This window comes from Paenibacillus plantarum, from assembly GCF_013141695.1.
GTDB lineage: Bacteria > Bacillota > Bacilli > Paenibacillales > NBRC-103111 > Paenibacillus_E > Paenibacillus_E plantarum.
Genome location: NZ_WHNY01000075.1, coordinates 346028 through 403698, shown reverse-complemented (window position 1 = coordinate 403698; position 57671 = coordinate 346028). Strand labels below are relative to the sequence as shown.

Here is a 57671-nt window from a genome sequence, read left to right as displayed (position 1 = left end):
CCACTTCCATTTAGATGGAAAAACTACAGCTAAATCGAGCTAGTTATGCCTCCAAATTTGAAATAAATGGATTTTCTCCAGCTAATCCAGACGAATCGGAGGATTTTGTTCAAACCAACAGAAATTACCTGCACATTTTCCATCTATTCAATAATTACACCAGTAATCTGCGTTATTAGATGGAGAAAATCCATCTATCTGTTATCTGCTACACACTACTCTCCAAACACAACTCACAATACACTACAGACTACTCTACTCCACTCTACTCACCATTCATTCATTGATCACACACTGCCACTATCTACTCAACCTACAACACAATCGCTTCTACCTCTATCTCTATCAGCAATCGCGGGTCGATCAGCGCCTTCACTTCAACCATTGTTGCAACAGGCTGCACGTCACGGAAATACTCCCCATGCGCTTTGCCGAACGCTTCCCATAACGAAATATCCGTCACGAACATACGAGTTCGCACTACATCAGATAACTGTGCACCGAGCTCTCGAAGCGCCTGTTCAATCGTTTGAAGGATGAACCGCGTTTGCTCGTAAGCGTTGCCCACGCCAACAACCTCGCTGTCTTTCATCGCTGTCGTCCCAGCAACCTCGATTCGGTCACCTACACGAATGGCACGACAATAGCCAACCACCGGCTCCCAAGGTGAGCCCGTAAACACTCTTGTTCGATTCATTACACAATCGCTCCTTGCTTTTTACAAATATGCTGCTAATTTCGCTTGTAATCCCTCTGTCACCGGCAATAACGGCAAACGTAATGCACCTGATCCGATGACGCCTTGTTGGTGAAGCAGCCATTTGATCGGAGCGGGATTCGGCTCTTGAAATAGGAGTCGAATAAGAGGAAGAAGTTCCTCGAACTCTCGTCGGCTTTCCTCATGTGCCCCGCTAACAAAACTGCGGATAAAAGTAACAAACCTCTCCGTCTCCACATTCGCTGAAGCACTCATAACCCCTTTAGCGCCGGACTGCAGTGCTGCATACAGCAATGTGTCCTCACCACACAAAACTGGTTTAGAGCCCAATCTAGTCAATTCTGTGACCAGCCTAGTGTTAGGCGTACTGTCCTTCATCCCGATGACGCCGTCGATATCAAGGATGGCTCGAACCGTGTCCAACTCAAGCGTCACACCTGTGCGATGCGGCACATCATACAAGATCACTGGCACACCAACCCCTGCCACCTGGCGAAAATGTTCAATGATCCCCTGCTGACTTGGTTTGTTATAATAGGGAACTACAACTAATACAGCTTCTGCACCAAGTTTGCCTGCTTCTGCTGTTTTAAGAACAGTTGAACGCGTATCGTTCGTACCTGTTCCTACGATTAAAGGCACATCTACGTGAGCAGCGTCGCGAGCTGCTTGAGCTGTAGCAAACAACACCCCAAGCTCGTCTTTCGTGATCGTAGGTGATTCTCCCGTTGTCCCATTGACAACCAATCCATCTATTTCATCTTGAAATAAGTTATAAGCTTGATTATAAAAGGATGCAGCATCCACTTCAAACTCTTCATCAAAAGGTGTGACGATGGGGACATATAACCCCTGTAGGTCTTGTTCTTTTAGCAAAATAACCATCTCCCAGTCTCGTTTGTTTGTACATTTACTTTAGCATGGAACTCTTCATCACAGTTAGCTATAATAAATGATAGAACTCATCAAAAATATTGATAATAAAGAGAGGCTATATATGGATCTGACGTATTTCCGCACCTTTCGGGAGGTTGCCCGTAGGAAAAGCTTCACGCGTGCTGCAGAAGAACTAGGCTATGCACAATCGAGTATTACGATGCAAATTCAAAAGTTGGAACGTGAATATGGTGTCCCTTTATTTGAAAGGTATGGCCGACAATTACGTCTGACACCACCTGGAGAAAGCTTACTTGAGATAACCCAACAATTGTTGGAACTCTATGATCAATCCAAGGAAATGATAGCCAATCAAATTAGTGGAACGTTGACCATCGGGACCATTAACTCGTTAGCTGCCTATTATCTGCCACCTTTTTTACATAAACATAAACAGCTGTATCCTGGGTTAAATATTCAGCTTTTCCCTGACAGCGAAGCCTCCATTCTCACCAAGGTCAAAGAAGGAGATTATGATATTGGACTACTATTAGATCAGTATCCGGCAGATCCCTCTCTCGCTTGTACAAGTGTCCGTGAAGAACAACTCGTCTTCGTTGCACCCATAGATCACCATCTAACGCAACAAGACGATATACAGCTTGCTGACCTGGGGAACACGGAATTTATCGTCACCGAAGAAGGATGTATCTATCGAGGGAAATTTGAAAGGTTACTTAAAGACAATGCCGTCGCCTTACAAATCGGTTTCGAGTTAGGCAATGTTGAGGCCATCAAACAATGTGTGATGAGCGGCTTAGGCATCGCCTTGTTACCTCGGATCACGGTAGCGAATGAGCTGGCAATCGGCAAGCTTGCACAGCTTCCTTTTACACATAACCAACTTTCCATGGACTTACAGTTAGTGCTGCATCCCAAAAAATGGATGTCCCAACCCTTACAAGCATTTATTCAATTGTTGACTAACCAACCCGCGGAATGAAAAAAGAAGCTCACCTTTGCGAAAAGGTAGAGCTTCTTCGAATTGTAAGTCAAGTTCAAGAGTTGCACCCCAGTGTGGCGCCGATCGAACGGTAACCTGCATGGCATACGCAATATCTTGTTGTCTGTTGCAAGACCATTTTAGTATAGAGGAATCCTACACCGTTCGTCAAATCTCGTCACAGAAGTCATCAATTATACGCCGTAAGCGGATGGATTAACTCTCCATGAACGTAGAAGTTCCATATCTGATTGTTGGATCTTCCCTTTTTCCAAAGCTACCTCAAGCAAGGTTGAGTAGTTAGAAAGTGTGTAAAGTGGCATTTCTGCCGCCGCGAATGCGTCTGTTGCTTTATCCAGCTGATAAGAGAAAATCGCTAGTACGCCAAGCGCTTCTGCTCCTGCATCTTTCACAGCAACCGCCGCTTTCAGCGAGCTTCCACCTGTGGAAATCAAGTCTTCGATGACGATGACTTTTTGGCCTGGTTTCACTGTACCTTCAATCAGGTTCTCTTTGCCATGCCCTTTCGCTTTATCGCGAATGTAGATCATCGGAAGACCTAGCTTCTGAGCTACCCATGCTGCATGAGGGATTCCAGCTGTTGCTGTTCCTGCCACAACCTCAGCTTGAGGGAATTTCTCCTTGATCAAGGCCACGAAGCCATCAGCAATCGCATCACGGATCGCAGGGTGTGACATGGTCAAACGATTATCGCAATAAATTGGAGATTTCAGTCCTGATGTCCATGTAAAAGGCTGCTGTGGACGAAGAGCCACGGCTTCAATATCTAATAACGACGCTGCAATATGCTGTGCGATTGTTTCGAGTTTACTCATACGCTCACCGTTCCTTTCAAAGTTAGATCGATTATAGTGAACCTACAACCTATACGATTGAATCGATAATCGCTTCAATCGCTGCTCTTGGGTCTGCTGCGCCCGTGATCGGTCGCCCGATTACGACATAGTCCGTCCCTTGCGCGAACGCCTCAGCGGGCGTCATAATGCGCGACTGGTCGCCGATGTCGGCTCCCGCCGGGCGGATGCCTGGCGTCACGGTGACGAAGCCGTCACCGCACGCCGCCTTAATCGCTGTCACCTCAAGCGGTGACGCGACAACCCCGTTAAGCCCCGCGGCATGCGCCAAGCGGGCGTACCGAATGACGGCCTGCTCGGTTGTACCGGCAAGGCCGATCTCGTCATTCAGCACCTGCTGCGAGGTGCTGGTCAATTGCGTCACGCCGATGACAATCGGGCGTACTGATGACCCTAAAGCTAGCCCCTTGTCGACACCCTCCAAGGCAGCCTCCATCATGTACTTGCCTCCGGCTGCATGCACATTGAACACATCTACCCCAAGGCGCGTCACGCTCTCCGCGCCGCCCTTGACCGTGTTCGGAATGTCATGCATCTTCACGTCGAGGAACACCTTATAGCCGCGATCCTTCAGACTCGCGACAAAGGTAGGACCTGCAGCATAAAACAGCTGCATTCCTACCTTTACATAACACGGAATGCCTTCGAGCTGCTTAAGCAGCCCTTCAGCACTTTCCGCGTTCGCGTAGTCCAAGGCGACCATGATGCGTCCGGTAACATCGTTGCGAGTTAACGTACTCATGTTTGGCACCATCCTTTAGACATGTATTGGCATTGCACGTGAGGAGAAGTTGATAGCTTCAAGCATATTCACTAGCGCTCTTACAGTATCAAGCGATGTCATACATACTACACCGTTCTCTACTGCTTCACGACGAATGCGGAAGCCGTCACGCTCAGGCGTTTTGCCCTTAGTCAATGTGTTCACGACGAACTGAGCATCACCGCTGCGGATGAGGTCAAGAATGTTTGGTGAACCTTCACTAAGCTTGTTGACTGTTGTAACTGGAAGACCTGCTTGTGCAATTGCCTCGGCAGTTCCGCCTGTTGCAATGATTTTGTAACCTAGGCGATAGAAGCCTTTCAAAATTTCAATCGCTTCGTCTTTATCTTTATCCGCTACGGTGACCACGACGGAACCTGCAGCAGGGATCTTCATACCAGCACCGATGAGACCTTTGTACAGGGCTTTTGCAAAATTCACATCACGACCCATAACCTCACCTGTGGACTTCATTTCAGGTCCGAGTGTTGTGTCTACACGGCGTAGTTTCGCGAAGGAGAACACTGGCACTTTGACAGAAACGTATTTATCTTCTGGCCATAGACCACCTTGATAACCCATATCTGCAAGTGTTTGCCCCATGATGACACGTGTCGCCACATTCGCCATTGGGATGTTGGTCACTTTGCTTAAGAAAGGTACTGTTCTGGAAGAACGCGGGTTAACCTCGATCACATACACTTGATCGTTATGAATAACGAACTGGATGTTTACTAGACCAATTACGTTCAACTCTAAGGCGATTTTCGTCGTGATATCGATAATTTGTTGTTTGATCTCTTCAGAGATGGATTGTGGCGGATACACAGCGATCGAGTCACCGGAGTGAACCCCTGCGCGTTCCACGTGTTCCATGATGCCTGGGATCAGAACCGTTTCTCTATCACAGATCGCGTCAACCTCTACTTCTTTACCAAGCATGTAACGGTCGATTAGAACCGGATGCTCAGGGTTGATTTTCACTGCATATTCCATGTAGCTAAGCAACTCTTCATCGGAGTAGACGATTTCCATCGCGCGTCCACCAAGTACATAGGAAGGACGAACGATAACCGGATAGCCGAATTTCGCAGCTGTACCAACCGCTTGATCGACGGATGTTACTGTACCGCCTGGAGGTTGAGCTACTGAAATTTTGCTAAGCAAAGCTTCGAATTTCTTGCGATCTTCCGCTGTATCGATACTTTCTAGGTCAGAACCTAGGATACGTACGCCAGCTTTGTGTAACGGTGCTGCCAAGTTGATCGCTGTTTGTCCACCGAACTGAACGATAACGCCGATTGGTTGTTCACGCTCAATTACATTCATAACATCTTCGAAGAACAATGGCTCGAAGTACAAGCGATCTGATGTGTTAAAGTCTGTTGAAACTGTTTCTGGGTTATTGTTGATAATAACCGCTTCGTAACCAGCTGCTTGAATCGCCCATACCGCATGAACTGTGGAGTAGTCGAACTCGATCCCTTGACCGATACGAATTGGACCTGATCCAAGAACAACAACTTTCTCTTTCGTTGTTTCAGTTACTTCATCTTCTTGCTCATATGTGGAGTAGTAGTACGGAGTGGAAGCTTCGAATTCAGCCGCACATGTATCTACCATTTTGTATACGGGCTTAATGTTGTTTTGCAAACGGAATGTTCTAACGTCCGCTTCTTTCGTGAAGGTCGAGCAGCCTGCCAATGTACGAATTTCCGCAACTGCACGGTCTGTGAAGCCTTTACGCTTAATTTCGAAAATAAGTTCAGCTGTCAAATCCTTCGCTGCAATTTCCTTTTCATACGCGATAAGTCCACTTAATTTGTTCAAGAACCACCAGTCAATTTTCGTCAAATTTTGCAGTGTTTCCACGGTGTAGCCTCTGCGGAACGCTTCTGCTAGCAAGAAGATACGCTCGTCGTCTGGTTTTACCAAACGCAGTTCTAATGTTTCAGTATCTAGTAAATCCGTTTCTTTCAAGAACAAGCGGTGAACACCGATTTCTAGGGAACGGATTGCTTTATGAATGGACTCTTCGAACGTACGGCCAATCGCCATAACTTCGCCAGTCGCTTTCATTTGTGTTCCTAGCTTACGGTTAGCTGCTGTAAATTTATCAAACGGCCAGCGTGGAATTTTGGAAACGATGTAATCCAGTGCTGGTTCGAAGCAAGCATACGTTTGACCTGTAACTGGGTTAACCAATTCATCCAGTGTGTAACCAATCGCAATTTTTGCTGCCATTTTCGCAATCGGATAACCAGTTGCTTTGGAAGCAAGTGCTGAAGAGCGACTTACACGCGGGTTAACTTCAATCACATAATATTGGAAGCTATGAGGGTCTAGCGCGTATTGAACGTTGCATCCGCCTTCGATGTTCAGGGCACGAATGATTTTCAAGGATGCGGAACGCAGCATTTGGTACTCACGATCCGACAACGTTTGGCTTGGTGCTACTACGATACTGTCGCCTGTATGTACACCAACTGGATCAAAGTTCTCCATGTTACACACAACGATACAGTTGTCGTTCGCATCACGCATAACTTCGTACTCGACTTCTTTCATACCCGCGATGCTGCGCTCTACGAGACACTGACCGATTGGGCTGTAACGAATTCCGGAAGCAACGATTTCCGTCAACTCTTCCATCGTGTTACAGATACCGCCGCCTGTTCCGCCTAGTGTGTACGCAGGACGAATGATGATCGGGAAGCCGATTTCATTAGCAAAATCAACCGCTTGAGCCACTGTAGTTACGATAACGCTATCTGGTACTGGTTGCTCGAGTTCTCTCATCAAGTCTCTGAAAAGGTCACGATCTTCCGCTTTCTCAATCGCTGTAAGCTGTGTTCCTAGAAGCTTCACGTTCTCGCTCTCTAGAACGCCTGCACGAGCAAGTTCAACCGCCATGTTCAGACCCGTTTGTCCACCTAGTGTTGGAAGCAATCCATCTGGACGCTCTTGACGAATGATTTGTGTAACGAATTCAAGCGTGATCGGCTCGATGTATACTTTGTCAGCCATGTTCGTATCTGTCATGATCGTAGCTGGGTTGCTGTTGATCAGGATAACTTCCATGCCTTCTTCTTTCAATGCTTGGCAAGCTTGCGTACCAGCGTAGTCGAACTCCGCCGCTTGACCAATAACGATCGGTCCGGAACCGATAACGAGAATCTTTTTGAGTGTATTATTTTTTGGCATATTGCAGTTCCTCCTTCACAGATGTCGATGCCGTGGAAGCATTCCACTGAGCAAGCATTTGCGCTTGGCGCGGCTGCTGTGGGTTATCTAGTTTGTGCTGACGAATCAGCGAGATGAAATCATCGAACAGGTAGCTGGAGTCGAATGGTCCAGGTGCTGCCTCTGGGTGATATTGAACCGAGAATGCTGGGTATTGCTTGTGGCGTAAGCCTTCGATCGTGCGATCGTTATTGTTAATGTGCGTCACTTCAAGGTTCGTTCCTTGGACGGAATCTTCCTTAACGGTGTAGCCATGGTTTTGCGATGTAATGTAACAACGTCCGGAGATTAGATCTTTAACCGGGTGGTTACCGCCGCGATGACCGAATTTCAATTTATCCGTATCCGCGCCGCAAGCCAGTGCGAACAATTGGTGGCCTAAGCAAATTCCGAACAGTGGAATGTCGCCGAGCAAACCTTTGATCATTTCTACTGCGTGTGGAACATCCTTCGGATCCCCAGGGCCGTTAGAAAGCAATACACCGTCTGGTGCCAAACGACGAATTTGTTCAGCAGTTGCATTTTGTGGAACAACCACAACATCGCAATCGCGTTTGCTAAGGTCACGGATGATACCGCTTTTTGCACCGAAGTCAACAAGTACAATGCGTTCTTTGTGTCCAGGAGCACCGAAAACGCTTTTCGTGGAAACACGGGAAACTTGATCCGTCATAAGCGGCGTGTTTTTAAGAGTTGCCATCAATTCTTCAACGGATTTATTGGACGTTGTGATGATGCTTTTCATTACGCCGTAGTGACGAATTTTACGAGTCAACATGCGTGTGTCGATGCCGCTGATCCCAACGATGCCGTATTCTTTCAACAGGCTGCCAAGTGTATACTGAGCTCTCCAGTTACTTGGGATTTCTTCATGCTCACGCACAACGAAACCATGGATGAATGGACGCACGGACTCGAAGTCATCGCGAATCACACCGTAGTTCCCTTGTAGCGGATACGTCATCGTTACGATTTGTCCACAGTATGAAGGATCCGAAAGTACCTCTTGATAACCTGTAATCCCTGTATTGAATACAACCTCGCCGACGGATTCACCTTCACTACCGAACGATTTTCCTGTAAAAAGAGTGCCGTCTTCCAGCAACAATCTTGCCTGCATGTTCTTTCAACTCCTTCGCTATTGTCAGGCGGTTCTCACGAACCGCAGATGTCATGCTTACCATGTAATGATTCAAGGACTTGCATAAAAATTAATCTTTCTGTATAAATATACACGATTTTAGTTCAATCGTATAGATGCTTATCGTGATTTAGGCTTTAAATCGTAGCCTATTCCGAACATTTTATGAATAAACAACTTTACCGGAAGCAATCGTAACAACTGGCCAGCCTTGCAGCTCCCAACCGATGAATGGAGTGTTCTTGCTGCGGGAAACAATCTCTTCTTTCACAACAGCTTTCGTTGTATCTAGATCAACGATTGTAATGTCTGCCGCGCTGCCCACTTCTAAAGTTCCGTATGGAAGACCGAATACGTCAGCAGGCTTTTTGGTCATGCGATCCACTAGGAAGCCCAGTGTCCATTTGCCTGTAAGTACAAATTTCGTATACAGCAAGGAGAATGCTGTTTCGAAACCAAGGATTCCGAATGGTGCCATCATCATGCCTTTGGCTTTCTCTTCTTCCGTATGCGGCGCATGGTCCGTTACGATGATGTCGATCGTGCCATCTTCTAACGCTTCGATGACAGCCTGTACATCACGCGGTGTACGTAGCGGCGGATTCATCTTCCAGTTCGCGTCCATCCCTGGAATGTCTTCTTCAGAAAGAAGCAGATGATGCGGACACACTTCAGCAGTAACCTTGATGCCGAACTGTTTGGCATGACGGATCAAGCGAACGGATTGCTCTGTACTGACGTGACATACGTGGTAGTGTACCCCAGTTGCTTCCGCTAGCAATACATCGCGGCCAACATGAATCGCTTCGGATTCGTTCGGGATACCTTTCAGACCATGCTTTGTTGCGAAAGTGCCTTCATTTACCGGCGCTCCTACAACCAATGTGTCATCTTCACAGTGTGCGATGATTGGCATACCGAGTGATGCGGCAAGCGCCATTGCATCCTTCATCATTTGCGCGCTTTGAACGCCAACGCCATCGTCCGTGTACCCGATTACGCCCGCTTCTTTCAACGCTGCGAAGTCCGTTAGTTCACGACCAAGCTCGTTCTTCGTGATCGTTCCGTAAGGAATGACGCGCACAACACCTTCTGTTGCTGCTTTGTCTAATATGTAATTTACCGTATCTACGGTATCAATAACCGGTCTTGTATTTGGCATGCAAGCAATTGTTGTAAAACCGCCTCTTGCCGCAGAACGTGTTCCCGTTGCAATGTTTTCTTTATGTTCGAAGCCAGGCTCTCTCAAATGCACATGCATATCAATGAAACCAGGTGATACAAGCTTGCCAGCAGCGTCAATGACTTCATGACCCGCTGTTTGTGGTACTTCACCATTAGAAGCATCAACGACCTGTGCAATTTTATCATTTTCGACTAAAACATGTTTCTTCGTTTGTACATTATTCGCATCAACGGTAAGTCCGTTTAGAATCCAAATTCCCATTGTGATATTGTCCTCCTAGTATTCGTTTGGGGTCCCCGTAAAGTAATTGGAATCAACTTCAGAGCTTAGCTTCACTTTGTGGGGATTTATAGGGATCTTTGATCGGAGATCAAAGTCTCTCCTTTTATGATAAAGCTCGTTCGATGACGGCCATACGAATCGGCACACCATGAGCAATTTGTGTAAAGATCTTAGACTTCTCATGTTCCACGAGTTCATCATCTAGCTCCACATTGCGATTTACTGGAGCTGGATGCATGATGATCGCATGAGGCGCCATGCGGCTTGCACGCTCTACCGTTAATCCGTATTGTTCGCGGTATTCTTCAGCTGATTTGATAAGCCCTGTGTCGTGACGTTCCAGCTGTACACGAAGCATCATGACGACGTCGGCTTTCAAAGCTTCTTCGAAGTTGACATAAGGAGCGAACTCGGCTAGCTCAGGAGCCTGCATACTCGCAGGAGCACAGAACTGCACTTTGGCTCCAAGGGCGATCAGCCCCCAGAGGTTCGAACGAGCCACGCGGCTATGTAGAATGTCTCCGATGATGGAGACTGTCAAACCTTTGATTGCGCCGAATTGCTTGCGCATTGTATAGAAATCAAGCAGCGCTTGCGTTGGATGCTCGTTATTGCCGTCCCCCGCGTTGATGAGCGGGATTTTGATTTTCTCTGCTAGCTCTTGCAGCACACCATTCGGCTTCAGTCGAATCACACCAGCATCAATCCCCATGGATTCTAGCGTGCGAACTGTGTCGTAGATGGACTCGCCTTTTTGCACACTGGATTCAGCTGAAGAGAAGTTCAGCACATCTGCACCAAGACGTTTTTGCGCTAGTTCGAAGGAGAAGCGAGTTCTTGTACTATTTTCAAAAAATAAGTTGGAAACGAATTTCCCATGGAGTTGGTTATTTACTTTGCTAGGGCTTTGTTCCCAGTAGGCTGCACGATCCAGAATGCTTGTGATCTCCTCTGCACTTACGCCTTTTAGTCCCAAGAAATGTCTAGTTGTTGTTGTGCTCATGCTACTCACTCCTGTTTCCCCCTCTGGATAATAACTTCATCTTTGTCATCAATTTCCGTTAACATCACTTCAATGCTCTCACTCTTGGACGTCGGTACATTCTTGCCCACATAATCAGGTCGTATGGGAAGCTCACGATGCCCTCTGTCCACAAGTACAGCAAGTTGAATCATTTGCGGTCGGCCTAAATCAATTAGCGCATCCATCGCGGCTCTTACCGTTCTGCCGGTATACAGCACATCATCGAACAGGATGATTTTGCGATCTTGGATTTGCATTTTGCCGCCTTCTTGCACGTTCTCCACCGATCTGACTTTCACGCGATCATCGCGATAAGAAGTTATATCGATCTCTCCCACCGGAATCGGTACGCCTTCAATTTCTAGAATCCGTTCTGCTACTCGCTTCGCTAAGTAAATGCCTCGGGTCCGAATACCAATCAAGGTACAATTCTCTACACCTTTATTCTTTTCCAGTATCTCGTGTGCAATCCGCGTAAGTGCTCTACGAATTCCCATCTCATCAATAATGGTGTGTTCGGCGGTCTCATTCATCGTTTTCGCCTCCTGGCTAAACTATCTAAGTCAGCATTCACATACGTATTCTGGTGGTAAAACCAAAAAACTCCTTGCCCAATTCTTGGCAAGGAGTTTACGAGTGCATAAAGAGATAGAGCGGGGCTGCAGGATGCGCACACCCTTAAGCTTGCTGAATTCTCGACTCAGCATTACCCGACTTTTCTTATCGTTTTACCTTGCCAGCCTCTCTGGACTGTTTTTAAAGGCACATATGTAATTAAAAGAATTATGCCACTTTCGACAGGATAAGTCAATGTTTTTTTGGCATCATACATAGATCATTCCTTGGGCAAGTCTTGGAGCATGTGTTATAATTTACATATAAATCTATCTTTATTTCCTATTATTTAGTATCGTTGTGGCCAAAAGGTTAAGGAGGAAACTATGTTCAAATTGTTTAGGTATTTGAAGCCTTATCGAGTTTCAGTGGTTGTCATCATTACATTGATGCTTCTGCAATCACTAGCTCAACTGTATCTGCCGACTCTCCTCTCTGACATTGTGGATGTCGGTGTGGTAAAAGGTGATGTCGGTTATATTCTGCGATTTGGAGCTTATATGTTGCTCGTCGCAATGGGCGGCATGGCCTGTGTCATGGTGGCGAGTTATCTGCTTGCCAAGACAGCAACAGGCTTCGGGAGAGATTTGCGGCGCAAGCTTTTTTCCCATGTCGAGAGTTTTTCCCTCAATGAATTTGATAAGCTTGGTACGTCTTCTCTCATTACTAGAACGACTAATGATATCGCGCAAGTTCAACAGTTGGTTGTCATGATGCGGATGTTCATTGGGGCACCAACCATGCTCATTGGCGGTGTTATCATGGCAACGTACAAAGATGCGCATCTTGCCCTTGTTTTGATTGCAGTGATCCCAATTTTAGTACTTGTCATTGTTTTTATTATGCGTAAGGGAATTCCGTTATTCAAAACACAGCAAATCAAAATTGACGGCATCAACCTTGCTTTGCGGGAGCATTTAACAGGTATTCGTGTCATTCGCGCATTTAACCGCTCAAACCATGAGAAACTTAAATTTGAACGTGCCAGCCAAGATTTCACGCAGACTGCAATCAAAGTAAACACCATCATGGCTACAATGATGCCTGTTATGATGCTTGTGTTCAATCTCGGTATGATTGTGATTTTATGGTATGGCGGCATTCGCATTGATAATAGTCAAATGCAAGTTGGAGATCTCATGGCCTTCATTCAATATGCGATGCAAATTATGTTCAGCATGTTTATGATGACGATGATCTTCATGATGATTCCTCGGGCATCCGCTTCTGCGGTTCGTATTAATGAAGTGTTGGCAATCGAATCCGTCGTACATAATGCCAAGAACGCTGTAACCCTGAAAGAGGACCAAGTCACGGTACATTTTAATCATGTAACCTTCAGTTACCCCGGTGCAGAACAACCAGCGATCGAAGATATTACCTTCAGCGCTAGACCTGGCGAAGTTACAGCTATCATTGGAGGAACAGGTTCAGGCAAAACAACGCTTATTAACTTACTCCTTCGGTTTTATGATGTCGGATCAGGTTCCATCACATTGAACGATCAACCGCTTCCTTCTCTGACGCTTGAAAGTGTACGTGAACAAATCGGTTATGTCCCACAAAAAGCCGTTCTCTTCTCCGGCACAGTAGCCGATAACCTCCGATTCGGAAATGATTTAGCGACAGATGAAGAGCTTGCTCGCGCAGCATCTACCGCACAAGCAGCCGATTTCATTGGCGGTATGAAAGACAACTTCCAGTCCGTACTTGCACAAGGCGGTACCAATCTTTCCGGTGGTCAAAAGCAGCGTCTTGCCATTAGCCGAGCACTGGCCCGCAAACCGAATATTTATATTTTCGACGACAGCTTCTCCGCCTTAGATTTCAAGACGGATGCAAAGCTACGCGCAGCGCTTAAATTAGAAACAGAACGTGCCACCATGTTGATCGTCGCCCAGCGTGTCAGCACCATTATGGACGCGAATCAAATCGTTGTTTTGGATGAGGGTAAAATCGCTGGCATCGGCACGCATCAGGAACTGATGAAAACGTGTGAGGTCTATCAAGAAATTGTTGCTTCTCAGCTATCAGAGGAGGAAAGTGCATGAGTGACAAACCGAAAGAACCACAGCGCCCCCCAGGCGGCATGAATCCGGGCTTTATGGGCCGAGGCGGTATGGGCATGGGGATGCCTGTTCAGAAGGCGAAGGATTTCAAGGGTACTTTGAAAAGACTATTAGCGTATATGCAGCCTTTTCGCGTCTCCATCTCATTTGTTCTCATTGCCGCTATCCTAAGCACACTGTTTAGTATTATTAGCCCGAAACTGATGGGTAACGCCGTTACTAAGCTCGCAGAAGGCTCCATGGGCAAACTCAAAGGCATTGCAGGCGCGAAAATCGATTTCGATGCGATTCTCAGAATCGTTCTTATTCTTGCCGTGTTATATGTCGTGAGTTCCATTTTAATGTATATCCAGCAGCGAATCATGGTGAAAGTAACTCAGCGAATTGTCTTCAACTTACGCAGAGATGTTAGCGAAAAGCTGACGCGCGTTCCTTTGTCTTTCTTTGATGCAAGAAGCCACGGGGACACGATGAGCCGAGCTACGAATGACGTGGATACGATCAGCTCGACCATGCAGCAAAGCTTAACGCAGCTCATCACTTCCGTTGTCACATTGCTCGGAACTATCATTATGATGCTAACGATCAGCCCTCTGCTCACCTTAGCGACGATCGTTACGCTTCCGCTGAGCATCTGGGGAACGAAGATGATCGCTAGCCGTTCCCAGCAATATTTTAAAGGACAGCAGCGAACCCTTGGCGAGCTCAACGGACATGTCGAAGAAATGTATACAGGACATACGATTGTGAAGGCTTTTGGCAAAGAACAGCAATCTGTTGATAAGTTCAATGAAATTAATGAGCGGTTGTATCATACCGGCTGGAAAGCCCAATTTATTTCGGGACTTATCTTTCCAGTCATGTCCTTCATCGGCAATATTGGCTATGTGCTCGTCAGCGTTATTGGCGGCGTTATGGTGACGCACAATGCGATTAAAATTGGAGATGTCCTGGCTTTCATCCAATATTCCGGACAGTTCACCATGCCGATTACCCAAGTGGCGAATATCGCCAACGTCATTCAGTCCACGATTGCAGCGGCTGAGCGCATTTTTGAATTATTAGATGAACCCGAAGAAGTCCTTGAGAAGAAAGACTCGCAAAAAGTTCAAGAAGTCCATGGTCATGTACAGTTTGAAGATGTCGCTTTCTCATACAAAGCAGATACGCCATTAATTACGAATATGAATATCGATGTCAAACCAGGACAAACTGTTGCCATTGTTGGACCTACAGGAGCTGGCAAAACAACGATCGTCAATCTCCTGATGCGCTTCTATGAATTGCAAAACGGACGCATTTCCATCGATGGTGTTGATTCACGCAATATGACTCGTAGTGACCTCCGCGGGCTGTTCGGTATGGTACTGCAAGATACGTGGCTCTTCAATGGCACAATCCGTGACAATATCGCCTATGGGCGGGTTGGTGCGACTGAGGAGGATATTGTTGACGCGGCGCGCGCTGCCTATGCGGATCATTTCATCCGAACACTTCCTGATGGGTATGATACGATTTTGAATGAAGAAGCGTCCAATTTATCCCATGGTCAAAAGCAATTGCTTACGATTGCCCGTGCGATCCTAGCTGATCCGGCCATCTTGATTCTAGATGAAGCAACGAGCAGTGTAGATACGCGGACGGAAGTTTCTATCCAACGTGCGATGAATAATTTGATGGCCGATCGTACAAGTTTCGTCATTGCTCATCGTCTGTCTACCATTCGTGAAGCTGATCTGATTCTTGTCATGAATCAAGGAACCGTCATCGAGCAAGGCACGCATGAGGAGCTTCTGGAGCAGCATGGTTTCTACGCGGAGCTCTATAACAGTCAATTCACACAAGAAGCTGTATGAAACAGGTTGGCTCTCACGCCTCCTTTCTGCTAATATAGGAGAGTCAATCATAAATTTGAAGGAGATGTCACCATGTCTGAAATGAATACCCTAGAAATTATCCAATTTATTAAAGAAAGCAAAAAGAAAACTCCGGTGAAAGTATATGTAAAAGGAAACCTGGAAGGCCTTGAGTTCGGCGAAGGCAGCCAATCCTTCATTACTGGCGGCAGCGGCGTTGTTTTCGGTGAGTGGAGCGTGCTTCAACCGATTCTAGAAGCTAATAAAGATAAAATTGTTGATTTCGTTGTTGAAAACGATCGTCGTAACTCTGCTATTCCTATGCTAGATTTGAAACACATCAATGCTCGCATCGAGCCAGGCGCAGTTATTCGCGATAAAGTACATATCGGCGATAACGCAATTATCATGATGGGTGCGCTTATCAACATCGGTGCTTCCGTTGGTGACGGTACAATGATCGATATGAACGCAGTTCTAGGCGGTCGTGCACAAGTAGGTAAAATGTGTCACATCGGCGCAGGCGCAGTTGTCGCTGGCGTTATCGAGCCACCTTCTGCTCAACCTTGTGTGATCGAAGATGACGTTCTTGTTGGCGCTAACGCGGTTATTCTTGAAGGTGTACGAATCGGTAAAGGTTCCGTTGTAGCAGCTGGAGCAATCGTAACGCAAGATGTTGAAGAGTATACAGTTGTTGCAGGTGCACCTGCTCGCGTTATCAAGAAAGTTGATGACAAAACTAAATCCAAAACCGAAATTCTAGCAGACCTACGTACCCTATAAGGTGAACTAGATCTGGAGGAAATCGTTATGCTTAGCCCTTTTGTAGAGCTGCGACGTCAGTTGCATCAAATCCCGGAGCCAGGATTTCAAGAGTTTAAAACGCAGCAGCTTCTTCTTGAGCAATTGGCCAAGCTGCCGCAGGATCGACTATCGATCCGCACATGGCGTACGGGCATTCTGGTCTATATCAAAGGCTTAAACCCGAGCAAGCGGTTTGGTTATCGCGCAGATATGGACGGGCTTCCGATCACGGAAGAGACGACGTTGCCCTTCCCCTCTCAGCATCCAGGCTATATGCATGCGTGTGGGCATGATTTTCACATGTCTATCGGCATGGGGGTTGTGACACACTTCACGGCGAATCCTATGCAGGATGATCTTGTTGTGTTGTTCCAACCGGCTGAAGAAGGTCCTGGCGGTGCGTTACCGATGCTAGCTGCCGAGGAATTGCAAGATTGGATGCCCGACCAGATGGTTGCGCTCCATATTGCGCCAGAGTATCCTGTCGGCACAATCGCTGTCCGGCCTGAAATCTTGTTTGCCAACACATCGGAGTTGTTCATTGATCTGCTTGGCAAAGGTGGCCATGCGGCCTACCCGCATCAAGCGAATGATATGATCATCGCGGCAACGCAAATGGTCGGACAGCTTCAAACCATCGTGTCCCGAAACGTGAATCCACTGGATTCCGCTGTGATCACGATTGGCAAAATGGAAGCTGGAACGAAGCAGAATATAATCGCGGAGAAGGCTCGCTTAGAGGGTACGATTCGCACCTTATCTGCTGCTTCCATGAACAAGATCAAAGGGCGCATCGAAGCGGTTGCCGCGGGCATTGAAGCTTCCTTCGAATGCCAAGTCACGATTGACTGGGGCTCGAATTACCGTCAAGTGTATAATGATCCAGCATTAACCGTGGAATTCATGGACTGGCTTCGTGGACGTGATAACGTTACGTTGTTCGAATGTACAGAAGCCATGACTGGCGAAGACTTTGGTTACTTCTTGGAGAAAATCCCTGGCTTTATGTTCTGGTTAGGTGTGGATACACCACATGGCCTGCATAATGCCAAACTTGATCCCGATGAGCGCGCCATAGATGTAGCTATCGATACGATTACGGCATACTTGCGATATAAATCTAGCTAAAATGAATAAGCCTCTCGATCAACCAAATTTATATTTGGTTGGTCGAGAGGCTTTTTGTTTTCCCTCTACTTCCCCACTCCATCTTCTCTCCTGTCCATTTACTACTAACTCAGCTATCTAAATTTACTTCAACAGCTCTCACTCTGTCTCAGCACCCAACTTTTCTCCACTTTTTCACACTCATTACTCCACCCCAATTCCCACAATCACACTATTTCTACTATTTCTAATACTTCTACTACTTCTACTATTTCTACTACTTCTACTACCTTCTATTACTTCTACTTTCTTTCATCTCTATTCCCACTACCTTAGTGTTTCTACGTTCCCTCCACCTCATTTCCCACAAGTACACCATTCCTACTCCTCCAGCTCAATCCACCTAATTATCAACCCCAACTTTCAGCCGCAACAAACCAATTAACTGGATTATATGTAGCTATTTTTGGAAAAACACCCTCAAAAACACAAATAACTGGATTTCATGTTGCTAATTGTGCTCATTTTACTTTTAACTAGCCAATCATTTGAAATTAGCTGTAGATTTTCCATCTAATCATAAATCCGGGTCTAAAACGAGGAAATTAACTGTATATTTTCCATTTATTGATGAACAATTAGGTGGTCAGAGGTGTATCATTTTTATTTTGTTCGGGGTTCGGGGTTCGGGTTGGGGTCCGATGTTCTGAGTTATGATTTTCGGGGCTGCCCAGGGTTCGTGGAGCTTGCACTTAGGAGGCAGCAGCAGCTAAGGGTCCCTCAAATTCCAAAAAAAAACCACCGCTGCTACCAGCGATGGTCCCTTCTACAACTTGCTTACAAACCGTTGAAGTCTATCCAACGATTGCTCCAGCACATCCTGTGCATAGGCGTATGAAATCCGGATGTAGCCTTCCCCGTAGGAAGTGAAAGCATCTCCCGGAACAACAGCAACATGCTCTTCATGCAGCAGCCTCATAGCAAATTCCTGCGAGGATAAGCCAAACTTCGCAATGGACGGGAACAAATAGAACGCACCATCCGGCTTTTCCAGCTCAATTCCCATTGCGATCAAACGATCGTAGACATAATCTCGGCGGGCTACGTATGCTTCACGCATCGGGAGTGCATCGTCAATCCCTACCGTCAAAGCCTCCAAGGCGGCATACTGGCTCACAGAGCTAGCACAAGTCACATTATACTGGTGAACCTTCACCATATGTGCTGTGAGGTACGCAGGAGCCATTGTAAACCCTACACGCCAGCCTGTCATAGCATGAGATTTGGACAAGCCGTTAATGACGATTGTCTTTTCACGCAACTTGCCGACTGTCGCAATGGAACGATGCTGAACGCCATACACCAACTCGCTATAGATTTCATCGGATAAAATAAAGAGCTCGCGATCTGCCAATAATTCGGCCAAATCAGCAATTTCCTTCTCCGTGAGCACCTGACCTGTTGGGTTTGACGGATAACATAGAATGACACAACGTGTTTTTTCTGTCAGGTAGGGTGCCAATAGCTCAGCAGTTAATTTCAAACCATTCTCTCTAGTATCCACATAGACAGGCACGCCGCCTGCCAAGTGAATTAAAGGCTCATATCCAGGATAAATCGGAGCTGGAATGATGACCTCTGCGCCTGGTGTCAAAATCGTTCGCAACGTGATATCAACCGCTTGACTAGCACCTGCTGTGACGATAATCTCATCCGCCGCGCGATACTCCTGGCCATACTTGACTTTCACAAAGTTAGAAACAGCTTCTCTAAGTTCGATTAATCCAGGGTTTTGCGTATAGACCGTTTTGTTTTGTTCCAAAGCTCTTTGTCCCGCTTCGATAATATGCCGCGGCGTAGGGAAATCAGGCTGCCCGATCGTTAAGGTCAAAGCTCCAGGAATCGTGCTGACTAGATTCGAAATTTTACGAATACCTGATATTTGAATATCTTTTACTTGAGGGTTAATCAAATGCTCCAACATGAGTAGCTCTCCTCTCTCCATTGAACAAGAACTATGTTGTCCGTATCGTTGATATTAGGTTCTCCATATCAGGAGGAATTGGCGCTTCGAACTGCATCCATTCCCCTGTTCGTGGATGTGTAAAACCTAGAATAGCCGCATGTAAGGCTTGACCGTCCATCAACATGCCTTTGCTTTTGCCATACATCGGATCCCCAACTAACGGATGGCCAATGAATTTCATGTGCACGCGAATTTGGTGCGTACGCCCCGTTTCCAGCTTTAACTCAACTAAAGTAAAGTCACCAAACCGTTCGATAACGACGAAGTGCGTTACCGCTGTTTTGCTATTTTTCTCCGTAACGGTATACATCTTACGATCATGAGAATCGCGTCCAATCGGCGCATCGATCGTCCCTTGATCATGTTGAATATATCCGTGTACCAATGCAATGTATTTGCGATTAACCGTGTGTGCCTTCAATTGCTCAGCAAGGCTTGCGTGAGCCTTATCATTTTTGGCTGACATGATTAAGCCTGAGGTGTCCTTGTCAATTCGGTGCACAATACCTGGGCGAAGCTCACCATTAATGCCGGATAAGTCCTTGCAGTGGTACATTAACGCATTCACTAAAGTCCCTGAGTAATGTCCAGGCGCAGGATGAACAACGAGTCCACGCTGTTTGTTGATAACGATCACATCACTGTCCTCGTATACAACTGTCAGAGGAATGTTTTCAGCCAGCAACTCCACGCCTTGAGGCTCTGGAATCACTAACGCAATCACATCATGCAGAGACAATTTATAATTGGGCTTTACTGCTTTCCCATTTACCTTAACGTGACCATCTTTGACCCATTGTTGGACAAGTGTTCGAGAAATATCTTCTTCCAACGCTTCTGTAATAAATTTATCGATCCGTTCGTTGGCAAACTGATTTTCTACCGTCCATTCAATTGGCTCTTGAGTCACAGTCTCAGGTGAGGTCTGGTTTGTGTTCATGTGTTGCTCCTTTTTTATCTTTTCGTGAAGCTAGAATCGATTCAATGAAGATCAGGATAACCCCGACAACGATGCATGAATCCGCTACATTGAAAATTGGGAAGATATAATCGACTTCCTTGCCAAAGAAGTTAAAATCAAAGGTAAACTGGAAGAAATCCACAACTTCTGCGAACAAAGCACGGTCTACGAAATTACCGAATGCTCCTCCAAAAAGTAAACACAATGCGAACGGAAGTAACACTTTGCCTTCACGAATAGTACGCTGCATATACCAAACAATACCACACAGCACAAGTATAGTGACAATGATGAAAAACCAACGTTGATTTTGTAAAATACCGAAGGCTGCACCACGGTTACGATGGGATGTAATCATGAAAAAATCCCCAATAACAGGACGCTCTTCGCCGAGCGGAACTTTTTTCACAATGATCCATTTCGTAACTTGATCAAGAATAAATGCAAGAAGTGCATACAGGTAATATTTCAAATATTTCATTTAAGAGTACCTCCTACATTGTGAAAAGCTTGTACATTCCTATTTTTCAAGGAATTACCTCACTAAAAAAAGCGGTCTATCGGCATCATAAACGGTATGAATGAGCTGTTAGAAGGGAGATGTATGACCTATGAGCCATTTAACCGAAGAGCAATTACAATCCTTATATGTACAACTGTTGGAGGAAAAGGTTGCACTAGAAAAGCATTTCGCTTCAAATGATCAATTTGGACTCGCAAATTCATTCTCAGATTCCATAGGCGAGCTCTCCATGTATGATAATCATCCCGGTGATATCGGGTCCGAAGTTTTTGAACGAGCGAAAGACATTTCGCTTAATGAACACGCAGAGATGCATTTACAACAAGTCAATGAAGCTTTAGCTCGTATGGAAAGTGGCGATTATGGCGTTTGCATTTTTAGCCATCAACCCATACCATATGAACGCCTACAAGCCATTCCTACAACTTTATACAGCATAGAACATGTACCTGATCCCGACCAATCGTTCCGACGCCCTGTTGAAGAGCAGGTTCTTTATCCGCCGTTCGGGCGTACGAGCTTCGATGAGAAAAACAACGAAACAGAATTTGATGGTGAAGATGCCTGGCAAATCGTTGAAAGCTGGGGCACTTCAAATACCCCCGCTTTCGCAGAAAGCAACCAAGTAGAAAGCTACAATGACATGTACATTGAAGCCGACGAGTTGGAAGGCTATGTAGAGTCATTCGAAAGCTTTGTAGCCACTGATCTCTATGGTGAACATGTTACCATTGTACGAAGTAAAGCTTATAACGAGTATATGCACAGCGATGAAGGCGATCCTTTTCTTGAACCCGAAAGAACTGCCGATTTAGACGATGAATAAAGACAAGAAATGACTCTGATTAAAAACAGGACAAACGAGCTTCGCATGTCGCGCAAGCTCGTTTGGTTCCTCTACTCGTGATAATGAGCAGACACAACATCATTACATCTGACGCAGAGTGTTGGATGCTCCTTACTGTGCCCAACCTCTGGCGTCACTATCCAACAACGTTCACATTTCTCACCGTCTGCAACAGCGATGGCAATGGCAACATCTTTGGACTGAAGTGCACCTTCTGGTACAGAAGTACCTAGAGGGTGAAGGTTAACAGCAGACACGATGAACAACTGATCCAATTGCTCGAATTGTGTCAACAAAGCAAACATCGCTTCATTTGGATATAAATTCACGGCTGCCCCTAAGGAATTACCAATGACTTTCTCCTTACGCGCTTCTTCTAGCGCCTTCAGCACGTCATCACGTACTTCCAAGAAGGAATTCCATTTATTCTCCAACTCTTCGTTATAAACACTCGTTTCTACTTCCGGTAATTCAGCAAGTTGCACAGAGCTTAATTCCACACCTGGAATGTATTTCCAAACTTCATCCGCAGTATGAGGAAGAATCGGTGAAATAAGCTTCGTAATCGCAGTCAAAGCAGCGTATAGCACGGTTTGTGACGCTTTACGTGCTGGATCCTCAGCCGCATTCGCATACAGTCGATCCTTGATGATATCCAAATAGAAGGAACTCATTTCGACCGCGCAGAAGTGGTGGATCGTTTGATACACAACATGGAATTCGTAGGCTTCATAAGCTTTGATAACTTTCTCGATCATCCGGTTCAAACGAATCAACGCATAGCGATCAAGTTCGGATAAACTCGCAACCGCAACACGATCTGTAGCCGGATTGAACTGACTCAAATTCCCCAGAAGGAAGCGCATAGTGTTACGAATTTTACGATATACCTCAGTCGTTTGGTTCAAAATATTGTCCGAAATTCGGTGATCGGATTGATAATCCACGGAGGAAACCCATAGACGAAGAATATCAGCGCCTAATTTGCCGCAAACCACATTCGGATCAATCGTGTTACCGATGGATTTGGACATTTTGCGCCCTTCGCCATCTAGTGTAAAGCCATGACTCAGAATGCCTTTATACGGCGATTTCTCTCTCGTTGCTACACCAGTGATCAGGGAAGAGTTGAACCAACCGCGATACTGGTCTGAACCTTCTAGATACAAATCAGCAGGCCATTGAAGTTCTGGACGCGACTCGAGAACCGCAACATGACTGGAACCGGAATCAAACCATACGTCCATAATGTCCGTTTCTTTGCGGAATTCACCGTGACCACATTTCGTACAGCTAGTGCCGTGCGGAAGTAGATCCTTCTCATCCTTGATGAACCAAGCATTCGAACCTTCTTGCTCGAATAACTGGGCAACATGTTCAATCGTTTGCTCGTTGACAAGTGGCTCATTACAGCTGCGGCAGTAGAAAATAGGAATCGGAACGCCCCATGCCCGCTGTCTAGAAATACACCAGTCTCCACGATCAGCGATCATGTTGTGCAGGCGCACTTCGCCCCACTCTGGCGTCCATTTCACTTGCTTGATTTCATCCAGCATCTCTTGTCTGAACTTATCGATCGACGCAAACCATTGCTCCGTTGCACGATAAATAACAGGCTTTTTCGTACGCCAATCGTGTGCATATTGATGCTGAATGTCAGCAGCTTTCAACAAAAGACCATTCTCTTGCAGCTTCTCAATGATCAGCTTGCCGCCTTTTTCATAGAACAAGCCTTCATACCCTGGTGCTTCAGCCGTAAAATGTCCTTGATCGTCCACAGGACAAAGTACACCGATGTTATAACGTTGACCGATAGCGAAGTCGTCTTCCCCGTGTCCAGGAGCTGTGTGAACACAACCTGTACCCGCTTCTAGTGTCACGTGCTCGCCAACCATAACAAGAGATTCGCGATCGTAGAAAGGATGTTGACACGTAACAAACTCCAACTCACTACCTTTTACTGTCGATAATACCTCATATTCACTCCAGCCGATTTCTTTCGCAGCTGTTGCAAGAAGACCTTGTGCCAGCACATATTTCTTCCCATTCGCTTGAACGACTGCGTACTCGAATTCAGGGTGCAAGGAAATCCCTAAGTTCGCAGGTAATGTCCAAGCTGTCGTTGTCCAAATAACGATGGCAGCATCTTCTGGAAGCTTGCCTTTGCCATCCTTTACTGGGAAAGCCACGTAGATGGATGTTGAAGTTTTCTCTTTGTACTCGATTTCTGCCTCAGCCAATGCACTCTCAGACGATGGGGACCAGTACACAGGCTTCAAGCCTTTGTAAACGAAGCCCTTCTGTACCATCGTACCGAAGACACGAATTTGTTGAGCTTCGTATCCTGGTTGCAGGGTGATATACGGGTTTTTCCAATCTCCGCGGATACCAAGGCGTTGGAATTGACTCTTCTGCTTCTCAACGGACTGCAAAGCGTATTCTTTGCAATATTCACGGAACTCGGGAACCGTCATCTTCTTACGATCGACTTTCCCACTGTTCGTAATCACTTGCTCGATTGGCAAACCATGCGTATCCCAACCTGGGACATATGGCGCGTCAAAGCCTTGCAGTGTTTTAAAACGTACGATAATATCTTTGAGCACTTTGTTAAGTGCGTGACCGATATGAATATCTCCATTCGCATAAGGAGGCCCATCATGTAAAATAAACTTCGTTCTCCCCTTACGACTTTCTTGTACCTTCGCATAAATGTCTTCTGCTTCCCAATGCTCTTGCATTTTCGGCTCTGCCTGCGGCAAATTACCTCTCATCGGGAATTCTGTTTGTAATAGGTTTAATGTTTTTCCATAATCCATCTTTACCACTCCACTCCTGGTTCAATCTATCCTAGTCTAAAAAAACAAAAAAAGCCTCTCATCCCAAAAGGGACGAGAAACTCAACTCGCGGTACCACCCTCGTTAAAAAGCCTCATGAACACGCGCCTAAAGGCGAGTCGAACAGAGCTTCTTCACTCGATCATGTGTAACGGCATGACCCGTTTCTCCCTACTTGGGTTCAAGAGACGCTCCTGGGGGATATTCGGTACGTTGCAGAGATTAGGCTCACACCACAACCCTAATTCGCTGACACTGCTCATAACGCCCTACTCGTTCCAGTCATAGCTTTATTGCGATACTTTTAACAGGAGTATACCCAATCTGGCAAGCATAGTCAATATGATACCTGCCTACTGCTCCATGCCTACTCTTCCTTATGTTCAAACTGCATACTTTGCCAGCCTTCTGTATTCAGTAATTCAAGCTGTGCTTCAAGTAAAGTCCGAAAGCGCGTACGGTAAATGGACGCTTGTTTCTTGAGTTCTTCGATCTCAAGAGCTACTTTGCGTGAACGCGTCAATGATTCGTTAATAATCCGATCCGCGTTCTTCTCCGCTTCTTTCAGGATTAACTGCGCTTCTTTCTTCGAATTGCTTCTGACTTCATCTGCAGCCTCTTGAGCCACGATAATCGTTTTGCTCAGCGACTCTTCAATATGCGTGAAGTGATCCAAACGCTCCTGCAAAGCCATCGATTGATTCTGCAAATCCTTATTCTCACGAATAAGCGCTTCATAATCCTTGATGACTTGATCTAGGAATTCATTCACTTGATCCTCATCATAACCACGAAACGAACGTGAAAACTCCTTATTATGTATATCTAGCGGTGTTAATGGCATCAGTGCCCCTCCTTAGCGTTTTGCGTAGCAAAACTGACTTCGTAAGCATAAGCTGAGCTTGTCTGAAAGCTAGCCTACACCCATGTCTATACAGTTCAGTTCGACAGAAAATTAGCAATTCCTGCAAAGTTCGTGGATAAATTATCCACGATCATGCAAACTTGCCAATCTTCACACGAATTCGACCTTTTTTCGATACGCCTTCCACTTCAAGCACTTTGAACCTACCAAAACCCTGTAAGGAGATCATATCGCCTTCTTTCAGTGGCTTGCTTGGATCTTCTTCTAACTTCCAATTCACGCGGCAACGGCCTGCTTGGATCGGTACCAATACTTTGGCTCGGCTAAGCCGGAATACATCGCTTACAATTCCGTCCATACGCATGGAAGCAACGGATAGATGGAGTTCATCCAATTGCGCTTGCGCTACTTCCAGCTTATCTAAAGAGAGCAATTCCGTTTGGACATGTACTCTATGTACTTGTGATAAATTCAAATGCAAATAGTCGGCTGCATCTTGAGTCACCAAGCAATGGCAGCCACCCTCTATAACATGAATATCGCCAACCTTGTCCCGCTTCATGCCGAGTCCAAGAATGGCGCCCATGTAATCTCCGTGTTCTAACGTAAGAAATTTGCCATCGCCTGAGGATACAGCTAACACGGCCATCGCCATGTCTTCACTATCCAAGCTGCGGTAGTCAGGCGCAATAATGGCACGCTTGCGCTCTGCTGCTTCATAGCCGCCATCCAGTCGGCAATGTACATCCGGGTGTCGGTTGACGAGTGAATTCAGAATGAAGGCCTGTCTGGGATCGAGGAAATCGGTTAACTTCACGGCATGCTGCTCGGCAGCTCGCTGGGCCCAATCCCAGGCTTTATCAACAAAATGATGCTCGTCTTGGTGAAAATGTCCATAAATATCTTTCGTCAAGACTAAAATAACCCCACGATGAAATCCAGAACAGCAAAGATACCCATGACGACGAATTTCAATGCAATCAACGCCACGATTGGCGAGAGGTCAATGAAACCGATGCTTGGTATGATTTTGCGGAATGGAGCCAAATACGGTTCAACCAGCTTCGAAAGCAGTCCACCGACAAAACTGCCACGTGCGTTTGGAAACCAAGATAAGATCAAGTAACCAATAATCATGAAATAATAAATTTCTGTCAAAACGCTTAAAAAAGAGTAAACGTTATCCACGTTGTTTCCCACCTCTGTCTATGTGTTTGGGGATATGCGTCTATTCCTCGCCCATCATCTCAGAGATATGTCCATGAATATCTACTGAGTCTGGTGTACAGAGAAAAATATTCGGTCCAAGCTTAGAGATAGACCCATTCAATGCGTAAACCGTACCACTCAAGAAATCTACAATTCGGATAGCTTGATCGCCGCGAACTCGTTGTAAATTAACGACAACCGCTCTACGAGCACGTAGATGGTCTGCAATGTCCTGTGTTTCCTCATAAGTGCGAGGTTCACTAAGGACAACGCGTGAATTCTTCTGTGAATGAATACTGACGACATTCGCCTTATTTTTATTACGTAATTCGTATGGATTGGTTTCAGGTTCTTCTGTTGCTTCTACAATCCGTTCACGCTCTACAATTTCTTCCTCTTCCTGAAGTCCCAGAAAGTTCATAAATCGGTTATATACACCCATAGCGCTTCCCTCCTATCGAAATCATACACAACGGAATCATATTTCTAATGCACTTAGCCCTCTTTGCCTACTAATACAGTACCCAAACGAACCCAAGTTGCACCTTCTTGAATGGCCACGTCGAAGTCGCCTGACATCCCCATAGATAGCTCTTTCACTTCATAAGGGAACAACCTACGTTCATTCAATTGATCCCGAAGCTCACGTAATCCTCGAAAAACTGGTCTTGTTTCTTCCGGTTCTAACTCATAAGGAGCCATCGTCATCAAGCCGCATACGCGAATATGAACAAGCTTACTTACTTCCTCAGCAAATTGGAAAAATTCTTGAGGCGATACGCCATATTTCGTTTCTTCACCTGAAATGTTCACTTGCAAGAAACAATTGACTTCTATCCCCAAAGCGGCAGCTTGCTTGTCCAACTCTTTCGCGAGCGACATCCGATCAAGTGAATGAATATAAGCAAATTTGCCGATAACATCCTTCACCTTATTCGTCTGCAAATGCCCTAGAAAATGCCATGTTCCACGTTCATGAAGAGCTTCCCACTTCGGCTTTACATCTTGCCAACGATTTTCTCCAATATGATGTAGACCGGTGTTCAATACTTGTTCTGTCGTTTCTAAAGATACATATTTGGTTACTGCGATGATCTTAATGTCATTTTCTTGACGGCCTGACTCCCGACATACCGTAGCTATCCGAGCTTCAACCTCTTGTTTGCGTTCCAATACGCTCATTCTCTCTACACCTCAATTCAAACACGTTGTCAGTTCCTTAGGGTCGAAGTCCGATCCAAGCGATCATTCGCCCTGTGGAACCCCCTTCCTTTCGATGCGAAAAGAAGAGATCAGTTCGACAACTCGTACATAACTGAGTTACTTCGATATGGGACGACAAAATTCCTGCTTGCTCGATCAATTTCTGATTTAATAATTGCAAATTCAACATGTACTTCTCGTTGCCTTTATCCGTGATAATAGCTTCTTGTACCTCAGGCGCTATCCGTGTTTCCTCAAAAACCAATCTAACGCGCGACGCTACCGTCTGATCAACCTCATAGCAACAGACACCAATTGAGGGTCCTATCGCTGCTCGGATATCAGATGGCTGACTACCAAAAGTATGTGTCATTAAGGATATTGTAGCCATGGAAATGTTTAACACAGTACCTTTCCAACCTGCATGGGCAAGGGCTACCACACGCTGAACGGGATCATAGAAATATAACGGTACACAATCCGCAAATTGCGCACAGAGTACGATACCGTTCTCCTTGGTTATAAATCCATCCTTCGCTTGAAGAGCTGTTTCTCTGCTATCACGCCCCATGCCCTGCTCGTTCAGACTGACGATAGCAATGTCTTTCCCATGTACCTGCTCCGCATATGTAAAAGATGTAAATGGCTGCCCTACAGCGTCTGCAACACGCTCACGATTACGCACGACATCCTCCTGGGTATCATTTACATGCAAACCGAGATTTAGCGTTGAATAGGGTGCCTGACTTACTCCACCTAAACGAGTGCTGAAGCCAGCGGTAATCTCAGGAAACAATGACTTCCACGGAGCTATAGGTAAAAGGACCGGATGATCCTCTTTTGAATGTAAGGACGGTTGTATGTCAAATGGTTCCAATGCAAATCCCTCCAACCCTTTTTGTATATCTCTACTTTAGCACAAAATAAAAAGACACACGATGTCTGATCAGCTGCTATCTTGCTGATACAGCGTCCCCGTGTGTCCAACGTCAATTTTTAAATTGACGATTAAACTCATATACCACTTCGGTGTCGTCGGTTTGTCGGTATGGCCGAACGTCTTCTAGCTTCACGAGCACAACGTCAGCACCAATTTTCACGATATGCTTCCAAGGAATGATCACATCGGTCCCTGTTCCAAACAGTCCAAAAAATCGACTCTGATTCGGAACAACAATGGATTCGATTCGTCCTTGGCGCAGGTCAAGCTCCAAATCACTGATTTGTCCAAGCTTTTTGCCGTCCACAATATTAATTACATCCTTCGTCTGGAAATCAGATATTTTCATGAGGCCTATCACCACATATCTCATTAGAATTTGTACTGATTTTTTACTAGTATATGTGCCTTATGGGCAAAATGTCCTGTCAAACAAAAAAAGACCTTCACGGCTTGTCTACCAAAGCCGTTCCAGTCTTTGTTAATTGCTCTTAGGATTTCACATGTTTCTGCATCTGACAAATAGCCGATTTCTCTAACCTTGAAACTTGTGCTTGAGAAATACCTATCTCATCGGCCACTTCCATCTGGGTCTTCCCTTCAAAGAAGCGCATAGAAAGGATCATCTTCTCTCTAGCATTCAACTTATGCATCGCTTCGCGCAATGCGATTCCCTCAATCCATGACATGTCTTTATTGCGCTCATCGCTTATTTGATCCATCACATAGATCGGATCGCCTCCATCATGATAAATGGGCTCAAATAAGGATACTGGATCTTGAATGGCATCAAGCGCGAACACGACATCTTCTTTCGGTACATTCAAGGCTTCAGAAATTTCATAAATAGATGGTTCGCGTGAGTTTTGATTCGTTAGACTGTCTCTAACTTGCAATGCTTTGTAAGCAATATCTCTCAAGGAACGAGAAACGCGAATCGGGTTATTATCTCGTAAGTAGCGGCGTATCTCACCTATTATCATCGGTACAGCATAGGTCGAGAATTTGACATTTTGACTTAAATCAAAGTTATCAATGGCTTTCATCAAACCAATACAGCCAACTTGGAAGAGATCGTCCACATACTCTCCACGATTGTTGAACCGTTGAATCACACTCAGTACCAACCTTAAATTGCCATTGACCAATTTCTCTCTTGCAGTTCGTTCCTGTTTTGTTTGCAGGTCAGTGAACAACTCACGCATCTCTGCATTGGTTAGCACAGGCAGTTTAGCGGTGTCAACTCCACATATCTCAACTTTATTTCGGGTCACCGTGATTACCTCCCAAGGAGAAACATTACTGTTAATTATCCCCGTGAGCGGTCGATTTATTCCTGTCCTATCCCTTGCTCAGCCACTTGACAAAAGGGTACTGACTCGCTCCCTCCCGTGACACCTGAACAATTTCGACATTTACTGCCAAAAAAAAATTTCAGACCATCTTGTTAAACTCTTTGCGAAGCCGCTTAATAATCCGTTTTTCCAATCTGGAGATATACGATTGCGAAATACCTAGCAGATCTGCAACGTCTTTCTGCGTCTTTTCTTCCCCATCTTGCAACCCGAACCGCAGCTCCATGATAATACGCTCACGTTCACTAAGTTTATCAAGCGCCTTATGTAAAAGCTTCCGATCAACTTGTTCTTCGATATTGCGGTAAATGGTATCATTCTCTGTGCCTAATACATCAGACAATAGAAGTTCATTACCATCCCAATCAATATTCAACGGTTCATCAAACGATACTTCGGTTCGAATTTTACTATTTCTGCGCAAATACATCAGAATTTCATTCTCGATACAGCGTGATGCGTAGGTAGCCAGCTTAATTTTCTTCTCGGGGTCAAAAGTGTTTACGGCTTTGATAAGACCAATCGCTCCTATCGAAACCAAATCCTCGATGTTAATACCCGTATTCTCGAATTTTCTCGCTATATAGACAACCAATCTCAGGTTGCGTTCAATCAACATAGCTCGAATAGCTGCATCCCCAGATGGTAATTTTTCCAATAAGTATTCTTCTTCTTCACGAGTAAGCGGCGGTGGTAATGCTTCACTACCACCTATGTAATAGATTTCCTCACCTTTGAGTCCTAGCATCATCAAAATGCGATAATACGTTAGTTGAAAGAGCAGTTTCCACTTCAAGAACATGTTAGTTTCCTCCTAAGAGTTTTGCCATAGCAAAACTTTCATCGTAAGCTAAGCTGCGTTTTCCAATGGAAAACTGACTTTATAATAATGAACCTCGCACTGCCGTTAAACCTCTCATGAATCTTGTACTAGCAACTTATCTCGAAACATTAGCCTGCTTGAATCAATGCAGGATGGATAATGGCTTGGTAGGAACCATCGCTGCACAGCTTTCCTCCGTCGAGCCCTATAAGCACCTTCGTTGCCTCCAATTGCGATTCATTATGAATAATCACCACCTTATCGGGTTTAATAGCCAGCATGAATTGCGTATTCCGGTTGACCCCACGGTAAGGTACGAGTCGCAAACGATCCTGCCAGATAAACTCCTCTACGCCTAAGCCGCTGATGATTTGATCCACATCTGATGAGCGTATCCTTTGCAGCCATTGCTCAGGCAGAACATCTCCCCATTCCGATACTTCCATAACCATAACGGGTGTTCGCGTCAATGGATCATACAGTTGGTTACCCGTATCGATCAAGCCTTTGCAAGTAGCACTGAAATCCCCAATGTGAATCGTGACCTCTGCCAAATAGGTCGTCATAACCTCCCGCTGTTTACTACTTTGAAACACGGTTCTAAACCACCATATGAGAGGTAGCAACAGCAGGACCACAAACAAGATGCTGCCGATTTGAAATTGGAATACGGCTACACCAGATTGCGTAAATACGATTCCCTTCATAACATCTGAGGAAGAGGCAAGCACATAATGGATGCCGAACATCCCACCAGCAACAGCAAAATTGATGAGTAAAAAAGTTCCCATATTCCGTAATAAATTTTGTAAGGAACCGTAACCAAAAGCGGTCATAATCATACCTGTACAGAACATACATTTCACAGAAAATGTAAAAAGCAAGGTTGGAACTGGTAAAAACATCATAACGACATACGAAGCCCCTAATGCTGCAGAAAGTGCAATTTTCCACCAAGTGAACGCTATTTTCCGCGTTTTTGCAGTGACCAATAGTAACGCTGCATCCACCAGAAAGTTCAACAGGAAAATGAGATCCGCATAGACGACCATGCCATGCCTCACCTCCAAGAAGGGCACTATCTAGCAATTTCGTGACGAAACTTTAAGGTTCTAAATCAGTATATTGGATTCCAAGTTCAAAGTCTGTCTAAACATGCTAGTAGGATGCTACTTTTTTTGTCAGTTAGCGCGGTCTCGTCCACAGGAGAAAAGCTTACAGAACAACAAAAAACCGAAGCTTCTACATCAAGTAGGGCTTCGGTCTCTAGACAATTATTATGTAATTATTTGTCAGTATTGCGTCCGCGATTTCGTAAGAAAGTCGGAATATCTAATTGATCATTAGAAGGCTGTGCGCCAAATGGTTTAAGATTATTTAAGCGGTTGTCAGGTGCTGCAGTCTCTGGTTGTCCTGGTGAAACCGGACGTTTGATAGACTGATGAATCGGAGCCGCTTTATGCTCGAAACCAGTTGCAATAACCGTAACTAAGATCTCATCTTTTAACTTCTCATCGATAACAGCACCGAAAATCATATTTACCTCAATGTCAGAAGCAGATGCCACGATATCAGCAGCTTCATTCACTTCGTACAAGCTAAGGTTCATACCGCCTGTGATATTCATCAGAACACCACGAGCGCCTTCGATTGATGTTTCCAACAAAGGACTAGAGATCGCTTTTTTCGCTGCTTCTGCCGCACGATTCTCACCTGTAGCTACCCCGATCCCCATAAGGGCGGAACCGCGTTCAGTCATAATCGTTTTGACATCTGCAAAGTCCAAATTGATAAGTCCAGGTACTGCGATCAAATCTGAGATCCCTTGAACACCTTGGCGAAGAACATTATCCGCTTCGCGGAATGCTTCAAGCATCGGAGTCTTTTTGTCAACAATCTCAAGTAGACGATCGTTCGGGATAATAATAAGTGTATCTACTTTCTCTTTCAATGCAGCAATCCCTTGTTCTGCTTGTAAAGAACGCTTACGTCCTTCGAAAGTAAACGGTCGCGTTACTACACCAACCGTAAGTGCGCCCACCTCTTTAGCGATTTCCGCAATGACTGGAGCAGCTCCTGTACCTGTACCGCCGCCCATACCTGCCGTTACGAACACCATATCTGCGCCGCGAAGCGTATTCAGAATCGTCTCCCTTGACTCTTCTGCCGCTTTCTTCCCGACTTCAGGATTTGCACCTGCACCAAGACCGCGGGTCAATTTATCGCCAATTTGCAATTTATGAACGGACTTGGACAAATGAAGCGCCTGTGCGTCCGTATTTACGGTAATAAATTCTACACCTTTAACACCGTTTTCAATCATGCGATTAACTGCATTGCTACCGCCGCCACCAACACCTATGACTTTAATTTGAGCCAATTGGTCTAAATCCATATCAAATTCAAACATATGAGCCATATCCCCCTAACTTAACGTTCACTAAATGAATTCACTGAAGAAATTTTTAACTCGATCAACCCAACCTGGCTTTTGACTATCGGAGGATTTTTTGGTAGTCTTTACAGCCACTTTTTTGGTGATGCCTGAATTACGATTCTTCATATATTTGGAGACGAATTGAATAATACCAACACCACTCGTGTAGGAAGGATCACGTACCCCGATGAAATCAGGCACTGCAATGCGTACAGACGTAGCCAGTTCGGATTGTGCAATCGCCAGAATACCTGGGATACAAACTGTTCCACCCGTTAGTACATAACCACCTGCAAGATTGCCAAATCCCAAACGATGAACTTCGGCGCGAATTAATTGAAAAATCTCTTCGACACGAGGCTCAACGATATTTGCAAGATCAACCTGAGAGAACTCTTTTTCAACATTGCTGCCCATTCTCGTCACTTTAAACACTTGATCAGGCGCGGAATCTTCAACGGATGCACAGCCATACTTCAATTTGATCTTCTCAGCAATTTCCAGCTGCGTATGTAAGCCAATAGAAATATCATTGCTGATAAATTCTCCGCCAATCTGAATCGTTGACGTTGCAACTAAATTACCCTCGTCAAAGACAGCAATTGTCGTTGCGCCAGCTCCAATATCAACCAATACGGTCCCTACAGCCTTCTCATCTTTGGAAAGTGCCAAATTACCAGATGCGAGCGACATTAGAATAAGTCCTGCAACTTTCAATTCGGATTTTTCCACAACACGCATTAAATTATGTATGCCCGTTTTCGCTCCAGTAATAATCGTCGCTTCAACTTCCAAACGAACACCGATCATTCCGCGTGGATCATTAATACCTTCTTGCCCATCAACCAAATATTGCTTAGGTACAACTCCAACTATTTCACGTTCGGGAGGTAATGCGATGACCCTTGCCGCTTGAATGACGCGATCAATATCTTCTTCTCCGATTTCTCGGTCATCATTTGAAACAGCAACAACGCCGTGACTTGATTGAAGAGAAATATGATTTCCAGAAATTCCAACGTAAACCTCGGAAATTTGTATACCGACCATTCGTTCAGCATGATCAATGGCACTTCGAATTGAATGCACCGTTTGATCAATGTCAACGATAGCGCCTTTACGAATACCCTCTGACTCGGCAGATCCCACTCCTATTATATTAATGGTTCCGTTAACAACTTCCCCAATAATAGCTCGAACTTTGGATGTACCGATGTCTAAACTAACAATGATATCATTGTTGCTCAAGCCCCTGGCACCTCCTGTAACTTAGGTAAAATTGCAAAATCTTCACAAATACTTTTATACGTATTCCACACAACCGCCATATTCCCTCTTTTTTCAACATTTTTTTTGCATTTGAAAACCAACTTCAACTTCTCATTTCAATGTTGTAAAATGCAAACAATTTCGCCTAGTAAATACAAGAAAAAATAGAGTATGCAGATAGAGCCTATTTAACCATAAAACTAATTTTAACATTTTTTTCAGAGATTGAGTAGTCTCTGCTAGAATTTTTGTGAGTTTCTACGCACGATGACGGTTGTTATGGCTTTGGTGTTGCTTTCGGCGTAGGTTTCGGGTTGGTCTTAGGTTCCGTTTTGGAATCTGTTTTGTTGTCTGTCTTGGAATCCCCGCTTGTTGCAAATGGTGTGTGGTATTCAGCTTCGAGCATTGTGATGACGCCATTGGAAATGTGGTCCTCTGCTAAACCAGCAATATAACCTGGCAGGTTATCTATTCGATCAGGCAGATAGGAAATGGTTGTATGGATTTCAAATTGTGAGCGTGTATAAATCTTAATTTTGTCAGGGTACGATTCCGAAGGATCCGGCTTAATCTCTGAAACGTCTGACAAAGCACTCTGCGGGATTTCCCCTAGTATTTTACAAAGCGCCGCTTTATTCGGATCCGTATCGGTCCACCCCGTTAAGATTGGCATATCGAGCGGGATACCACTGCCAGCTGGCAGTTCAATGACGTTGCCATCTGCGAGCACAGCTTGCTTTTTACCATTAGGATCGATTTGGAAGGCTACTTTAGGGAATTCTTCGACTTGAATGTGAATGACTCCTGGGAACATCTTCTCCACGGCAGCACTCTTGATCATAGGCATCTTAGATATCCGCTGTCCAATCGTCTTGGAGCTTACTGCAAAAAAACGATCTCCCACTGCAACTTGACTAGCTTGTCCAATTGAATCCGAGGATAATAGCACATTTCCCTCAACATCAATCCGACTGATCCGACTAAGTGAAGATTGGAAGAACAAAATGACTAGAACAGTTAGGAAAAAAATGATCAAAAAAGCAAGCAGCTTCCGATTCGTACGCGTACGCGGCTTAGGTACAGGCAGCGTTGGTACTTTGTTATCTTCGGACAAGAGGGGCACCACCTAGTTATTTTTATTACAATGAATGAGGCCACACATTTAAACTGAATATCGTGAATCCCCTCCTGCTTGCAGGAAGGGATACGCGATAGCCATACAAGCTATTACTCACTGGGAACCGGAGCTTGACGACGCACAGAAGCCCCAAGTCTGACTAGCATATGTTCGATCCTATCATATCCTCTATCGATGTGATGAATCTGCTCAACGATCGTTGTGCCATGAGCAGCTAGACCGGCGATTACAAGAGCAGCACCAGCCCGTAAATCAGTCGCTTCAACAGTAGCTCCATACAACCTAGGCACACCACGGATAAAGGCTGAACTCATATCTACGCGAATATCTGCGCCCATTCGGGACAATTCATCCACGTGCTTAAATCTACCTTCAAATATCGTTTCTTTCATCACACTTAATCCATCTGCTAGAGATAAGAGCACCATGACTTGTGATTGTAAATCCGTTGGGAAAGAAGGATGAGGCGACGTCACGATACGTTCAACTGCTTTGGGTCTTGCCTTGCAGCTTACATGTATTATATCACCGTCTGCGATGATTTGAACACCTGCACGCTTAAGCACATGGATAACCGATGTTAAATGAGCAGGGTTTACTCTTTCCAAAGTAATATTACCTCTGGTAGCCGCTGCAGCAACTAGGAAGGTCCCTGCAACAATACGATCCGGAATAATCCGATATGTGCAAGGAGACAACGTAGTAACGCCACGAATCGTGATCGTATCCGTTCCTGCTCCAATAATATCTGCGCCCATCGCATTCAAGAAATTTTGCAAATCCTGTATCTCTGGCTCACGAGCAGCATTATAGATCGTTGTCGTACCTTCCGCTCTCACGGCGGCCATCATGATATTCTCGGTCGCCCCGACGCTTGGAAAGTCCAAGAAGATCTCATTACCTTGTAAGGTTTCGGCCGCACAGACGATTTTATTGGAAAATTCTTCAATCTCAGCTCCGAGAGCCTGCAAACCTTTGAGGTGCAAATCAATTTTACGTTCGCCGATCGCACAGCCACCAGGTTGGTATACTGTGACACTGCCGAATCTAGCAAGTAGCGGACCCATGAGAAAGATGGAAGAACGCATCTGACCCATCAATTCTTCGGGGATGTGGGAGGAATGAACTGTGGATGTTGTAATGGTTACTGTATCTCCTTGCTGCTCGGCTCGACAACCAAGTGAACGAAGAATTCGAAGCATGGTGTCGATATCGAGCAGATTAGGAACATTGTGTAAAGTATGCGTACCACTAGCAAGTAAGCATGCAGCTAATATGGGTAATGCGGCGTTTTTAGCGCCGTGTATCTGGATGGCTCCCGTAAGAGGTCTTCCACCTTCGATAACGAGCTTCTCCAAAATTCCACCTCCGATTTACCTCTCACCCACTACCAGAACCTCAGGTACTAGCTTAATACCGTACGATTGCTCTACGATCTGCTGTACTTCGTTGATAAGGGTAAGAACGTCCTCGGCTGTAGCTTCTCCTGTGTTAACAATGAAATTGGCGTGAAGCATAGAGATCTCTGCTCCACCGACACGTTTGCCTTTCAGGCCTGCTTCTTCGATGAGCTTCGCTGCGAAGCCCCCTTCGGGGTTGCGGAACACACTTCCTGCGCAAGCTAATTGCAAAGGTTGGGTACGCAGTCGTCGATCTCGGTAAGCGGCCATAGCCCCTGCGATTTCGTTGCGGTCTCCAACCTGTAATTCAAAGACAGCCTCTGTTACAATGCCAGGCAATGTGTGCAAAATAGAATGTCGATAAGCATATTGTAAATCTTCTGCCTGCATGACGACCAATTCCCCTGTATCCAGGATGACTTCAGCCTGCTTGAGTATGCGTGACACATCGGACCCGTGAGCCCCTGCATTCATGTAGACGGCGCCTCCCACAGTACCGGGGATTCCTGAAGCAAACTCCAGTCCGGTCAAACCTTCTTTGGCTGCGAGTACGGACAATTTAATGAACGAATAGGATCCTCCTGCGTAGACCATCGCGCCATCAAAACGAAGGGTATCTAGCGCCTGACCTAACTTTATCACGACGCCTCGAATCCCTTTGTCTCCGACAAGCAAGTTGGAGCCCCTACCAATTACGGTCCAAGGTACGCCACGCTCATGAAGAAACTTGATGGCTGCAGCTGCCTGCTCTTTGGAGTGAGGAATAATCAAGCAATCAGCCGGACCGCCGATTTTCCAAGTAGTGTAAGGAGCTAATCGTTCATTCGTTCTTATCTCGCCAATATTTGATGCCTGTAAGTCGGCTATTAACTTCTGCATGGGAAAACCTCCTTCACAGAACGTAGGGCGAAATGTAGAAATGTAAGATGTAAGACATACAAGTTCTGACATTTCATTCATAAGGAGCTGAGCGAAGTCGGCCGTTCTTCGTTCCTTGTTCACTTATGAAGCCTTAGGTGTCTGTCACGGTTATAGTGTAGTTTATGTAAAATCGGTTAGAGTGTGACAATCGCCTATACGCTTTAACAAATTCACAACGAATGGCTATGCGATTCAATTAATTTCACGATAGCAGCTACGGCATCACTCTCATTGCGTGATTGCATCGCTGCTTTATACGTCTCACGGTTCTTGTAAAGCGCTTCGACATGATCGCCAAGTCCTTCTGTGGTTAAATCTTCTTCCTGAATGACATCAGCATAACCTGCTTTCTGAAAGGATGCTGCATTCAGAATCTGATCTCCTCGACTGGCTTGACGGGATAACGGGATTAACAGCATGGGTTTCTCTAAACCTAGAAACTCAAAGATAGACGTTGCACCTGCACGAGAGATGACGAGGTCCGTCATCGCCAGCACATCAGGAAGCTCATCGTTCAAATACTCAAATTGCTTGTATCCACGGGTTTGAAGATGCTGGGCAGACACATTCCCTTTACCACACAGATGCACGATTTGAAATTGTTGGAGTAAGCGACCTAAGTTAGCGCGCACAGCCTGATTCAGCACCTGCGACCCTAGGCTTCCACCCATAACTAATATCACTGGCTTCTGAGAATGGAAATCGCAAAGCTGAAGCGCACGCGCTGCTTTACCACTGTTAATATGTTCACGGATCGGCAAGCCCGTAAGAACAGACTTCCCGCCCTTAATATGCGAAAGGGATTCAGGAAATGTCACACATACCTTTGTTGCAAAAGGGATCGAAATTTTATTCGCCAGTCCTGGCGTCATATCGGATTCATGGATAATAACAGGAATATTGTTCATACGGCTCCCAAGAACGACAGGAACGGAAACGAACCCGCCTTTCGAAAAGACAATGGCGGGTTTCAAACGTTTAAGTAACCGATACGATTCATAAACACCTTTCATGACTTTAAATGGGTCTTTTATATTTTTGAGATCAAAATATCGACGCAATTTCCCTGAAGAAATCGGGTAAAAGGGAACCCCTTCTCGATCAATGATCTCTTTTTCAATACCTGTAGCCGAGCCTATGTATTTGACATCCCAACCTTGCTGCTTCAGCTTATGCATCAGCGCTAAATTAGGGGTTACATGGCCTGCGGAGCCTCCTCCGGTAAATACAATTGTCTTCATTCCCCTGTCACCTCGAATAGCGGGATATATTAAGCAGGATACCGACAGATGTCAGCATGAGTGTCAGTGAAGACCCCCCTGCACTTATGAATGGCAGCGTGATACCCGTTACTGGAAACATCCCTATAACGACGCCGATGTTAATAATGACTTGAACGGCGATCATGCCGATAATTCCTACTGCAATTAAGCTGGCAAATGTATCTGGTGCCGTAATGGCCGCACGCATCCCCCGCCATACTAGGATGGTAAAGAGCAGCAAAACCAATGTGCCTCCAATAAAACCAAGTTCTTCAGCGATGATCGAAAAAATAAAGTCAGTTTGCGGCTCTGGTAAGTAACTATACTTTTGCCGGCTCATCCCGAGTCCAAGTCCTACTAGCCCGCCTGGTCCAATCGCATATAAGGATTGAATTGATTGATAACCAGCACCAAGTGGATCTTGCCATGGATCGAGAAAGGCTGTGATCCGCTTAAGACGATAGGGAGCGGCAATAACGAGACCAATAAAACCCGCAACCCCTATCATACCTAGATAGGAAAGATGAAGCAATCTCGCGCCAGCCGTGTAAATGATTAAGAGCGAGGCACCAACAAGTACGACCCCAGTTCCTAAATCCGGCTGCAGCATGATCAGACCGAATGCCAACCCCATAATACCTAGAGGCGGCAACAACCCTTTGGTTAGCAGTGTTATCTTGGACTGATTTTCGGAAAGCATCTTGGAAAGAAAGAGAATCATCCCTATTTTCATAAATTCAGAGGGTTGAATCCCGAAAGCTCCGATACCTAGCCAACTTCTGGCACCGCCACGAATCACGCCGATACCAGGAATCAAAACAATGACCAACATTCCAAAGCAAACAAACAAAGTCAACTTAGCAAATCGTTTCCACACCAAATAATCAACATTCATCGTGAAGAACATCGCTACTATTCCTAGTACGGCGAAAATCAGTTGTCTTTTTAAATAATAAAAAGAATCACCAAACTCACGAAACGCAAGTACACTACTAGCGCTGTAGACCATAATAACGCCGATTGTCAAAAGCAGCAAGGTCGGAATAATAATCCAAATGTCAGGAGCGGAGCGTGCTTTACCCATTACAGACACCTCTTTGTCAGTTGTGGGCTTCCTCTTACTAACTAGTTAACAGAAGACATCGTTCTGTTCAAACACTAGTCCATTCGAGTGGATAAGCCCTACTTAAAGGTTATGCACGGACTCCTTAAACATGCGTCCCCTGTCCTCATAGGATGGAAACATATCCCAACTTGCACAAGCAGGTGAAAGAAGCACGATGTCTCCTTGCTCACACATTTGCCAGGCAAGCTGCACGGCTTGTGAAACCGCGTCCGCTGCATCCTTAGCAGTATCGACGGTTTGTACCTTACTAATCCCTGCCAACTCGGCAATATGCTTGATTTTTTCTTTTGTTTGCCCGATGGTAACAATTCCTTTGATACGCTCACGGAAAGTTGGCAATAGCTCCATGTAATCCGAACCACGATCCAAACCGCCAGCAATTAAGACAACAGATTGATCGAAAGCCTCTATTGAATTCACAGTAGCAGCTGAATTCGTTGCTTTAGAGTTATTGTAAAAGGTTACGCCATCCAGTACTCTCACAAGCTCCAGACGGTGCTCTACGCCATGGAAGTTTCTCAACACATCAGCAATCACAGGCAAAGCTACGCCAGCTGTAATGGCCGCTGCAGCAGCTGCCAAGGCATTTCCAATGTTAAAGCTACCCGGCATGCCCATTTCAGAAGCCGGCATAATGGGTTGGACAGAGTTCTGACCGTTTGCATACACAAGACAGTCCGTCTCCGCATCCAAATAGACGCCATAAGCAAGCTTTTCTTTCAATGAGAAAGGAAACTGTTTTGCCTTCAAACTTGGCACCAAACGTCGACACACTTCGTCATCCCAATTCAAAATAGCGGTGTCAGCCTCTGTTTGATTTTCAAAAATTTTGGCTTTAGAGGCGATATAATCGTCCATGGAGCCATGATAATCCAGATGTGTCTCATATACATTTAAAAATAAACCAATGTTTGGTCGGAACGCTGTTGTGCCTTTTAATTGGAACGAGCTTAATTCAACAACCATCCAATTCTCCGCTGTCACCTCTGGTGTAGCTTCCGTTAAAGCACGGCCAATGTTGCCTGCGACAACTGGCTTCAAACCTGCCGCATCCAGCATCAAACCAATCAGCGTAGTTGTCGTTGTCTTCCCGTTGGAACCTGTGATCCCAATAATAGGCGCTTCACAAAATTGATAGGCTACCTCAACCTCTGTCACAACCTCAATACCAAGCTCTTCTGCTTTACGAATCGGGTCTACCGAATACGGAATTCCAGGGTTTTTCACAACTAACGCAACCCCCTCATGCATGAGGGACTCCGGATGAAACCCGCATACAACAGAAATACCCAGAGCCTCCAACTCGTCGGCTTCAGGGCACGCACTTCGTTCCTTTTTGTCATTGACAGTGACGAGAGCTCCTTTTTGATGAAAAAGCTTAGCTGCAGCGACACCGCTGCGAGCCAAGCCAAGTACGATCACTTCAAGTCCACGATAATCCCGCGGATGCTTCATGTTCTACAACACCTCATTCATATATAATCCGAGCACAGCAAGCACTAGACCTACGACCCAGAAAGTAATTACGACTCGCCACTCGGACCATCCAACCAACTCAAAGTGATGATGAATCGGACTCATTTTGAATACGCGTTTCTTTCTTGTTTTGAAAGATACGACTTGGATCACAACGGATAAGATTTCGATTAAGAAAACTCCACCAATAATAGCTAGAAGAAGTTCTGCTTTCGTTAAAATGGCAACAGCCACAAGTCCGCCACCGATTCCTAAAGAGCCGGTGTCACCCATGAATACTTTGGCAGGATGCGCATTGAAGACGAGGAATCCAAGTACAGCACCAACCATGGCTGCTGAGAAGATAGCTGCTTCTGGTTGTGTATTATTCATGGCAATAATGGTATAAGCCCCAAATGCAATTGCACTTGTCCCCGCTAACAAGCCGTCCAAGCCATCTGTAAAGTTAACGGCATTCGAAGCGCCCAGCATCAAAATGGCCATTAACGGGAAATACAACCAACCCGCATTCATATGATACGAAACGAAAGGTATATAAATATCTGTGCTGTGTCCTTGCATAACGAGTAAATAACAGACAATGGCTGAAATCAATAATTGACCAAACAGCTTTTGTTTTGCTGTAAGTCCCAATGAACGTTTAAAAATAATTTTGATATAGTCATCAAGGAAGCCAACAAGTCCATAACCTAATGAAGCTATTAATAAAATGAGTAAATCTGTATTTTTGTCAGCAAAACGAAGCGTAGCCAAGGAAAGCGCGAGTAAAATAATGACCCCGCCCATCGTTGGTGTACCTTGTTTTTTGAGATGACCCTGCGGACCATCTTCACGAATTTGCTGACCAAATTTCATCCGTCTTAAAATAGGTATACATAATGGCCCCATGATTAGCGCAAGCACAAATGCCACACCCATTGTTAATAATACTGCGTTTTCCACGTTGGTTCCCCCTGCTCATTTCCGTCACTCTATTTCAAATAAGGCATTCTATTTAGGCTAATAAGCTATGGACGACCTGCTCCAGCCGCATCCCGCGCGAGCCCTTCACGAGCACGAGATCCTCGGCACGTGCGAGTGCTGCGAGCTCCTCCGCGAGCTGCGCCTTGTCATCGTAGGCGCGCACCTGCGCCTGCGGGAAGTTCTGCGTCGCTTCATCCGCGATGAAGCGGCCGAGACGCCCGAACGTGAAGACGTAGTCTACACGTTCCGGGGACAACATCGCGCCAATGCCGCGATGGAACTGCTCTTCGTGCTCGCCAAGCTCCAGCATGTCGCCGAGCACGAGGAACTTCCGACCGAAGCCGCTCAGCTGCTCGGTCAGGGCAATCGCCGCCCGCATCGAGGCGGGGCTGGCGTTGTACGCATCGTTAAGCACGGTCAGCCCAGAGGCTGCCGTGAGCTTCTCGATGCGCATGCTTGTCATCTGCAGCGCGCGAAGCCCCGCTGCAACTGCACTTGGCGTGACGCCGAAGGCCTCGCCGACGGCAATGGCCGCAAGCGTGTTCACGACGTTATGCGTGCCAAGCAAGGGAATGAACAATTCCTCGTACCCCGGGGAATTGATGGTGAAGTAGGCGCCATCCGCATCCATCCGGATATTGGTAGGATAGCGATCGTTATCGTGGCCTTGGCCGAAACGAATGCGGCGCAAGCCCTCAGGCAGCACCAGCTCGCCCAGTGCTTGTTCAATCAACGGCTCATCCCCGTTATAAATGATCAAGCTGTCACTCGGCATGCCGGTAACAATTTCCGCTTTCGCACGGGCGATTTCATCTCTGGAACCTAGCTGAAGCATATGTGACTCGCCAATCATGGTGATAATAGCGGCTTCTGGCTCTGCGATTTCAGACAATAAAGCAATTTCGCCGCGTCCGCTCATGCCCATTTCGACGACTGCAAATTGCGTCGTTTCCTCAAGTAGCAGGAGTGTGAGTGGTAAACCAATATGGTTATTCAGGTTTCCCTTAGTTTTATGAACCTCATACGTGCTTCCCAGGACAGCTGCAACCAAATCTTTGGTTGTCGTCTTCCCGTTACTGCCAGTAATGCCGATGATTCGCACCGGTAGTTCTTTGCGGTATGCTTTAGCCAAACCCTGAAGGGCTGTGAGTGTATCCTCGACTTGAATGCAAGGGATACCGTTTGGCGCCGTACCATGGTCAGCTTGCCAGAGAATGGCCGCAGCCCCCTTCTGATAAGCATCTTCCGCATACTGGTGACCATCAAAATTCTCTCCAATAAGCGGGATAAACAGACTTCCAGCCTGAATGGAACGTGTATCGGTAGATACTCCTTTAATCAAAATGTCGCCATGATCACTGGACACTTCGCTTAGGAGCATCGTTGCTATTTGACCTAATGTACGCTGAATCACTGTGTTCTCCCCCTTATCGCAGCCTTAGCCACCAAACGATCGTCGAAATCATGCTTGACACCCATGATATCCTGATACGTTTCGTGGCCTTTTCCCGCTATCAATATTACATCTTTAGGGCCTGCCTCTTCAATAGCCTTTTGTATCGCTTTTTTACGATCAGCCAGTAAGATGTACTGATTTTCTGGGTAATTAACCTCTTTGAGACCCGGCTCAATATCTGCAAGAATCGCATCTGGATCTTCCGTCCGAGGATTATCAGACGTCACAAATACAAAGTCGCTGTAGTGCGCTGCAACTTTCCCCATGATTGGGCGTTTCGTTCTGTCACGATCACCGCCACAGCCGAAAACGGTAATAATCTTACCTTCTGCGAATTCACTTACCGTAGAAAGAGCCTTCTCTAAACCATCTGGCGTATGCGCATAGTCGACTAAGACCAAATAATTCTGGCCCTCGTTGACAACTTCCATTCTGCCTTCAATAAATGCAATACGTTCTAAACTATCACGAATCGCTTCTAGTTTGAAGCCTTCTGCTAATGCAGCCGCAACGGCTCCAAGTGCATTATAAACATTGAATTTACCGACTAATTGCATGCGGATGAGCACATCACCAGCAAAGGATTTCAATTGAAATTCCGTTCCTTTTGCCGACATACGAATATCCGTAGCTCTCACATCGCAGTCATTTTCAATACCGTAAGTAATGACTTGTGCAGCAGTTAACTTATTTAACATCCGTGATGCTTCATCATCCACATTGAGTATCGCATATTGCTTGCTATCCGGATCAGCAGTAAAACCATTTCCAAGTCTAGAAAATAACAACCCTTTCGCTGCAGCGTATGCTTCCATTGTTTTATGTTCATTCAAATGGTCTTGCGTAAGATTCGTAAAAATGCTAGAACGGAAATGAATCCCTTTCACCCTACCCATATCTAAGCCACTTGAAGTAACCTCCATGACACAATATTGCACGCCTTGATCTGCCATTTTACGAAATATACGCTGAAGTTCTATAGATTCCTGTGTATTCGTGGCTTTATTTTCTATGTATTCCTCACCAATTTTGATATGGATATTGCCCATTAAGCCTGTCACATAGCCTTGATCTGCGATAATTTTCTCCAATATATACGTAGAGGTTGTTTTACCGTTCGTCCCTGTAATACCGATAATCTTGAGCTCTTTGCTTGGATATCCGAAGAAATAGGCGGAAAGAGCCGCCATCGCATATCTAGCATCTTTCACCACCAGTTGAGGGACAGGAACATCCAGAACTCTTTCCGTGACAAGAGCAGAAGCCCCGAGCGCAATCGCTTTGGGGGCATAGTCGTGGCCATCAGCTGTTAATCCAGGGATGCAAAAAAACAAATCTCCCTGTTTTATTTTACGAGAGTCTGCCTCAATTCCCGTGATCTCCGTGTCTTTATCGCCATGTATGCGGGTAATGAGCAGTGCGGAAGCAAGCTCCTGCAGTTTCATAAGCAACCCTCTCTTCCTAGATTTATCTATCTATTATGGACAATTTTATGCAAGTAGAAAAGCTAAACATGTCTTCTTTGTAAATCTTTTTTTATTACTGTAAGGTTATCTCTATTTCTCTGGATCCACATTTGATAAGAATATACGAATTGTAGAACCCTGATCCACACGTGAGCCCGCTTTAGGTGCTTGAGAGATGACATACTTTCCATTCCCTGATTTGGCCAGCTTAAAATTCATGTTCAGGTCTTCTAATATATCATCAACTGACGCTCCAACCAAGTCCGGCACTTCAACAATTGGAATTTCACCATAGCGATATTCTTTATCAAGTTGATTTTTGTCCGGTTCAACCTTCATGTAACGCAGTGCATCTGCCATGATATCTCTGACTAGCGGGGCAGCAATCAGACCACCGAATTGGATCCCTTTCGGGTCATCCACAGCTGCATAGACAACAATCTTCGGATTATCCGCTGGCGCAAAGCCAATGAATGACACGATATGCTCATCAGGTGAATAACGTCCATTAATAACCTTCTGGGCTGTTCCAGTTTTTCCGCCAACACGGTAGCCGTCAATAAACGCATTGCGCCCTGTCCCCTTCGCTACGACGCTCTCAAGTGCTTCACGAACTTGTCTGGATGTATCCTCCGAAATCACATTCCGGACTAACTCTGGTTCAACAACATCGACAACTTCACCCGTATCTGGATTGGAAAAGGATTTGGCAACATATGGTTTAAATAACTTACCGCCATTGATTGCCGCAGAGACCGCAGTAATTTGCTGGATCGGTGTCACAGAAACCCCTTGACCGAAAGCGGTTGTTGCCAACTCCACTGGACCAACTTGCGATGGTTTGAACATAATCCCGTTCTCTTCACCGCCAAGATCAATACCTGTCTTTTTACCAAAACCAAATCTGGAAATATAGTCAAATAATTTCTCTTTGCCTAATCGCTGCCCCATCACGACGAACCCCGGGTTACATGAATTTTGAACAACTTGCAGCATCGTTTCACTGCCATGTCCACCACGTTTCCAACACCGTAACCTAGCGCCTCCAACTTCAATGGAACCAGGATCGTAGAACTGTTCATTCTTTAGATCTACTTTCTTTTCTTCTAGCGCTGCGGCAAGGGTAATAATCTTAAAGGTAGAACCCGGCTCATACGTTTTCCAAATCGGTAAGTTCCGATTATACGTTTCAGCCGGCGACTCCATATATTTGCCTGGATCATACGTCGGACGGCTGCCCATGGCCAGGATCTCGCCGGTATTCGGATCCATCATGATGGCAATGACATTCTGCGCTTGATATTGCACCATCGCTTGGTCTAACGAACGTTCCATCACCGATTGCAGATGGCTGTCGATGGTCAACTTCACGTTCAGCCCATCTTTCGGAGGTGTGTAGGTATCTGTTGTGCCTGCCAATTTACGGCCAGCTGCATCTGTCATATAGGCAATATTGCCTGCGATGCCTGTCAGTTGTGAATTATATTTCGACTCAATCCCCGTTAACCCTTTATCTATCCCTGCGAAGCCAAGGATATGCGCTGCAAGCGAACCATACGGATAGTAGCGCTTATTATCTTCCGCTACGATGATGCCAGGCAGTTGCAGATTACGCACTTCCTGCGCCTTTTCAATCGTAATTTTGCGGCCCGAAGGCTTTATATAGTTTTGCATTTCTTTCTTCGTAATTTGTTTGTATATGTCATCTTCATTGCCATCCAACACTTCTGCCAGCTTAGCGGCTGTGGCGTGAGCATCTTTAATTTGTATAGGAATCGCCACAAGTGTAGGGGTACTCATACTATACGTAAGCGTCAAGCCATTACGGTCTTGAATTTCGCCTCGTTTGGGTGCAAAACCAATCTCTCTTCGCCAACTGTTCTCTGCCAACTTCGCGAGGTCTTGTCCGATCCAAAGTTGAACATAGGCAAGACGGATAATAAGTGCTGTAAAGATGACAGTTCCAATGATTAACGCCGTAAACAATCTGCGACGAACGGTAACGTTAGAAGCCCGCATGAACGTTCAGTCTCCCTTCCCACTATTGTCATGTTCATTCCTAACATGACTATTCGGGACAAACAGGGGTTAGAACAAGCCGTTCACTAACGTTGTTTATTTGCTGTCGTTGTCGTTCCTTGTGTCTCCGTTTTGGAGTTAGGCGTTGGTGATGGCGTCGGTGAACCTGTAGGCGTTGCAACAGGGGTTGATCCGCTTGCCGTATCTGTTTTATCACTTAGCGGTTTAAGTTGCAGCGTTACGCCACGTCCTTCTCCTGCAGCGGATTGTTCAGATACATACCCTTCCCCTGAGGTTTGACAATCAATTTTGAAGAAAGAACATGTCTCAACAGCGTCTCTCAGGGATCTGCCCACTAGATTCGGGAGCGGCATTTCCTCGACAGGTTGCATGGCAACGTAAATATGCTGCGTTGATAGAATTTGAGTGCCAGCCTTCGGGAATTGATCAACAACCTTCTCACCTTTACCAAACACTTCAAGTGATAGACCAATATCTTTGGCAGTGTCTTTAGCACTTGTCGATGTAACATCTAACAAATTCGGTACATTAAGACGATTCGCTTCTTTGGTGATCGTTTTCGGCTTTTTACTTGAGGCAACGCCCATGTACTGCAAAGACTCACCCACGATTTCTTTGAACGCAGGCGCTAGGACTTGACCGCCCAAATGATAATTCCCACCTAAATCAGGCTGATCTGCAATAAGTGTAATTAAAATCCGTGGATCTTCTACTGGCGCATAGCCAATAAACGAGATTACCCAAGTATTGGGTGAGTACGTTTTTTCACCAGGAAGTACGATATTCGCTGTCCCCGTCTTGGCTGCTATCCGATAATCCTCCATATAAGCAAGCTTACCAGTCCCTACTTCTTGGTCGGATACGACTTGTTCTAAATAACCACTCACTTGTGTTGCCGTTTGCGGACTCACAACTTGTCGGATAACTTGAGGTTCATACGCCGTAATTACTTTGCCTGTTTTAGGATCAAGAATGTCCTTCACAATGTGCGGCCACATCAATTTACCACCATTCGCAATGGCTGCATAAGCTGCGGTTTGTTGGATGGCTGTCACAACGACTTTCCCTTGTCCATAGGTCGCTGTTGCGTACTCTGACGGATATTTCATGTCAATGAGCCCTTTTACTTCTCCAGGCATATCGATATTCGTTTTTTGATCGAAACCAAACTTATTAATATAATCGCGCAGTTTATTCTGCGTTAACTTCTCGATTCCTAGCTTTACAAAAGCAACGTTACTAGACCTCTTCAAACCCTCTAAGAAGGTGATTTTCCCCCATCCGACGAGATTATGGTCATGGAGAATACGGTCTGAGACTTTTATCGAACCTGATTGATAGGTTTCTGTCGGATTAAACAATCCCTCTTCCACCGCTCCAGCTAGGGTAACTAACTTAAAGGTAGATCCCGGTTCATATCGGGAAGAAACGGCGCCATTTCTAAAATCTTTCTGCGGATCATAATTCCAGTACGTATTCGGATTAAAGTTCGGCGTATTTGCCATCCCTAGAATTTCCATCGTTTTCGGATCAACCGCGATAGCTGTCAGGCTTTTCGGATGCCATTTGTCATTGACTTTTGCTAAAGCGCTCTCTAAATAAAACTGTATATTTTTGTCGATCGTGAGTCTAACATTGTTTCCGTCTTCCGCAGGTTTAAAGTTGACTTTGGCATCGGGAAGTTCTACACCTTTACCATCTTTTTCGTAACTTAGCATCCCTGGAATACCCTTAAGTGTATCGTTTAATTTCAGCTCTAGGCCAAGCGATGCTTCACCTTCTTTGTTCGTATACCCTAGAATATGAGACGCCAACGTTTCACCCGGATAGTATCTCTTCTCATCTTCAAGAATTGAAATTCCTACGCTCGCTCTGGCGCCCAGCTTAAGCTTCGTTTGTAGATTGGCAATGAGCAAGCGAACTTGATCCGCTTTCTCTTTCTCAATCTTCCAGCCTTCATTTCTCACTTCTACGTTCGCAGCGAAGTCCGTTCCATCCAAATTCTTCTTTGTCGCTAACTTGCGGATTTTATCGACTAGCTCGGCACGCTTCGCCTCTGATTCTTTCAAAATATCCGCTAACCCCTGAGTCACATCCTCAGCAATGTGCAAAGCATCAATCACTTTCGGATTTAGCGCAATCGTATAAGCTGTTGCTTCTACGGCAAGCACCTTATCATTACGATCCAAAATCGAACCGCGTACAGGAGCCAGCACTTTATCCGTTTCCCATCTTTTCTCAGCCTTCTCTAGCAACCAGGATGCTTCTACCACTTGAATCCAATAGACTTTAACCATGAGGACAACAAAAAGAAGGGTGAAAAACCCTCCAAGTAGCAAAGAACGTAACTTAATTTTTTTTGTCATATGAGTACCTACCTGTTACGGTTTAGAAGCAGCTTTCGTACTTTTGCCACTCGTTGCAGTTGATGTTGTACTAGATTTCGCTTTCGTAGATTGAGCTACGACTTCACCTTGCTTCACATCTTGTATATTAAAGCCGAGGCGTACAGCTTCCTCTTTTAAACGATCCGGACTTTGCAACTTCTCAACTTCTTGCTTGAGCGCGCTGTTCTGCGCTTGAATTTCACGGATTTCACCTTGCATTTTCAATATATTCGCATTCATCTGATAGATCGCAGCAAACCGCCAAATAATCACGCCAGCAACGATAACACACAGTACAACTGTGAATAAGTAGAGCATTTTCTCTTGCGCAGGCAATGAGGAATTGCGATAAACAACCTTGGTTGTTTCTTTTATCTTAACACGCTGCTGTGGATTCGGTTTGCGTTTCGGATCAAGTGCCAAATTACCTTGAATATATGACATCGCTTATTCCTCCCTTGGTCAAAGCTTTTCTGCTATTCTTAATTTTGCCGATCTGGCTCTTTGATTGACTTCTAATTCATGTTCACTTGGTAGAATTGGTTTACGTGTAACGAGCTTCAAATCTCCAGCCTTCTCACAAACACACATTGGAAAAGCTGGCGGACACGTACATTTCTCCACATTTTTCACAAAAAACTGTTTACAGATGCGATCCTCCAAGGAGTGGAACGTAATGACTGCAATGCGTCCTTGAGGTGCCAAGCAGTTCAGTGATTGCTGAAGCGCTTCTTCAAACGCGCCTAACTCGTCGTTCACAGCAATTCGTAATGCTTGGAAGCTGCGTTTGGCCGGATGTCCCCCTGTCCGTCTTGCGGCAGCTGGGATCCCCTCTTTGATCAATTCCACGAGTTCACCCGTCGTTTCAATCGTTTTCTTCTCTCTTGCTTCCACAATGACACCAGCAATTCGCCTTGAGAACTTTTCTTCCCCATATTCGAATAAAACTTTAGCAATTTTGTCAGCTGGCCACTCATTCACGATTGTTTTGGCTGTGAGCAGCGTATCCCGATCCATTCTCATATCAAGCTCCGCATCATGGTTGTAGCTGAATCCGCGATCACCATCATCCAACTGTGGAGAAGATACGCCAAGATCGAACAAAATGCCGTCAACCTGGGGTCTGCCATCTTTCATAGCTTTGGGTACACCGCGTAGTACGTGCTCGATTTCTCTGAAGTTGCTTTTGATAATAGCTACGCGATCTAGATAGGGTGCAAGCACTGTTTGCGCATTGGCTAGAGCAACATCATCTTGATCAAGGGCAATGAGTAACCCTTCAGGTCCTAGTTTGGAAGCGATAAGCGAGCTATGTCCCGCGCCTCCCATTGTACAATCCACGTAAACGCCATCTGGTTTTATATGTAAACCTTCTACAGATTCTTCTTTAAGTACAGTCACATGATGAAACACTCGTTGTCCTCCTAAAAGTTTTGCCTTGGCAAAACTGACTTCGTAAGCATATTCTTAAACACTACATTTCTATAAATCAAAATTAAAATCGACCAGCTTCTCTGCTATTTCATTGAATGACTGTTCAGACTCATTGGCATAGCTTTCCCAAACTTGCTTACTCCAAATCTCCACACGATTAGAAACACCGATAACGACACAATCTTTTTCTAACTTGGCATGGTCGACGAGATTGCTTGGAATGTTAGCTCTCCCTTGCTTATCAAGCTCACACTCTGTTGCACCAGAGAAGAAAAACCGGGTAAATGCACGTGCATCTGACTTCATTAATGGCAATGCTTTCAGCTTCTGTTCGAGAATTAACCATTCGGATTGCGGGTATACAAATAAGCACTGATCCAGACCACGGGTGATGACAAAAGCTTCGCCAAGGGCTTCACGAAATTTAGCCGGGATGATCATTCGGCCTTTCTCATCAATGCTATGTTGATATTCACCCATAAACATAGCATCGAGCCCCCCTTTCCCTCCACTTTGTACCACTTTTCACCACATTTGAATCAATATTCGCTAAAAATAAAAGAAATCCTGCTTAGTTAGCAGGATTAATTAAATTTATTTCGTTTTTTAGGTCTATTCTGTGCCTTTTGTTCCTTGTTCCGTATCTTGGGGTGTATTTTCAGATACTTGTTGCTCCTTCAGTTGCAACCGCAATGCCTTCAACTGTATGTTCCTCTTGCGCCTGTATACCCAGATTGGGAGTGCAATGAGAAGTAATATCACCATAACGGGTACCGCGGCAGCCAGGAAAACGAGGACACCTTGCATCACAGCGACCAGAACATTCAGGCTAGAGCCCCATGCTTTTTCCACACGTTCCGATAAAGTTAGTTCATTCGGGTCAGACAGCAACGGTTTTTTACCGGTTTGTTGATACATGCGCAGCTCGATGGTGGAGTACGAAACATTTTGATCCAAGTATCGCATTCTGCCTTTGATTTGCTCAATTGCCTCTTGCACCTTAGCAAGCTCATTAGAAAATGCTAGTAAATCATCCGTTTTCGATGCTTTCTCCATAAAACTTAGTAATCTGGTCTCAACAAGCTGTTTCGCCGTTAGACGAGAGCTTAGATCCACGTATTCTTCCGTCACGTCCTGGCCTTGTACATTCCGTTGGAGCGCGGGGCTTATCTTTTCTAGGCCGTCCAGCATGGATACAAAACCATTCGCTGCGACTTTAATCGTATACGTCCCACCCTTTTCGCCCGTATTCGCACTCTCGGAAAACTGCAAGATGTAAGCGCCACTTAAGGCAACGAGATCCCTTAGCTGGGTTTGCGCTTTAGTATAGTCTTCAACTGGCATCACGAGATTAGCCCGATAAATAATTTTGCGGTTAAAACCAGCTTCTTGATCGTTTCCACTAGCAGGCATCACAACATTTGGCGCAGCTGCCTTACCGTCCACCGTAGGAGCTTTAGTCGTTGCTTCCTTCGCCATTGCCGCGGGAGCCGCGTTGCTTTGATTCACTTGTTTCGCGTCGGCAAACTGATCCGCTGTCGCACCTGACGTTTGCATATTCATGTCACTTTTAGAAACAGTAGTGGATGAATCTTGTTCGCTCTTGGAGGAGGAACTACATCCTGCCAGCACCCCCAATATCAGCATACACATGACGATTAATAGCGCTAAGCTTGCTCTTGTCTTTATGCTCATTTCAACATGCCCCCAATTTCCATTTATAGGTTATACACCCTTCAAACGGAATACTGTACACGAAAGTTGCATGGAAACAACGTTGACGGTAAAAAGTGCTAAAGATTTTTGTGATTGATGGAAAGGTTGTGTGATTGGAGTGACACTTGAGCGGTCACTGGCTGCGGAGTGTTGGGTAATTGCGAGTATTTGTGGAGTTGGGGGTGGCGGTGCTGGTGGGGCTGATGGGGCTGGTGGGCTGGTGAGTCTAGTGGGGCTGGTTCTGGAGCTACAACTGCTAGTGATATTACCGGGATTGGTATGATCTGTCAGATTAGCAGGGTTGGCGGGGCATGAATTGTACCTTCCACAATATTTAACTGGAAAACATACAGCCATTTCAGAAGAAAATCTCCAAATTTTCGGTTTACATGTATTTTATGTAGTTAAATTTCTCTCATTTGCTCATATCGTCGAAAATCTTTGATATTACCTACAGAAAATCCAGTTAATCATGTAAAACAGCCCATTCTAGCTAAATTAACTGTACAATTTCCATCTATTTACTCCTGGCCCCCTATCATCTCACAAAACAAACAACTATCACTTACCCCAACCACATAAAAGGATCAATTGACACTAGTTCGCGGATTGCCGGGCTGGCTCGTCGAGCGATTTGTTAGTCGTCGTAAGTCAGTCCGCGGGTCGGTTCGTGAGTCGGTTTGACGATCGGTCCGTAAGTCGGTTCGTTCGTTGGTTTGTGATTTGGTTTGTGATTTGGTTTGTTATCGGTTTGTGAGTCTGTTTGTGAGTTGGCGGCTCGTCGGTCGGTTCGTTGGTTGGTTGGTGAGTTGTTGCTGAGTTGTACCGAGTTGCTGGGTCAATGAGACAGTAGTTATATTCAATTAAAGTATTTCATGTAGTTAATTTCCCCACCCACCAGACTCCCCTGTAACTACAACTTTCCCTCTCCAACAAATTCAAACAAAAATGCCCTCCAATCCACATCAGTGGATCAAAGGGCATCATCATCACTTCATACTTCATATCACTCATTAAATATTCTAGTGCTCATCCCAGCTGTCTAGGTAAGCTTTTTGCTCATCTGAAAGAACATCTACACTCGTACCTAGCGATTCGAGCTTGAAGCGAGCAACTTGCTCATCCAATACATAAGGAACATTGACAACTGTATTCCCTAAAGTTTGGTAGGAATCGTTCACATATTTCAAGGACATCGCTTGAAGTGCAAATGTCATATCCATGATTTCAGCCGGATGACCATCCCCAGCAGCTAGGTTAACTAAGCGGCCTTCCGCTAAGATATACACTTTGCGACCATCTGTTAGTTGATACTCTTCAATGTTACGACGAACTGTACGCTTGGAGGAAGACAACGCCTCTAGCTCAGGTTTGTTCACTTCAACATCAAAGTGACCCGCGTTCGAAAGAATCGCGCCATCTTTCATCACTTTGTAGTGTTCGCCACGGATAACATCGCGGTTACCTGTAACCGTAACGAAGAAATCACCCAATTTCGCAGCTTCGATCATTGGCATAACGGCAAAACCATCCATATACGCTTCAACGCCTTTAATCGCATCGATTTCAGTCACGATTACGTTAGCGCCTAAGCCTTTAGCGCGCATAGCCACACCTTTACCACACCAGCCGTAGCCAACAACAACGACTGTTTTACCTGCAACCACCAAGTTTGTTGTACGGTTGATGCCATCCCATACGGATTGACCTGTACCGTAACGGTTATCAAACAAGTATTTACAGTATGCATCGTTAACAGCAACCATCGGGAAACCGAGCTTCCCGTCTTTTTCCATCGCTTTCAAGCGAAGAATGCCCGTTGTTGTTTCTTCCGCACCACCGCGCACATTTACTGCCAAATCCTTACGCTCGGAGTGAAGTAGTGAGACTAAGTCGCCACCATCATCAATAATAAGATCTGGTTTGGATTCCAATGATTTAACAAGAAGCTCTTTGTATTCTTCTGGACTCGGGTTGTATTTGGCAAATACAGTGATTCCATCTTCAACAAGTGCCGCACATACATCATCTTGCGTGGAAAGCGGGTTACTACCCGTGATCGTAACTTCAGCTCCACCAGCTTTAACAACCTTCGCTAAGTAAGCTGTTTTAGCTTCCAAATGCAAGGAGATTGTTACTTTCAGCCCTTTGAAAGGCTGTTCTTTCTCAAATTGCTCACGAATTCGATTCAAAACAGGCATGTGCGCCTGAACCCAATCAATTTTCAAATGACCATCCGGCGCTAACGCCATGTCAGTTACAATACTGTTTGTTGCAGTTGTCATCTTCGTTCCTCCTACAAATAATAGATACGATGCATGCCGTCTACAGGTATTGGCGTCTCAAGTAAATGATGCAGCCAAACATTCCCATAACGATTCAGATAAGCACACCCATTATACACTCTTTCTTGGGGCTTGGCTAACGGAAAAATAGTTAGTCGAACACGGTCCAACTGCCGGATCGCTGCATCAAATTGTGTATGTGACGCTTCACTCGCCTTATGATGCAAATAATCGATTTGTTCCACGATTTTAGCCAGATTTGTATCACCGAGTTTTTTGACACCAGGATTAATACCACTGAGAGACTCCACAAGCGGAGCGTAGGCACTAAGGAAGGACTCCTTAACCGCTTCAAACCGTTCGTTAAGCTGAAGTGTGTCTTGTGCATCCAACCAAGCTTGTTTCTTCTCATCAAAGCGTTCCAGAACGTCTGTCAAAGTAAGCTCGTATTTATCCATCTGTTTCTTTATCGTGCCCTCAATCAAAGTAAACTCCAAGCGTGGTACCACAATCGGCATACGCATATGAAAATGTTCGAACGCTTGCTTCGTCAGCGCCCAGTAAGCAATTTCCCCAGGGCCTAGCACTGTCGCCAGAACCGGAAATAAATATTCCTGCATAAGCGGCCGAGACATGACATTATTACTCAACTGTTCCGGTGTTGACATCGCTTTATCACGAAGTTCAGACTTCGTGTAACTAACCGTATTTTTCTTATCCGTAAAGTGCTCTCCCTCACGATGAAGCAGCAACCTCGCTCCTTCGGCGAAAACGAAGAGGTTCGCAGCATCCTCATGTACTTCTGCCTGAATCCCATAACCCGCTTGACTGACTTCAGCCTGACTGCGCAGTAAGGAGGCGGTAAATGACTCATTCTGCTCTACCATTTGCTCGAACATAGATGACTCTAAGGCACGAACCGAAGGCTCATCCGCATCGATCAATACAAGCCCATACTCGCCAAACAACATCGCCATCCAACGAGCAAAAGCATCTGAAAGCGTCGCTCCATCGTCTGCAGCTGAACGCATTTTATCTAACAAAGACGCTTTGAATTCTGTATCCATTAACGATTGATCCAACTTATTCAATGCTTCTTCCCACGCTTCAGAGGAAAGTGGCAGGCGACTGACAGACGTTCTTACACCAGTTGGATGCTCCACCTTCAACTTCTCAATCTGCTGCGTATTGGAAAGAACATGGACATGATTGACTTCATCGAAATCGTGATCCTCACCTGCGATCCAGAAAACCGGAACGACTGCGCGTTGCAACTTTGTACGCCATTCCCGCGTCAATTGAATAATGGTGATGGCTTTATATAGGATCATCAACTGTCCGCCAAACAACCCCGCTTGTTGACCGCCAACAACCGCTAGCGTTTGCTGATCACCTAATGCAGCGATATGCGCCAGAGCGGCTTCCGTATTCCCTACACGTCGATTATAGGCTCTCAGCACCTCTACAAGCCGCTCACGCCCGACATGCGGGGCATCCTTAGCTCCGTCCAACCAATTGACACGAGCTTGCCAATCTTCCCCGTTTCCAAAATGATAAGGGAACAACGACTTTGCTTTGCCTTTACCCGATATATAATCTTCCGCCAATGTCTGATTTTTCTTCCATTGAAAAGTTTCCATTTGCATATGCGACTAGTGTCTCCTCTTCATAACAAATAAAACAACTATCCTTTAATTGTACACGGTAGCCCTGAAATCGTCAAAACTGTATTTTTTCTAATTA

49 protein-coding genes and 1 other annotated feature are annotated in these 57671 nt (G+C 45.4%); of the genes, 7 read left to right on the top strand and 42 right to left on the bottom strand.

Annotated elements, in window-relative coordinates; translation table 11 throughout:
• Window positions 1-313: 313 nt before the first annotated feature.
• Window positions 314-697, bottom strand: coding sequence for a RidA family protein (locus GC096_RS29775; protein ID WP_171635376.1), 384 nt, complete (start codon window positions 695-697; stop codon window positions 314-316).
• Window positions 698-718: 21 nt separating this feature from the next.
• Window positions 719-1603, bottom strand: a complete 885-nt coding sequence (dapA, locus tag GC096_RS29770; RefSeq protein WP_312886369.1) for a 4-hydroxy-tetrahydrodipicolinate synthase — start codon at window positions 1601-1603, stop codon at window positions 719-721.
• A 112-nt stretch (window positions 1604-1715) separates the two neighbouring features.
• Here dapA and GC096_RS29765 point away from each other — a divergent pair, with 112 nt between their 5' ends.
• The gene (locus tag GC096_RS29765; protein WP_171635372.1) at window positions 1716-2597 is read left to right on the top strand and encodes a LysR family transcriptional regulator; all 882 of its coding nucleotides are present in this window, start codon (window positions 1716-1718) and stop codon (window positions 2595-2597) included.
• 194 nt (window positions 2598-2791) lie between these two features.
• Here GC096_RS29765 and pyrE read toward each other — a convergent pair whose 3' ends face one another.
• The 7 genes from pyrE to pyrR all read right to left on the bottom strand — a co-directional run bounded on the left by pyrE (window position 2792) and on the right by pyrR (window position 11644).
• On the bottom strand, window positions 2792-3433 hold the full coding sequence (gene pyrE / locus GC096_RS29760) for an orotate phosphoribosyltransferase (protein ID WP_216626292.1): 642 nt from the start codon (window positions 3431-3433) through the stop codon (window positions 2792-2794).
• Between the two features lie 49 nt (window positions 3434-3482).
• Window positions 3483-4214, bottom strand: coding sequence for an orotidine-5'-phosphate decarboxylase (gene pyrF, locus GC096_RS29755; RefSeq protein WP_171635371.1), 732 nt, complete (start codon window positions 4212-4214; stop codon window positions 3483-3485).
• Window positions 4215-4229: 15 nt separating this feature from the next.
• Window positions 4230-7439 (bottom strand): carbamoyl-phosphate synthase large subunit, encoded by a 3210-nt coding sequence (carB, locus tag GC096_RS29750; protein WP_171635368.1) that lies wholly within the window; start codon window positions 7437-7439, stop codon window positions 4230-4232.
• Complete coding sequence (gene carA / locus GC096_RS29745) at window positions 7426-8598, bottom strand: glutamine-hydrolyzing carbamoyl-phosphate synthase small subunit (RefSeq protein WP_171635362.1); 1173 nt, start codon at window positions 8596-8598, stop codon at window positions 7426-7428. The genes carB and carA overlap by 14 nt, the downstream gene beginning before the upstream one ends.
• Before the next feature lie 184 nt (window positions 8599-8782).
• The gene (gene pyrC, locus GC096_RS29740) at window positions 8783-10066 is read right to left on the bottom strand and encodes a dihydroorotase (RefSeq protein WP_171635356.1); all 1284 of its coding nucleotides are present in this window, start codon (window positions 10064-10066) and stop codon (window positions 8783-8785) included.
• A gap of 124 nt (window positions 10067-10190) precedes the next feature.
• Window positions 10191-11090: an aspartate carbamoyltransferase catalytic subunit gene (locus GC096_RS29735; RefSeq protein ID WP_171635355.1), complete on the bottom strand. Its 900-nt coding sequence runs from the start codon at window positions 11088-11090 to the stop codon at window positions 10191-10193.
• Window positions 11091-11095: 5 nt separating this feature from the next.
• Complete coding sequence (pyrR, locus tag GC096_RS29730) at window positions 11096-11644, bottom strand: bifunctional pyr operon transcriptional regulator/uracil phosphoribosyltransferase PyrR (RefSeq protein WP_171635353.1); 549 nt, start codon at window positions 11642-11644, stop codon at window positions 11096-11098.
• Between the two features lie 408 nt (window positions 11645-12052).
• Here pyrR and GC096_RS29725 point away from each other — a divergent pair, with 408 nt between their 5' ends.
• The 4 genes from GC096_RS29725 (at window position 12053) to GC096_RS29710 (ending at window position 17583) form a co-directional block, all read left to right on the top strand.
• Window positions 12053-13777, top strand: a complete 1725-nt coding sequence (locus GC096_RS29725; RefSeq protein ID WP_171635351.1) for an ABC transporter ATP-binding protein — start codon at window positions 12053-12055, stop codon at window positions 13775-13777.
• Window positions 13774-15651, top strand: a complete 1878-nt coding sequence (locus GC096_RS29720; RefSeq protein WP_171635350.1) for an ABC transporter ATP-binding protein — start codon at window positions 13774-13776, stop codon at window positions 15649-15651. The genes GC096_RS29725 and GC096_RS29720 overlap by 4 nt, the downstream gene beginning before the upstream one ends.
• Window positions 15652-15723: 72 nt before the next feature.
• Entirely contained in the window at window positions 15724-16434 is a 711-nt protein-coding gene (gene dapD / locus GC096_RS29715; protein WP_171635348.1) for a 2,3,4,5-tetrahydropyridine-2,6-dicarboxylate N-acetyltransferase, read from the top strand.
• 27 nt (window positions 16435-16461) lie between these two features.
• Window positions 16462-17583, top strand: a complete 1122-nt coding sequence (locus GC096_RS29710) for an N-acetyldiaminopimelate deacetylase (protein ID WP_171635346.1) — start codon at window positions 16462-16464, stop codon at window positions 17581-17583.
• 805 nt (window positions 17584-18388) lie between these two features.
• Here the strand turns inward: GC096_RS29710 and GC096_RS29705 are convergent.
• From GC096_RS29705 to lspA, 3 genes are read right to left on the bottom strand one after another with little or no spacing between them, the layout of a single operon-like run.
• Window positions 18389-19543: an aminotransferase A gene (locus GC096_RS29705; protein WP_171636179.1), complete on the bottom strand. Its 1155-nt coding sequence runs from the start codon at window positions 19541-19543 to the stop codon at window positions 18389-18391.
• Between the two features lie 34 nt (window positions 19544-19577).
• Complete coding sequence (locus tag GC096_RS29700; protein WP_171635344.1) at window positions 19578-20528, bottom strand: RluA family pseudouridine synthase; 951 nt, start codon at window positions 20526-20528, stop codon at window positions 19578-19580.
• Window positions 20503-21021, bottom strand: a complete 519-nt coding sequence (gene lspA / locus GC096_RS29695) for a signal peptidase II (RefSeq protein ID WP_171636177.1) — start codon at window positions 21019-21021, stop codon at window positions 20503-20505. The genes GC096_RS29700 and lspA overlap by 26 nt, the downstream gene beginning before the upstream one ends.
• A gap of 139 nt (window positions 21022-21160) precedes the next feature.
• Between lspA and GC096_RS29690 the strand changes: the two genes are divergently transcribed.
• Window positions 21161-21898 carry a TraR/DksA C4-type zinc finger protein gene (locus GC096_RS29690; protein WP_171635343.1) on the top strand — a complete coding sequence of 246 codons (738 nt, stop codon included), beginning with the start codon at window positions 21161-21163 and terminating at the stop codon, window positions 21896-21898.
• Between the two features lie 71 nt (window positions 21899-21969).
• Here GC096_RS29690 and ileS read toward each other — a convergent pair whose 3' ends face one another.
• The 28 genes from ileS to GC096_RS29550 form a co-directional block, all read right to left on the bottom strand.
• Entirely contained in the window at window positions 21970-24738 is a 2769-nt protein-coding gene (gene ileS, locus GC096_RS29685) for an isoleucine--tRNA ligase (RefSeq protein ID WP_171635341.1), read from the bottom strand.
• A 65-nt stretch (window positions 24739-24803) separates the two neighbouring features.
• Window positions 24804-25052: a binding site (T-box leader), on the bottom strand.
• A gap of 72 nt (window positions 25053-25124) precedes the next feature.
• The gene (locus tag GC096_RS29680; RefSeq protein ID WP_171635339.1) at window positions 25125-25601 is read right to left on the bottom strand and encodes a DivIVA domain-containing protein; all 477 of its coding nucleotides are present in this window, start codon (window positions 25599-25601) and stop codon (window positions 25125-25127) included.
• Window positions 25602-25752: 151 nt separating this feature from the next.
• Window positions 25753-26535, bottom strand: coding sequence for a YlmH family RNA-binding protein (locus tag GC096_RS29675; RefSeq protein WP_171635338.1), 783 nt, complete (start codon window positions 26533-26535; stop codon window positions 25753-25755).
• A 2-nt stretch (window positions 26536-26537) separates the two neighbouring features.
• A complete protein-coding gene (locus tag GC096_RS29670; protein WP_157265147.1) occupies window positions 26538-26810 on the bottom strand; it encodes a YggT family protein in 273 nt (90 codons plus the stop codon).
• 40 nt (window positions 26811-26850) lie between these two features.
• The gene (locus GC096_RS29665) at window positions 26851-27273 is read right to left on the bottom strand and encodes a cell division protein SepF (RefSeq protein WP_056612633.1); all 423 of its coding nucleotides are present in this window, start codon (window positions 27271-27273) and stop codon (window positions 26851-26853) included.
• A 53-nt stretch (window positions 27274-27326) separates the two neighbouring features.
• Window positions 27327-28013 (bottom strand): YggS family pyridoxal phosphate-dependent enzyme, encoded by a 687-nt coding sequence (locus tag GC096_RS29660; RefSeq protein WP_171635336.1) that lies wholly within the window; start codon window positions 28011-28013, stop codon window positions 27327-27329.
• A 37-nt stretch (window positions 28014-28050) separates the two neighbouring features.
• Complete coding sequence (gene pgeF, locus GC096_RS29655; RefSeq protein WP_376769540.1) at window positions 28051-28848, bottom strand: peptidoglycan editing factor PgeF; 798 nt, start codon at window positions 28846-28848, stop codon at window positions 28051-28053.
• 175 nt (window positions 28849-29023) lie between these two features.
• On the bottom strand, window positions 29024-29323 hold the full coding sequence (locus GC096_RS29650) for a YlmC/YmxH family sporulation protein (protein WP_056612638.1): 300 nt from the start codon (window positions 29321-29323) through the stop codon (window positions 29024-29026).
• Window positions 29324-29465: 142 nt separating this feature from the next.
• Window positions 29466-30248: an RNA polymerase sporulation sigma factor SigG gene (gene sigG / locus GC096_RS29645; RefSeq protein ID WP_056612640.1), complete on the bottom strand. Its 783-nt coding sequence runs from the start codon at window positions 30246-30248 to the stop codon at window positions 29466-29468.
• A 160-nt stretch (window positions 30249-30408) separates the two neighbouring features.
• Window positions 30409-31131 (bottom strand): RNA polymerase sporulation sigma factor SigE, encoded by a 723-nt coding sequence (sigE, locus tag GC096_RS29640; RefSeq protein ID WP_171635332.1) that lies wholly within the window; start codon window positions 31129-31131, stop codon window positions 30409-30411.
• A gap of 149 nt (window positions 31132-31280) precedes the next feature.
• Window positions 31281-32204: a sigma-E processing peptidase SpoIIGA gene (gene spoIIGA / locus GC096_RS29635; RefSeq protein ID WP_171635331.1), complete on the bottom strand. Its 924-nt coding sequence runs from the start codon at window positions 32202-32204 to the stop codon at window positions 31281-31283.
• Window positions 32205-32437: 233 nt separating this feature from the next.
• Window positions 32438-33562: a cell division protein FtsZ gene (gene ftsZ, locus GC096_RS29630; RefSeq protein ID WP_171635329.1), complete on the bottom strand. Its 1125-nt coding sequence runs from the start codon at window positions 33560-33562 to the stop codon at window positions 32438-32440.
• Window positions 33563-33592: 30 nt separating this feature from the next.
• Window positions 33593-34837 carry a cell division protein FtsA gene (gene ftsA / locus GC096_RS29625; protein ID WP_171635327.1) on the bottom strand — a complete coding sequence of 415 codons (1245 nt, stop codon included), beginning with the start codon at window positions 34835-34837 and terminating at the stop codon, window positions 33593-33595.
• Window positions 34838-35135: 298 nt separating this feature from the next.
• Window positions 35136-35972 carry a cell division protein FtsQ/DivIB gene (locus tag GC096_RS29620; RefSeq protein ID WP_171635325.1) on the bottom strand — a complete coding sequence of 279 codons (837 nt, stop codon included), beginning with the start codon at window positions 35970-35972 and terminating at the stop codon, window positions 35136-35138.
• Window positions 35973-36085: 113 nt separating this feature from the next.
• Complete coding sequence (gene murA / locus GC096_RS29615) at window positions 36086-37354, bottom strand: UDP-N-acetylglucosamine 1-carboxyvinyltransferase (RefSeq protein ID WP_171635324.1); 1269 nt, start codon at window positions 37352-37354, stop codon at window positions 36086-36088.
• 15 nt (window positions 37355-37369) lie between these two features.
• Window positions 37370-38275, bottom strand: coding sequence for a UDP-N-acetylmuramate dehydrogenase (murB, locus tag GC096_RS29610; protein WP_171635322.1), 906 nt, complete (start codon window positions 38273-38275; stop codon window positions 37370-37372).
• 212 nt (window positions 38276-38487) lie between these two features.
• Entirely contained in the window at window positions 38488-39558 is a 1071-nt protein-coding gene (gene murG / locus GC096_RS29605) for an undecaprenyldiphospho-muramoylpentapeptide beta-N-acetylglucosaminyltransferase (RefSeq protein ID WP_171635320.1), read from the bottom strand.
• Window positions 39559-39565: 7 nt separating this feature from the next.
• Window positions 39566-40663: a stage V sporulation protein E gene (gene spoVE, locus GC096_RS29600; protein WP_171635318.1), complete on the bottom strand. Its 1098-nt coding sequence runs from the start codon at window positions 40661-40663 to the stop codon at window positions 39566-39568.
• Window positions 40664-40765: 102 nt separating this feature from the next.
• A complete protein-coding gene (gene murD, locus GC096_RS29595; protein ID WP_171635317.1) occupies window positions 40766-42160 on the bottom strand; it encodes a UDP-N-acetylmuramoyl-L-alanine--D-glutamate ligase in 1395 nt (464 codons plus the stop codon).
• Window positions 42161-42163: 3 nt separating this feature from the next.
• Window positions 42164-43099 carry a phospho-N-acetylmuramoyl-pentapeptide-transferase gene (mraY, locus tag GC096_RS29590; RefSeq protein WP_216626309.1) on the bottom strand — a complete coding sequence of 312 codons (936 nt, stop codon included), beginning with the start codon at window positions 43097-43099 and terminating at the stop codon, window positions 42164-42166.
• Between the two features lie 76 nt (window positions 43100-43175).
• Entirely contained in the window at window positions 43176-44558 is a 1383-nt protein-coding gene (locus tag GC096_RS29585) for a UDP-N-acetylmuramoyl-tripeptide--D-alanyl-D-alanine ligase (protein ID WP_171635314.1), read from the bottom strand.
• On the bottom strand, window positions 44555-46045 hold the full coding sequence (locus GC096_RS29580; RefSeq protein ID WP_171635313.1) for a UDP-N-acetylmuramoyl-L-alanyl-D-glutamate--2,6-diaminopimelate ligase: 1491 nt from the start codon (window positions 46043-46045) through the stop codon (window positions 44555-44557). The genes GC096_RS29585 and GC096_RS29580 overlap by 4 nt, the downstream gene beginning before the upstream one ends.
• Before the next feature lie 111 nt (window positions 46046-46156).
• Complete coding sequence (locus GC096_RS29575) at window positions 46157-48085, bottom strand: stage V sporulation protein D (protein ID WP_171635311.1); 1929 nt, start codon at window positions 48083-48085, stop codon at window positions 46157-46159.
• Between the two features lie 86 nt (window positions 48086-48171).
• A complete protein-coding gene (locus GC096_RS29570; RefSeq protein WP_171635310.1) occupies window positions 48172-50472 on the bottom strand; it encodes a penicillin-binding transpeptidase domain-containing protein in 2301 nt (766 codons plus the stop codon).
• 15 nt (window positions 50473-50487) lie between these two features.
• Complete coding sequence (ftsL2, locus tag GC096_RS29565) at window positions 50488-50937, bottom strand: cell division protein FtsL (protein WP_171635308.1); 450 nt, start codon at window positions 50935-50937, stop codon at window positions 50488-50490.
• An 18-nt stretch (window positions 50938-50955) separates the two neighbouring features.
• A complete protein-coding gene (gene rsmH, locus GC096_RS29560) occupies window positions 50956-51906 on the bottom strand; it encodes a 16S rRNA (cytosine(1402)-N(4))-methyltransferase RsmH (protein ID WP_056612670.1) in 951 nt (316 codons plus the stop codon).
• A 69-nt stretch (window positions 51907-51975) separates the two neighbouring features.
• Complete coding sequence (mraZ, locus tag GC096_RS29555; RefSeq protein WP_056612672.1) at window positions 51976-52413, bottom strand: division/cell wall cluster transcriptional repressor MraZ; 438 nt, start codon at window positions 52411-52413, stop codon at window positions 51976-51978.
• Window positions 52414-52539: 126 nt separating this feature from the next.
• On the bottom strand, window positions 52540-53622 hold the full coding sequence (locus GC096_RS29550) for a DUF4349 domain-containing protein (RefSeq protein ID WP_171635306.1): 1083 nt from the start codon (window positions 53620-53622) through the stop codon (window positions 52540-52542).
• Window positions 53623-53752: 130 nt separating this feature from the next.
• Here GC096_RS29550 and GC096_RS29545 point away from each other — a divergent pair, with 130 nt between their 5' ends.
• Window positions 53753-53926, top strand: a complete 174-nt coding sequence (locus GC096_RS29545) for a hypothetical protein (protein ID WP_171635304.1) — start codon at window positions 53753-53755, stop codon at window positions 53924-53926.
• Window positions 53927-54665: 739 nt separating this feature from the next.
• On the opposite strand, the gene GC096_RS29540 is transcribed toward GC096_RS29545, so the two are convergent.
• Window positions 54666-55928, bottom strand: a complete 1263-nt coding sequence (locus GC096_RS29540; RefSeq protein WP_171635302.1) for an adenosylhomocysteinase — start codon at window positions 55926-55928, stop codon at window positions 54666-54668.
• Between the two features lie 11 nt (window positions 55929-55939).
• Entirely contained in the window at window positions 55940-57574 is a 1635-nt protein-coding gene (bshC, locus tag GC096_RS29535; RefSeq protein ID WP_171635300.1) for a bacillithiol biosynthesis cysteine-adding enzyme BshC, read from the bottom strand.
• Window positions 57575-57671 lie beyond the last annotated feature (97 nt).

What these genes read in the sequence shown, in the direction of transcription:
- GC096_RS29735 (WP_171635355.1), bottom strand. Translation starts at nt 11,090, where the DNA reads ATGAGCACAACAACAACTAGACATTTCTTGGGACTAAAAGGCGTAAGT.
- ileS (WP_171635341.1), bottom strand. Translation starts at nt 24,738, where the DNA reads ATGGATTATGGAAAAACATTAAACCTATTACAAACAGAATTCCCGATG.
- spoVE (WP_171635318.1), bottom strand. Translation starts at nt 40,663, where the DNA reads ATGGGTAAAGCACGCTCCGCTCCTGACATTTGGATTATTATTCCGACC.
- ftsZ (WP_171635329.1), bottom strand. Translation starts at nt 33,562, where the DNA reads ATGTTTGAATTTGATATGGATTTAGACCAATTGGCTCAAATTAAAGTC.
- GC096_RS29660 (WP_171635336.1), bottom strand. Translation starts at nt 28,013, where the DNA reads ATGAGCGTATTGGAACGCAAACAAGAGGTTGAAGCTCGGATAGCTACG.
- dapD (WP_171635348.1), top strand. Translation starts at nt 15,724, where the DNA reads ATGTCTGAAATGAATACCCTAGAAATTATCCAATTTATTAAAGAAAGC.
- GC096_RS29725 (WP_171635351.1), top strand. Translation starts at nt 12,053, where the DNA reads ATGTTCAAATTGTTTAGGTATTTGAAGCCTTATCGAGTTTCAGTGGTT.
- GC096_RS29540 (WP_171635302.1), bottom strand. Translation starts at nt 55,928, where the DNA reads ATGACAACTGCAACAAACAGTATTGTAACTGACATGGCGTTAGCGCCG.
- GC096_RS29700 (WP_171635344.1), bottom strand. Translation starts at nt 20,528, where the DNA reads ATGAACACAAACCAGACCTCACCTGAGACTGTGACTCAAGAGCCAATT.
- bshC (WP_171635300.1), bottom strand. Translation starts at nt 57,574, where the DNA reads ATGCAAATGGAAACTTTTCAATGGAAGAAAAATCAGACATTGGCGGAA.
- dapA (WP_312886369.1), bottom strand. Translation starts at nt 1,603, where the DNA reads ATGGTTATTTTGCTAAAAGAACAAGACCTACAGGGGTTATATGTCCCC.
- murG (WP_171635320.1), bottom strand. Translation starts at nt 39,558, where the DNA reads ATGAAGACAATTGTATTTACCGGAGGAGGCTCCGCAGGCCATGTAACC.
- spoIIGA (WP_171635331.1), bottom strand. Translation starts at nt 32,204, where the DNA reads ATGGTCGTCTATGCGGATCTCATTTTCCTGTTGAACTTTCTGGTGGAT.
- murB (WP_171635322.1), bottom strand. Translation starts at nt 38,275, where the DNA reads ATGCAGAAGTTAATAGCCGACTTACAGGCATCAAATATTGGCGAGATA.
- pyrE (WP_216626292.1), bottom strand. Translation starts at nt 3,433, where the DNA reads ATGAGTAAACTCGAAACAATCGCACAGCATATTGCAGCGTCGTTATTA.
- GC096_RS29680 (WP_171635339.1), bottom strand. Translation starts at nt 25,601, where the DNA reads ATGCCATTAACACCGCTAGATATACATAATAAGGAGTTTTCACGTTCG.
- mraY (WP_216626309.1), bottom strand. Translation starts at nt 43,099, where the DNA reads ATGGGTGTGGCATTTGTGCTTGCGCTAATCATGGGGCCATTATGTATA.
- GC096_RS29575 (WP_171635311.1), bottom strand. Translation starts at nt 48,085, where the DNA reads ATGCGGGCTTCTAACGTTACCGTTCGTCGCAGATTGTTTACGGCGTTA.
- GC096_RS29690 (WP_171635343.1), top strand. Translation starts at nt 21,161, where the DNA reads ATGAGCCATTTAACCGAAGAGCAATTACAATCCTTATATGTACAACTG.
- pyrF (WP_171635371.1), bottom strand. Translation starts at nt 4,214, where the DNA reads ATGAGTACGTTAACTCGCAACGATGTTACCGGACGCATCATGGTCGCC.
- carA (WP_171635362.1), bottom strand. Translation starts at nt 8,598, where the DNA reads ATGCAGGCAAGATTGTTGCTGGAAGACGGCACTCTTTTTACAGGAAAA.
- carB (WP_171635368.1), bottom strand. Translation starts at nt 7,439, where the DNA reads ATGCCAAAAAATAATACACTCAAAAAGATTCTCGTTATCGGTTCCGGA.
- GC096_RS29570 (WP_171635310.1), bottom strand. Translation starts at nt 50,472, where the DNA reads ATGACAAAAAAAATTAAGTTACGTTCTTTGCTACTTGGAGGGTTTTTC.
- GC096_RS29580 (WP_171635313.1), bottom strand. Translation starts at nt 46,045, where the DNA reads ATGAAACTGCAGGAGCTTGCTTCCGCACTGCTCATTACCCGCATACAT.
- mraZ (WP_056612672.1), bottom strand. Translation starts at nt 52,413, where the DNA reads ATGTTTATGGGTGAATATCAACATAGCATTGATGAGAAAGGCCGAATG.
- GC096_RS29720 (WP_171635350.1), top strand. Translation starts at nt 13,774, where the DNA reads ATGAGTGACAAACCGAAAGAACCACAGCGCCCCCCAGGCGGCATGAAT.
- GC096_RS29710 (WP_171635346.1), top strand. Translation starts at nt 16,462, where the DNA reads ATGCTTAGCCCTTTTGTAGAGCTGCGACGTCAGTTGCATCAAATCCCG.
- GC096_RS29665 (WP_056612633.1), bottom strand. Translation starts at nt 27,273, where the DNA reads ATGGGTGTATATAACCGATTTATGAACTTTCTGGGACTTCAGGAAGAG.
- GC096_RS29550 (WP_171635306.1), bottom strand. Translation starts at nt 53,622, where the DNA reads ATGAGCATAAAGACAAGAGCAAGCTTAGCGCTATTAATCGTCATGTGT.
- ftsL2 (WP_171635308.1), bottom strand. Translation starts at nt 50,937, where the DNA reads ATGTCATATATTCAAGGTAATTTGGCACTTGATCCGAAACGCAAACCG.
- GC096_RS29765 (WP_171635372.1), top strand. Translation starts at nt 1,716, where the DNA reads ATGGATCTGACGTATTTCCGCACCTTTCGGGAGGTTGCCCGTAGGAAA.
- pyrC (WP_171635356.1), bottom strand. Translation starts at nt 10,066, where the DNA reads ATGGGAATTTGGATTCTAAACGGACTTACCGTTGATGCGAATAATGTA.
- sigE (WP_171635332.1), bottom strand. Translation starts at nt 31,131, where the DNA reads ATGTTCTTGAAGTGGAAACTGCTCTTTCAACTAACGTATTATCGCATT.
- murD (WP_171635317.1), bottom strand. Translation starts at nt 42,160, where the DNA reads ATGAAGCATCCGCGGGATTATCGTGGACTTGAAGTGATCGTACTTGGC.
- GC096_RS29775 (WP_171635376.1), bottom strand. Translation starts at nt 697, where the DNA reads ATGAATCGAACAAGAGTGTTTACGGGCTCACCTTGGGAGCCGGTGGTT.
- GC096_RS29650 (WP_056612638.1), bottom strand. Translation starts at nt 29,323, where the DNA reads ATGAAAATATCTGATTTCCAGACGAAGGATGTAATTAATATTGTGGAC.
- pyrR (WP_171635353.1), bottom strand. Translation starts at nt 11,644, where the DNA reads ATGAATGAGACCGCCGAACACACCATTATTGATGAGATGGGAATTCGT.